Source organism: Ochrobactrum sp. CGA5 (genome assembly GCF_006345815.1).
In the GTDB taxonomy this organism is placed as follows: domain Bacteria; phylum Pseudomonadota; class Alphaproteobacteria; order Rhizobiales; family Rhizobiaceae; genus Brucella.
Genome location: NZ_VCIG01000005.1, coordinates 634145 through 683933 on the forward strand (window position 1 = coordinate 634145; position 49789 = coordinate 683933).

Sequence of the window (49789 nt, forward strand, 5' to 3'; positions counted from 1 at the left end):
TGGCGGTCAATGGGATGAAACCGATACAGGATGGTGGACGTTCACCGATAGCAAAACCCAACGCAAGATCGAACCGATCGCTTGGATTTCGGGAATGGATGACAGCGACGAAGATAACGGCGCCTGACCGCAGATCTCCGGTCAATAAAAATTGACTTTTATAATCATATTTTATCGAATGTTTGCGTTATAGAAGTTTCACGATGAAACACTAGCCCGCCAAGGACTTGGCGGTGCTATATTCGCTTTGGACGGCTCGGTTTCGAGTCCAAGTTACCCGGAGACCAGACATGACCGCTACGCGAACCGAAACAGATACGTTCGGACCGATTGATGTTCCTGCGGACCGCTACTGGGGCGCCCAAACGCAGCGCTCACTACAAAATTTCAGGATCGGCGCAGAGCGCATGCCGCTTCCGTTGATTCATGCATTGGGTGTCGTCAAACGCGCGGCTGCTGAAACCAATATTGCTCTCGGTAAACTCGATCCAGTTCTCGGTCAGGTCATTGCGGTAGCCGCCTCGGAAGTCATTGAGGGCAAACTAGATGACAATTTTCCATTGGTCGTCTGGCAGACTGGTTCGGGAACGCAATCCAATATGAATGCCAATGAGGTCATTTCAAACCGGGCTATCGAGCTTCTTGGCGGTGAAATGGGTACCAAGAAACCGGTCCATCCCAACGACCATGTGAATATGAGTCAGTCGTCCAATGACAGCTTCCCCACAGCAATCCATATCGCCACGGCGGTTGAAGCAGTCAATCGGCTCTATCCGGCGCTTGAGCGCTTAACTAAGGCGCTGCAAGCCAAGGAGGACGCCTTCAAGGATGTCATCAAGATCGGCCGCACACACACGCAGGATGCCACGCCGGTGACACTCGGACAGGAATTTTCCGGTTATCGATCCGCATTGGAGTATGCGCGCCATCGCATCGAGCAATCACTCACGGACGTCTTCCTGCTCGCGCAAGGAGGGACCGCCGTCGGCACGGGCCTGAACGCACCAATCGGTTTCGATACGGGCTTTGCCGAAGCTGTGAGCGAAATCACCGGCCTTCCATTCAAGACTGCTCCCAACAAATTTGAAGCCCTTGCTAGCCATGGCGCCATTCTCAACTTCCACGGTAGCCTGAACTCTTTAGCCGCAGATCTTTTCAAGATAGCCAACGATATTCGTTTTCTCGGTTCGGGTCCTCGCTCTGGCCTTGGTGAACTGTCACTGCCGGAAAACGAACCGGGGTCTTCTATCATGCCGGGTAAGGTCAATCCAACCCAAGCTGAAGCTTTGACAATGGTGGCTACACAAGTATTCGGCAACCAGGCAACGGTTACAGTCGCCGCAAGCCAGGGCCACTTTGAGCTCAATGTCTTCAAACCGGTGATTGCTTATAATGTTCTGCAATCAATCCGCATCCTTAGCGACGCGATGGTGTCATTTGCTGATCACTGTGTGGGTGGTATCGAACCGAACCTCAACCGCATCAGAGAGCTGTTGGACCGCTCGCTAATGCTTGTGACCGCATTGGCCCCAGCCATCGGTTATGACAACGCAGCCAAGATCGCCAAGTCTGCTCACAAGAACGGAACGACTTTACGTGAAGAGGCCCTGGCGAGTGGATTGGTTTCTGAAGACGACTATGAGCAACTGGTGCGCCCTGAGAGAATGATTGCGCCGGAATGAATTGTATTCATATTGTAAACGAACTGTCGAGGATTAGACGGCTTTCCTTGACAGTCAGCAACCGTTAAATGATGCCGCAGTTCAACAGGAGATAGCCTCGCATGTCCTCCATCACTCCGCAGTCGAATGGCGTTGTAACGCTCATCGCTCGCATCTTTCTTTCCATTCTTTTCATCCTTGCCGGCTATGGCAAGTTGACCGCCATCTCGGGCACCGCAGGTTATTTCGCTGGCCTCGGTCTACCGGTTCCAACCGTTACGGCTGTCATCGTCGGTCTGGTCGAATTTGTCGGCGGCCTCGCAATTCTTGTCGGCTTTCAGACGCGTATAGCAGCAGCCATCGTCGGTCTGTTCACCATAGGAGCGACGCTAGTCGCCCACATGGACTTCTCGCAAGGCATGAACGCCATGATGGCGCAGAAAAACCTAGCGATTGCCGGCGGCCTTTTCATCCTCGCTCTGCACGGCGCAGGTTCGCTTTCGATCGACGCAAAGCGCGGCTGATAAAGTACTGTCAATATAACGAAAAGAAGCCGCGCCTTATCCATGGCGCGGTTTTATTTTACCCAAAACCTTGTCGCCAGCGCGATCCACAAGCCGGATACCCCTCGAATTGAGGCCGGTCGTCCAGAATGTCGTACCATGCAGCTTCAGAGCCAGCGAAAATATGGGCGGAAGGCTTTAGGTTAGGATTGTCGGCCAGCGCACCATAATTGACGTGAACATATTCCCCATCGCGAACGATAGAATACAGCAAAGAACCACAAGGGGCGCAGCGCACGTCGTAATCGGTCTCGTTGCCAAGAAACATAAGCGAAGCTTGATTGCTCGTCTCTTCCAATGCGCTCATTCTTATTCCGCCGACAGCCTTGAATGCGCGTCCAGTAGCACGATGACACAATGAACAATGGCGACTCAGGGTGTACTCGATCTCATCGGCACCGTGAAGTTGATGGTTTCACAAGCACAACGATCAACCAACTCCGCACACGGCTCATCTGCGCTACTCCGGGTTACGATTGTGAAATCGCAACCCGCAACATAAAAAGACAAACTCGAAGTTATCTACCCGTCCAATCCTTTGCGAATGCGAGCAGCAACTTCTGTGACACGTGCATTTTCCCGGCTACGGCGCGCTGAAACAAGGCAAGCCTGCGAGCGCAGGATAATGCCGTCTTCCAAAACCTTGAGGCGATTGGCGCGCAAGGTAGAACCGGTCGAGGTAATATCCACGATCATATCGGCGGAACCCGCCGCCGGAGCGCCTTCCGTAGCGCCCAGGCTTTCAACAATACGGTAAACCTGAATGCCGTGTTTCTGCGAAAAAAATTGCTGAGTCAGTCGCCAGTATTTGGTAGCTATGCGCAGACGGCGACCATGACGCTGGCGGAAATCTGCAGCAACATCATCGAGATCAGCCATGCTGGTCACATCACGCCAGACTTCAGGCACTGCCACGATCACATCAGCATGACCAAATCCTAGTTCTGCTTCAATAGCCACCCGTTCTTCTGAATGCGCCAAGGTCTCCCGAACGAGATCTTCACCTGTAACTCCCAGATCGACGCTACCATAACCCAGCTCGCGAGCGATTTCGGAAGCTGAAAGAAACAGAATATCGAGATCAGGCTCCCCCTCGACACGCGCTCGATAATTGCGAGAGTCATCCGGCAGGATCACTTTGTAGCCTGCCTTATCTAGCACTGCGAGCGTCTGCTCTTTAAGCCGTCCCTTCGACGGTAATGCGAGGGTGACACTCATTTTTTCTCTCCCGCCAACATCTGAAGCCTATCCATCCAGATGGAGAAGCCGACACCGGGGATGTTTTCGGAAGCACCCAACATGGTCAGAAGACGATCATAACGACCGCCGCCTGCCAGAACAGCGTCCTTTCCCACACCAAGAGCACGTATCTCATAGACAAGTCCGGTATAATAATCGAGCGGGCGTCCGAAAGAGGCGTCGTAGATAATATCTTTTGTGGCAATGCCGGCATCTGAAATGGCTTCGCTGCGCGCTTCAAACTTCTGCAACACCGCAGCAAGATCAAGGGTGTGCTCCGATGCAAAAGCCCGCAAGGTAACGGCCGCTGAATCAAGCGATACACGCATTTCGAGAAACTGCTTCAAAAGATCAAGCGCGGATGCTGGGAAGCGCGTGGCCGCCAGATCTTCCTTCTCGATCAACCGCCGCGCAATCTCTGCGGGCGAGCGCCCCGCGCTGGGTGAAATGCCAGCTTCCAGCATTTCCGTTTCCAGCATGCGCGCAAGCCCGGTTTCATCGCCTTCAGCCACAAGAACGGCCAGCGTTTCCGGCAATGGATCGCGCCGCTGGGCGCCGGTCAGTTCGATTAATACCTGTTCCATCGAACTTGCATCGCCGAAAGAACGCAGAAGCTTCTTGCGCCAGCCTTGTGGCAGGCCCAGCGCTTTCAGCATGCCTGCAAAAACTGACTGGTCGCCCAAAACAATCTCGAGTTCAGCTTCTAAAGCTGCGGCACGAACGCAGGAAAGTGCGTCGGCAATCGAGCGCGCATCCGAAGCCGCCTCGTTGGAAGCGCCCAAGTCTTCAATGCCAGCTTGAAGGAATTCAGCCGCTCCGTCACGACGCTGACGGAAAACCTCACCCAGATAGGCATAGCGCTTCGGCGTGGCGGCATTAAGAGCGATGTGATTGCGGCAGACCGGGATGGTAAATTCCGGCCGCAAGCACAAGCTATCGCCATTCTCGTTCTCGGTGAGAAAGATACGGCGACGCAAATCCTCACCCGCCATATCCAGAAACGGGTCGGCCGGCTGTATCAGCGGAATTTCAACAAGTTCAGCTTCGCGCGCCTCAAGCGTCGCACGCAGAGAATTGAGAACACCAGACGAGCTCGATCCAACCATGGTTTCCGTCACTTCGCTCGTTCTGCACGATCTCGCGCCTGACCGGCAAGGATTTCACGGACGGCATCGATGAGGTCATCTTCCTTGGCCGTGATCTGCGCAGGTCGACTTTCACGCCAGGTCACGTTGTCTTCTATCTCCGCAGAAAGACGCTTGCCCTCAATGAGATCCTTGATCTGGACCTCGCCAGCCTCACGTTCCTGGGAACCCTGAATAATAACACAAGGAGCCTCACGACGATCCGCATATTTCATTTGCGCCTTCATGCCGGACCCACCAACATACATTTCAGCGCGAATGCCAGCCTGACGCAGATCGGAGACCATTTTCTGATAGCGGCCAAGGCTTTCCGTATCCTTGTCCATAACCAGAACCACCACTGGACCGACGACATCGGTTACATCCAGTTTGCCGAGATTCTTCAAAGCCGTCATCAGACGCGAGACGCCAATGGAGAAACCTGTTGCCGGAACCGGTTCCCCCCGGAAGCGTGAGACGAGACCATCGTAACGGCCTCCACCACCCACCGAACCGAACACGACCTTCTGACCGTCTTCGTTGGTCACGTCGAACAAAAGCTCTGCCTCGAAAACCGGGCCGGTATAATATTCAAGACCGCGCACAACAGACGGGTCGATTTTCACACGACCATCATAGCCGCCTGCCGAGAACAGCGCCTGCATGTCCGCGAGTTCGGTCACGCCTTCTTCGCCCTTGGCGTTCCCTGCAACAACAGTGCGGAGATTCGTTATCGTATCGGCGCCAGTCGCCGCACCTGCCGCAGTGAATGCGAGAACTTTTTCGATTGCGGCATCGGAAAGTTCGGCACCTTTGGTGAAATCGCCGCTCTCATCAAGTCGACCCTTACCAAGCAAAAGGCGGACGCCTTCAGGTCCAAACTTATCGAGTTTGTCGATGGCACGTAGTACATTGAGACGCTTGGCGGCATTGCCTTCGCCTTCAAGACCGATAGCATCCAGCACGCCATCCAGAACCTTGCGGTTATTGACGCGAATCGCATAATCGCCACGACGGACACCAAGACGCTCAAGAGTGTCAGCCATCATCATACACATTTCGGCATCGGCCGAGACATTCGGCGCACCGACCGTGTCGGCGTCGAACTGCATGAACTGACGGAAACGCCCCGGCCCCGGCTTTTCATTGCGGAACACCCAGCCATTGCGATAACTGCGATAAGGCTTTGGCAGCGACTCGTAGTTTTCGGCAACGAAACGGGCCAACGGAGCAGTCAGATCATAGCGCAACGACAGCCATTGTTCATCGTCATCCTGAAAGGAAAACACGCCTTCGTTCGGGCGATCCTGATCTGGAAGGAACTTGCCGAGAGCATCAGTATATTCTACGAGTGGAGTTTCTACCGGCTCGAAGCCATAAAGGTCATATACTTCCCGGATGGTCGCCATCATCTTTTCAGCGGCGCGCAAATCATCTGGCACCCGATCGACAAACCCACGCGGCAATCGCGCCTTCATCTTGTCCGCTTTATCGGCCATTTTTCCTGCCTGATCGCTGATTTATACAAACATACCGATTGTAACCGGCATCAATTCTGTTGCCGGTTTCCTAACCGATCAAGTTCGTTGCGGCAAGTGCGGGAAGCACGTTCAGCGTGTCGCAATGGCGACAGCCGCGCCCGCCATCATGCCGGCGCTGGTTCGGTTGGCAATTCGCATCATGCGGGGGCTGCGCAGAAACCGTCGTGCCTGCGCTGCAAGCACCACCCATGCCGTATCAACTGCCGCTAGAACTGCGAACATGACCAGCAGCAATTCGACCCAACCGACCAGAGAAACATGCGTGATATCAACGACCGTTGGCAAGATGGCAAGGTAGAAAACCATGATCTTCGGATTGCCGAGCGTGATCGCCAGCGCGCTAAAGAAAAGCTTTCCAGCCTCACCTTGACGGGGAATGACATTCTCATCTGCGACTTCACCTACCGGAGCGATCCACATCTTCCACGAAAGATAGATCAGATAGGCTACGCCCACATATTTGAGAATGAGAAAGGCTGTATGAAAAGTGTTGGCCAGCGCGGCCAATCCCCATACTGCCAGCGAGAGCCAGATGGCATCACCGAGCCATAGACCGAACATGAATGGAAAGACGCCCTTGTGGCCACGGCTGATGACACGCGCCACCAACGCGCCAACATTTGGCCCCGGCGTACCCGCCGCCACAACCAGAATACCGGCGAATGCCAACAACGACACCAAATCCATGATCGACTCCCACATTGAACGAGGTGTTTCTCGCAGAAATAATGCGGCTTAGCAATCGATGCGCTAGCTGGGCCGTTTGAAACTCTGTCGCAATTTCTCAATGTGAGGCCGACAGTGACAACCTTCAATGTGGTCATTCACCAACCCCATGGCTTGCATGAAAGCATAAACCGTCGTTGGCCCAACAAACGACCAGCCACGCTTTTTCAGGTCTTTGGAAATGCGAATAGAAGTCTCGGTCTTCGGATTGGCGACAAGAGTTGAATAGTCTACCAAGGCGGGACGATCTTTTACGCCAGGCTCGAAAGACCAAAAATAGGCCGCCAGCGACCCCTTCTCCGCAACCAACTCGATTGCGCGTCCGGCGTTGTTAATTGTGGATTCAATCTTGCCACGGTGACGCACGATGCCTTTCTCACCTAGCAGACGCTCCACATCTGCTTGACCATACCGGGCAATGCGATGGAAATCGAAGCCGTCGAAAGCTGCGCGAAAGTTCTCCCGCTTGCGTAAGATCGTGAGCCAAGACAGACCCGACTGGAACCCTTCAAGGCAGATTTTCTCGAAAAGCCGGAAATCATCCGAGACTGGAACACCCCATTCATTGTCATGATAAGCGAGATAGTCCGGTAATTCGCCCGGCCAGAAGCAGCGCGTCATTCCATCAGCGCCGACGATCAGACCGGTTTTTGCCTCTACGACATCGCTCATCGTTCCGCCTCTCAAACTTCATATATAATTAATTATGTCGCGCAACCTGACACTAACCACAATTTCAATCTGAAGGAACTTCACGCGACATATCCGACCAAAATTTACCTTTACGATTCCATTCCGGCACACAATCCCCCCACGAGGATGAGGGTCGCTCTCCTGACAATTGGTGTCAGGAGTTGTAACGGGCAACTGTGCCACAAGGATTTCTGGTACAAAGAGACGGATCTGGATTATGAAACCGCGTTATCTTCTTTTAATCGGGTCGCTTGCGGCGATTGCCGTTTCCATCGTCAGCACAGGCATGGCGTTTGCCAACGACCGCTATGCAACAATGCCGCCGGTGAGTGTTAGCCCAGATCTCTCTGCACCTTGGGTAGCTCAGTTGCACGGACAACCTGCCCGCATAAGGGCCGTACCGCAATCTTTACAGCTAGCGCCGCATGTTTCTGTCAAGCAGAAAAAAAAGGGCAAATCGAGCTACCGTCAGGTATCGTATCAGCGCCAGGCTGCGGATGCGGCAGCCACAGTACGAAAGCACCGGATTGATCGCGCTTATCTACCACAGATGGTGTCCTATACTGGCAATGAAAAGCCGGGAACAATTGTTATCGATACAAGCAAGCGCTTTCTATTTCTTGTTCAGTCCAGCGGCAAAGCGATGCGATATGGCGTTGGCGTCGGGAAGCAAGGTTTTAGTTGGAAAGGTTCACAACGCATCAGCCGCAAAGCCGAATGGCCAACCTGGACACCACCGAAGGAAATGATTGCACGGGAGCGCAAAAAGGGACGTATCCTGCCCGCACGCATGGAAGGCGGCATCAATAATCCGCTAGGAGCGCGCGCGCTTTATCTCGGTTCCACGCTTTATCGCATCCACGGAACCAATCAGCCATGGACCATCGGCAAGGCAATGTCGTCAGGCTGCATTCGCATGCGCAACGAAGATGTCACTGATCTTTATGAGCGGGTTCATGTTGGCGCAAAAGTGGTTGTCCGTTAGCGAACCATTCTCCATGTCATTTGCGCCCGCCCTCCCTCGAAGGCGGGCGCATTTTTTCATAAATCTGAAAAGAGCAAAACTTCTGCACAGAAAGAATGATTGCAGGCTTGGAAACATTATTGAGGGGGCTTTTCCTTTTGTTCCGAACACCCATATGCTGACCATGGCAAAGTCCAAAGATTGTATGGAAAAGGCTGCCTGATGGCGGTTGTGCCGGTGACGAAACCGGCATGTAGGTCAATAGCATTTAAGCGCAAAACGGGGCTTCCCTGCGCCGATTGCTTCTGAGGGAAAGGATAAATTATGACCGTACCGACAGTTAAACTGAACGACGGCAATCACATTCCGCAGCTCGGGTACGGTGTCTGGCAAGTGGGTAACGACGAAGCGATCACTGCTGTCAGCGAAGCGTTGAAAGCAGGATATCGTCATATTGATACCGCTGCCATTTATGGCAACGAAGAGGGCGTCGGCAAGGCGATCAGAAATTCCGGTATCGAGCGCGGCGACATTTTCCTCACCACGAAATTGTGGAACAGTGAACAGGGCTATGAACCGACGCTGAAGGCGTTCGATGCCAGCCTAAAAAAACTTGGTGCCGACTACGTGGATCTTTACCTCATCCACTGGCCGATCCCATCAAAAGACCTTTTCATGGAGACATGGCGCGCGTTTCTCAGACTGAAAGAAGAAGGCCGCGCCAAATCCATCGGCGTATCAAACTTCCGCACAGCCGATCTCGAACGCGTCATCAAGGAAAGCGGTGTTACGCCAGTTCTCAACCAGATTGAATTGCATCCACAGTTCCAGCAGGACGAGTTGCGTCTCTTCCACAGCAAGCATAACATCGCAACAGAAGCCTGGAGTCCGCTCGGTCAGGGTAGAATCCTGGAGGACTCCACGCTGAAAGCCATTGCAGCAAAGCACGGCAAATCGGTTGCACAGGTCATACTGCGTTGGCACATCGAAACGGGCAATATCGTCATCCCGAAATCTGTTACGCCTGCCCGCATCAAGGAAAACTTCGATATTTTCGATTTCCGTCTCAACGGAACCGATCACGATGCGATAACGAAACTGGACAAGGCCGATGGCCGGATAGGCCCGAACCCGAGTACATTTTCGGCTGGCTGAGCAGACATCGAAGGAAAACCGGGCAAACGCCCGGTTTTCTCACGCAGCTGTTTGTAACAACCCTTGCGGCTTCGGTCCGCCATAGGCCCAGTCAATCAGCTCTACCGTATGTACGATGGGGAGTTTGCTGCCGGTCGCGATCTGCGTCATGCAACCAATATTACCGGTAGCGATCAGATTAGCGCCCGTCGCCTCGATATTCTTGACTTTGCGGTCGCGGAGCTGGGCAGCAATTTCCGGCTGCATGATGTTGTAAGTCCCTGCCGATCCACAGCATAAATGGCCCTCAAGCGGCTCCTTAACCGTAAAACCTGCTTTGGACAGAAGGTCTTTCGGCTGACGTACGAGTTTCTGCCCATGCTGCATGGAACAAGCGGAATGATAGGCAACCGTCAGCGCCTGCGGTGCATCCGGTTCCGGCAGATCAATGCTGGCGAGATATTCGGTGATGTCTTTGGCCAATGCCGACACACGTTCTGCCTTATCCCTGTAGGATGGATCAAGACGCAGCATGTAGCCGTAATCCTTGATGGTCGTGCCGCAGCCCGACGCCGTGACAATAATGGCATCAAGACCATCCGCTTCGATCTCACGGGTCCAGACATCGACATTGTGTCGTGCCTGGTCTAGGGCCTGTTCTTCGCGGCCCATATGGTGGACCAGCGAGCCGCAGCAGCCCTCCCCCTTTGGCATCACCACTTCAATGCCAAAGCGGTTCAAAAGCCGCAAGGTCGCTGCATTAATCCCCGGATTGAGTACAGGTTGAGCACAACCATTGAGGATCGCCACGCGACCGCGTTTTTCACCTTGGGCGGCACTGATCATTTCGATCCGAGCGGCGGTTGGAAGGTTCCGTGGCGCAAGGTCGAGCATTGCCGCCATAGGGCGCAGCGCCGGGCTTTTGCGCAGCAACGGCGCGAAAAGCTTTCCCAGTTTCGCAAGCTTTAGCGCTGCGCGGAAGCGACCGGGATAAGGCAGCACCTGTGCGAGCACCCCACGCAGGAAGCGGTTCATCAATGGGCGCTTATAGGTTTTCTCGATATGCGCACGCGCGTGATCGACCAGATGCATGTAGTTGACGCCGGATGGGCAAGTCGTCATGCACGACAGGCACGATAGGCAGCGGTCGACATGGCGCACGATTTCCTCATCCGCCGGACGACCGTTTTCCAACATGTCCTTGATTAGATAAATGCGTCCTCGGGGGCTGTCGAGTTCGTTGCCAAGCGTCACATAGGTCGGGCACGTGGCGGTACAAAAGCCGCAATGTACGCATTTGCGCAAGATCTTTTCGGCTTCGTTGACGCCCGGATCGCGCAGTTGGTCGGGGCTGAAATGGGTCTGCATGGTTTCAAACTCCAGCCTGACGGGGATGCATACGCCCCGGGTTGAGGATATTTTCCGGATCGAATTGTTGCTTCAACCGCTGAGAAAGCGCCGCCAATGCTGCCGATTGCGGTTCAAACACTTCAACGCTTGCGCGAATACCTTCCGGCGCGCGCACCAGCGTCGCATGACCGCCACCATGGCTGGCGATTAGTTTACGCAATATCTGCGCTTCGGGGTCGGCTTCCATTCGCATCCAGATCAAGCCACCCTGCCAGTCGTAATAAGCATCGACACCTGCATGACGACGGAACTCGTCCACCAAGCGCCATCCCTGCATCGGAGCAATCGAAACACGCCAGACGGCGCGATTGTCTCCTGTATTGGCATAAGGCAGAACATCGCGCACTTCACGCCAGAGCTGCTGGGACGGTGTGCCGTCCAACAACTCTACGTCGCCCGACTGGCCAAGGAGTGCCTGTAATTGCCGACTACGGTGTTCAACTGAAGGTGCAAAGCCTTCGAGGCGCAGCACGGTTGCTGCATCCCAGCCCAACGCACCATCGAGAAAACGATTAGCAACTGTGGGCGGTAAATGCGCGGCGGAAGCGACTTCTTCCCGCGAACCCATTGCCATGGCCATGACACGCGCGGCCTGTTCGTCAGTCAGTCCGCGCACGACGAGTGTTGCCGCCGTTTCCGGCCTCGGTAGAACCTTGAACGTTATCTCGGTGGCAACGCCCAGCGTACCCCAGGAGTTGGCCATACCTTTAGACAAATCATAACCGGTGACGTTTTTGACTACGCGACCGCCAGATTTGAACAATTCACCACGTCCGGATACAACCCGCACGCCAAGTACGTGATCGCGCGCGGCACCCGCCTTGAGACGGCGCGGACCAGACAGATTGGCGGCTAGTGTCCCACCGATCGTGCCGCGACCGCTCTCACCGGAAATCAGCGGGCCGTAATCCATCGGTTCGAAATGAAAACATTGATTGTTGTCGGCCAAAAGCTGTTCGATCTCAGCCATCGGCGTTCCAGCCTTTGCAGAGAGCACCAACTCGTCCGGCTCGTACAAGGTAACGCCTGTCATCTCAGAAAGGTCCAGCACACGGCCTGCGTCGACCCGATGCCCCAGACCGCGCTTGGAGCCATGGCCGATGACTTCAAGCGGGATGGAACTAGCCAACGCTTCCTGCACGGCATCCAGAACACCGGCTTCATCTCGCGGCTTTAGAATATTTTCATCGCTCATGATCAAAACCACAACTCAGAAACGGGGAATATCCGGGAAAGCCAGTTCACCGCGATGCACATGCATGCGGCCCAGCTCGGCGCAGCGGCGCAATTGCGGAAACACCTTGCCGGGATTGAGGAGATGCTTGGCATCAAATGCACATTTGACACGCATCTGCTGGTCGAGGTCGATCTGGTTGAACATCTCCGGCATCAGATCGCGCTTTTCGATACCGACCCCATGTTCGCCGGTAAGCACCCCCCCAACCTTTACGCAAAGACGTAAGATGTCCGCGCCAAAATCTTCCGCAGCTTCCAGTTCACCAGGAATATTCGCGTCATAGAGAATAAGCGGATGCAGATTGCCGTCGCCTGCATGAAACACATTGGCCACCCGCAACCCATATTTTTCGGATAGTTCACGCATCCCCGACAGAACACGCGGTAGCTCTTTACGCGGGATGGTGCCATCCATGCATAGATAGTCTGGCGAAATACGTCCAACCGCTGGAAATGCCGCTTTCCGCCCCGCCCAGAAAGCCAGACGCTGTTCCTCCGACTGAGACAATATGCACGTTGTGGAGCCATTTTTAAGCGCCAACGCTTCGACCTGGCCAATCAAATAATCCACTTCAATTGGTGGCCCATCCAGTTCGACAATCAACAATGCTTCAACATCAAGCGGATAGCCCACACGGACAAATTCCTCAGCCGCTTTGATGGCTGGCCTGTCCATCATTTCCATTCCACCCGGAATGATACCCGCGCCGATAATATCGGCCACACACTGACCGGCCTGCTCGCTGGAGGGAAAGCCAACCATAACTGCGCGGGCCGTTTCCGGCTTTTGCAGGATACGAACGGTAATCTCTGTCACGACGCCAAGCAGTCCTTCCGATCCGGTCATCAGACCAAGAAGATCGTAGCCTTCGCTGTCGAGATGCTTGCCGCCAAGCCGGATAACTTCTCCAGTGATCAGCACCATTTCGATGCCGAGCACATTATTCACAGTTAGACCATATTTGAGGCAATGCACACCCCCGGCATTCTCTGCTACATTGCCACCAATGGAGCAGGCGATCTGCGACGACGGATCGGGCGCATAATAAAAGCCCTCATGCTCAACAGCCTTTGTAATGCCGAGATTCGTCACGCCCGGTTGCACCACCGCCACGCGATTAGGATAATCGATTTCGAGAATGCGATTGAAGCGCGACATTCCCAGCAGAACGGCATCCTGCAATGGCATCGAGCCGCCGGACAGTGATGTACCCGCGCCGCGAGGCACCACCCGAATATTGTTATCGTGACAATAGCGCAGAACCTGAGAAACCTGCTCTACCGTCTCTGGCAGCACAACAACCAGAGGCAATGACCGGTGTGCAGTCAGGCCATCACTCTCGAACACGCGCATTGCGTTGATGGCATCAACAACGCCTTCGCCCGGCACAATGCCCCGCAGATCGACGACGATCTGCTCGCGTCGCTGCAGGACGGATGCGTCCGGCTTCGGCATGATGAGTCCGCTCATATTTTCCTCCACCACTGATGTGGTCAAAGTGCATTCCGCACCACTTTCGTCAAGTGGTAAATCATTTTTACCACTTGAGTCAGTAGCTAAACAGTTTCCACGCTGCGGCATAATTGCTTGCCTAGTTTCCTAGCGCTCGGCTAGATGCTTTAGACTCGGAGCTTTAGCAAAAGCATAGCAGGGAGTGGGGTAGCACAACATGATGAGCAGTCTGGCGGATATGGAAATCTTTGCCCGCGTTGTGGCAACGGGCAGCATGTCGGCAGCCGCTCGCGATCTGAGTCTCTCGCCAGCAGTCGTCTCGAAGCGCCTGGGCCGACTGGAAGAGCGCCTCGGAACCCGACTACTTCAACGTACAACCCGCCAGATCGCGTTGACGGAGGCTGGTCAGGGTTATCATGAGCGGGTTCTTGCCATTCTCTCCAACATTGAGGAAGCGGAGGCTTTCGTCGCCCGCCGTTCAGCGGATGCGCGCGGTACACTGAAAATATCAGCTCCGACGACTTTCGGCCGCATGCACATTGCACCCTACCTCGTACCATTCATGCGCGCCAATGCCGACCTGACCGTCAATATGCAGCTTACCGACGAGATGGTCGACATTGTGGGGGATGGGTACGATCTTGCCATTCGGATCGCGGAACTTTCCGATTCAACCCTCGTCGCACGCCGGCTCGCACCCGTGCGTCGTATTTTCGTGGCCTCACCCGGCTATGTCTCGGAACGAGGCACGCCGCAGAGTATCGAGGATTTGCAGGATCATATCTGTCTGGCCCCGCACAACAACGACCCTTGGCGACTGGAAGGTCCCAAAGGCCCTATCGTCATTCGCCCAGTTGGGCCGCTACAAACCAATTCCAGCGAAATGATACGCGAGGCAGTTCTGGCAGGCCTCGGCATAGCGCAACGCTCAACCTGGGACATAGGCCCAGAACTAGCAGCAGGCAAGTTAGTACAGGTTCTGCCCGACTATGCGGCCTCTCGCAATGTTGCAATTCATGCCGTCTATCCATCAAAACAGTTTCTCCCGGCAAAGGTCAGACTGTTCATAGACTATCTGGCCGATCTTTATGGCCCAGTTCCCTACTGGGAGAGCGGTACGTCTCCGCACGAAATAGCAAAAAAATAGACCGGCTTACGTTCGTCGGTTAATAAGTCACGCACACTATATTAGTGAGTCAGCATATAAAGCTGTCTAAGTTTTTGAATCTCAAAGACTTAGCTATCCCGCAATCCGTTATTCGAGCGAATCGGATGAGCTCCTCCCGTTATCCTGATTATCTGGAAAAAATGATGAACACACCTGTACGCTTTATTCTAGCACTCGTCGTCGCCGTTATCGTTGGCTGCGGCTTCATGGTCTATGACAAGTCCCGCGGCGCCGAGTGGGTCGTTTCTCCGCAACAAATCGAGCAAGCCAAAGCTGACGGCAAAACTGGCGTCGAAAGCCGCCCCGGCACGATAACTGTACTTCCGATCCGCAGCGAGACGGCCGACGCACTTCCGTTCAAATGGGCCATGTATGGCCTTGTCGCAGGTCTTTTCGTCCTCGTCGCGACACGCAAGCGCAAAAACGCCTGATCATTTTTTGATCATATATTCTGAAAGCCCGGTTGCATCATCGACCGGGCTTTCATTTTCAATATATTCCGTTGCCCGACGTCGGGCTAACAGCTACTTTGCCGCCGTTATGAAAAGGACTTCAGGCGGCATGGCCGAAACGATTTTTTCCCGCATTCAGGCAAGTCGCACGGCAGACGATGTCGTGTACCAGATCGAAACGCTGATTCTTGAAGGTGTTCTGCGTGGCGGCGATCGTCTTCCTGGCGAGCGTGAGCTGGCGCGCCAGTTCGATATATCCCGCCCGATATTGCGCGATGCTCTCAAAAGACTCGAGACTGCCGAGCTCCTGATTTCCCGGCATGGCGGCGGTACCTTCGTCGCTGATGTGATCGGACAGGTATTTAGCGCCCCAGTAGTCAGGCTTTTCGCCGATCACCGAAAGGCGACAGCAGATTACCTCGAATATCGCCGAGAAATTGAAAGCATAGCTGCCGAATATGCAGCACTTCGAGCCACGCCCGCTGACAAGGCGCTTCTGACCGAAATTATGGAGGCTATGGAAAGAGCTCATGGTGTCAGTGACTTCGACACAGAAGCGCGCCTCGACGTGGAATTGCACAATGCTATTGGTGAAGCGGCACACAACATTGTTCTGCTGCACACCCTACGGTCTTGCTATCAACTGCTTAAGGATGGCGTTTTTTACAACCGAAGCCTTATCTACAGCTATCCCGGGGTCGCTGACATGTTCCTGTCTCAACATCGCGCCATTTACGATGCCGTCATGGCTGGCAATCCGCAGGCGGCCCGCGAAGCGGTTCAGAAACACATCCGTTTCGTGGAGCAAGCCACACATGATCGCGAGTTGCACGAAGAGCGCGAACGTGTTGCGCGTCTGCGCTACCGGCAGCGGGCGGGCGTTAATTCAGGCAAAGACATGAAGGAGATTAGCGACGAATGAGTGTGGTTTTCAAGGATGCGAAAGGACCGGACGGTATCCGCCTTTATGCCATTGGGGACGTGCATGGCCGCCTTGATCTGTTGCGTGACATGCATGGACTGATCCGTACCGACCTTGACCAGCGCCCCGCTCACGACTGGCGTATCATTCACCTTGGCGATTATATAGATCGCGGACCAAGCTCAAAGGAAGTGTTGGACTTCCTGATTGATGCTGCACGTCGGGATGAACGTGTAATTTCCCTGCTCGGCAATCACGATGACGGTTTTCTCACCTATCTCGCGACGGGAGATGTAGCAGGGATATTCGCACTGCATGGCGGCGTCGACACCGCTCGGTCCTACGGAGCAGAGATTGATTTTTCTGACGCTGATTCAGCGCGCGAGGGTCATAAGACCCTAGTGCAAACCGTACCGCAAGAGCATATCGATTTTATTCGGGCCATGCCGCGCTCGGTCGCGTTCGGCGAATTTTTCTTCTGTCATGCAGGAATAAACCCCACAGTGCCGCTAGATGCCCAAGATCCAGAAGAACTGATCTGGATTCGCACAGTTTTTCTCAAATGGACAGCTCCCTTCGAAAAGGTCGTCATCCATGGACATACGCCGCAAAACGCGGTCGACATTCAGTGCAACAGGGTCAACCTCGATACATATGCTTGGAAAAGTGGACGACTTTCAAGCATCGTAATAGATGGTTCGGAGAAGCGTTTTATCGAAGTGAGGTAATATGCTTAGTGTGCGCTGGAAATTCCGTAGCCATCGGTCGACATCGCATTGTTGCCCGCATCAACGGTGAATATCCCGACCGCCATGAACACAATTGCGGAAACCATCAGAACGGTAAGAAGAGCGGCATGCTTGGCGGTCATATTCGGAAACTCTTTCGACTGGGGCCGGACAAAACTCGTTAGACGAGCCGCCACTTGGGAGCATGACAATCAGCCCTGCTCATTCAGTTGCTGCCCGGAGAGACGGCGTTCAGTTACACCCGAAAAAAGTTACCCGCAACTGAACGGTTCCTGCCAGCTCACCGCTTTTTCTATGAAAAATAGAATTGGCTGTGCTCTGTGGCAAAGCCGCAACGCAAGAGCTCGGCTTTAGGTCAAGACGCGGTTATCAAGACTCTAGATTTGAGCTACCCAAGCCCTTGCTAATGCAGCACCTGCCGCATCCGCTTGCATTCCAAACTTCCTTGCAAGCACTGGATACTGTACTGCCCAGTCCGGGGCGAAACCTGCAATCAGATTGTTTAGCTGATCATTCCACTCAGTCACGAGTTGCGTGTTCGCCTCAAAATGAAACTGCGTACCATAAACTGCTCGCCCAATACGATAGGCCTGATGAGGCGTCATATCACTCGTCGCCATATGCAATGCGTCCTTCGGAAGCGAAAACGTATCGCGGTGCCAATGAAAGATTGGGAACGCATCTCCTGCGGCGGACAGTACCGGGTCGCTTCTGCCTTCTTCAGTAAGCCGAACCTCGTGCCAGCCGAACTCCATGGGCCTATCGAGAATATTCTGGCCACCATAGGCACGCGCTATGAGTTGACTGCCCAGACAAATACCGAGAACAGCCTTATCGCCGTCGCCGAACCGGCATATGAGATCTAACAAATGCGGGAAATAGGGGCATTCAGCATCGGCGAGCGCATTCTGCTCACCCCCGAGCACGATCAAGGCTTGGTATCCATCATCGTCGGCAGGCAATGCATCGCCACAGTATGGATGACGCAGATCGATCGAGAAACCAGAATCTGCCAGAATGGGTTCGATTTGTCCCAATCCGGACCCTTCGTAGTTCTGAACGACCAGCACTGCCATGAAAAATCCCCAACACCTTTTTATCTTTGCTAGCATGGAAAAGGCGCGAACGACAGCAGGCCCTTAAATCAGTGCACCACCGATACGCTGACCGTTCGCCCGGCAACGAGGTGGACATTATCCGGCACATCATCAAGTTTCACGCGCACCGGCACACGTTGTGCCAGTCGCACCCAATTGAAGGTCGGTGAAACATTTGCCAGCAAGCTGGAAGTATCGCTACGCTCTCGATCTTCAATTCCTCCGGCAATACCCTCGACTTTTCCTTTGAGTTGTAATTTGCTGCCCATTATATCGACCACCACCGGATCACCGATCTGGATACGCTCGAGCTTGTTCTCTTCAAAGTAGCCGGATACGTAGAACGAGTCCGTATCTACGAGGGCCGTCACTGCCGATCCGGCAGAAACATAGTCACCCGGCTGCAGCGAGAAGTTAGTAATCACTCCGTTGACGGGCGCTTTTACCGAAGATCGGTCGAGATTGAGTATCGCAAGGTCACGATCCAATTGCGCCTGACGATAGGAAGCCTCCGCTTGCTGGGCCGTCGTTTCGATCTGCTCGAGTTTCCGGCGCGTTACGGTCGTGTCGTTGAGCTGTCGGTAGCGGACCAGATCACGGTTTGCCATGTCGAGTGCCGCCTTACTGCTATCAACCTTTGCTTCCGCTGTCTGCAGGGCGAGCTTGTACCGTGCTTGATCGATACGGAAGATAACGTCGCCCTGACGAACGCTCTCATTATCATGGACGAGCACTTCCCCAACCAGACCCGAAACGTCCGGCGCAACACGCACCACATCGGCGCGAATTTTGCCGTCACGCGTCCACGGCGCATTCATGTAATAGTCCCACAAATGCCAACCAAGGAACCCCGCCATAGTGACCATAACAGCGGTTACAAAGATACGGCCTGAATGTGCAACGAGCTTTTTCATAGTGGTATTCCGTTGAGAATGACGGCAGTAACGCCGAGAATGCAAAAATACATCGCAGCATCGAACAGAGGCCGATGCCATACGAAACGATAGAAGCGTGCGCGCGCCAAAAGGCGCTGCATGAGCGAATTTATGAAATAGGCACCAAGTGCCAGCACGCCGAGGGTCGGAATGTAAATTCCGTAGATGTCGAATTCAGGTTGCATCACAAATCACATCGTTCTTCTAAGCTGCCTGTGGGACTTCCATCAGCGGACGCGGCGGCAGGGCGAAAGGTGGACTCTTCGGGAAAAGATTGAAGCGAAGAGCAACCAGCGCCATTCGCGTACGCTTAGTTATTGCAGGCGATCCGCTCTCGATAATGATCGTGATTGCAGTATCGATGGAAGCAAGCAGATTTCGGTCGATATCGCTTGTCTCCTGCGGTTTGTTAGCCAGGGTACGATAATGCGCCCCGACCCCGTCCAGCACTTCATCGACAGCCGACCTACAGTTTTCAGGCAGTTTGGAGCGATACTGCTGGAGATCGATCGTATTCATACCGTTTCGCAGATCGCGCAGCAGGTCGACTTTAGCCAAGTCTGCCGCCGGGACCAATGCCAAGCGGGGCGTCATCATGCCTATACGGTCGATCATCCGAAGCAATAGCCGGTTCATGCGCTGACGGCGGTGGCGCCCCGGACTCCGTTCGGCAGCAAGTGCAATATCGTTCCAGCCTGCCTTGATCAGACGGCGTACACTCCATTCCGCACCCACTGATCGAACAATGGAGGTTACCACGGCGGCAATCACTATGCCTAAAATCGTGGCCAGATTGGCATTGGCAAAACTGACGAAGTCATGTGTCAGATGCCCCTGCAACATGAGCATGTTCGGTAAGTTCACGCAGAGCACCATGCCCAGCAGAAATTGTGAAGGAACGGCGAGCAACAGGCCAGCCGGGATAAGGAACAGCCCTAGCACCAGAATGAGCGGAAAGAATCCGTCCACCAGTGGTAACAACGCAAACTCAAATATGAAGGCCGCGACGATGACAATCAAAAGCAACCAGTTGAACTTGCGCATTACCGGCACTGGATCATCCATGGTGGCAAAAATGCAGCAGAAGATGCCGGCCATCATGGCTGCGACACTGCCCTGAGACCAGCCGCTCGCAATCCAAAATGCGGTTGCAATGCATGTAGCCAGAAAGGCTGAAAATCCAGACAGAAGCGCCATGCCGTAGTCACGGTGCATCGGACGCGCTTTCAGGTGCGCGTCGTAGCGACGCCACCGCAGTGCATGCTGTGAACCGGACACAATGTCCTGACGCAACGTGATGCAATCGCTCCATATCTGGACAAGATCACGAACACGAGCAGCCACGTTGAAAGGCAGCAATTCGCCCCAAGTTGTTGCGCCCTTCCCCTCCTGCTCAATTTCTTCCATAAACTGCAACAGAACAGCGCGGCGTTCGTCTGTCAGACTTTCACCACTTTCGATCCAATCACAGGTCTCATCCAATAGCTTCTGCACTGCCGGGGGCCAGGGCGTTTCACGCTCATCTGGCTGAAGCTCCAACACATCATGCAGGCTCGATATTATCGGAAGAACAGCCACCATGCGCTGCCGCAACACGTGAAGCAGCCTACCAACATTTCTGATCGATGACGTGTCATAGGCAACATGCGTGGTCAAATTACGCAGCTCAAGAGCGTCGGTTGCAAGACGCTGACGATCCCGGAGGAATTCGGGAGTAGCCCCCTCCCCCCGCATACTTGCCATTGCCAGCTTCGAACCGTCTCGCAGCCAATTATCGATACGATTGACGAGCACCGGTCCACTGTGGCGCGGGAAAACAAGCCGGTTGACGACAGCGGCGCAAATAATGCCGATTGCGATCTCTTCTACACGACCCACTGCGTAGTCGAATGTCGTTTCAGGCACAGAAACAACGGCAAAACTTGCTATTGCCACCGTATAACCAGCCAGCATGAACAAGTAGCTGCGCGGCGTACCGTCGAGCAGACTGATTGCAAGGCAGAGGCCCATCCAGAGACCGATCGCCAATGTCAGAATCTCAGGCGAGTTGACAAAATGCGGAACAAACAGGACGGTCACTGTCCCGCCAATAATGGTACCGATCAGACGGTAAAAGCCCTTTGATGTGGTCGCCCCTGAAAGCGGATGTGCAACGATGTAGACCGCTGCAATGGACCAGTAGGGATTAGGCAGATTAGCCATCAAGCCGATCCACAGGGCAAGCATAGCCGCAGCGAAAGTCTTCAGTGAAAAGACTACGTCCCAGAATTTCGGGGTTGTTTCGGCTGGTTTCATCATGACTTGTAGGGTACCGGTCTAACGCATTGCGTCTTTCCAGTCAGAAGGCCGATCAGAAAGACTAGGTTTGAAATTTCTCATTCAGCTTGCGCAACAATTCCATGGCTACATCGACCGCATCAGAATCGAAATCGCCAAGGAAAAGAGCACGAAGGCGGGCGGCAGACTTTTCCACCTGGGTGGCAAGAGCGCGACCGTCCTCTGTCAGTTGGATAAGTTTAACGCGACGATCAGCATCGTCGACAACGCGCTGGATCAGGCCGTCCCTTTCCAGCTCATCGACAACCCGGACAATTGTTGCCCCCTCGATACCGACCCGTTCGGCCAGCATACCTTGAGGGATGCGATCTCCATGCCGCAACAGGGTCATCAGCGGTATAGCTTTCGCGTCGGAAAGACCATGTTCCGCCATCGCTGCATCGAAAGCTTTCCGCCATCCTCTGGCAACGCTTGCAAGAAGCGGTGCAAATTCAACCCACGTTTGCTTCATCACATCAATTCCATTCAAATAGATAGCTTCATATCTATATGAATACAATCTAATTAAATGCAACAGACATGATCTCCCATCAATTGTTTGTGTAGTAGCGCTAATAAATCATCTTTTAATGTATCACCAAAGCGCTTGACCATCGCCCCTGCCCTCTGCCATCGATGCTGGCATGCGCGCAAATTACAAAATGCAGAGACTATACGTTGAAAGCGGCCTCGCAGAAGGCGACCAGATAGAGGTCACCCCGCAGTCCGCACATTATCTTACGCATGTCCTGCGGTTGAAGGACGCCGATGAAATTCTCGCGTTTAATGGACGCGACGGCGAATGGAAGTCTCGGCTGAAGCCCGAGGGGAAAAAACGACTTTTCCTGGTGCCCTTTGAACAGACACGTCAGCAACCTTTACCGAGCGACTTGATCTACTGCTTCGCTCCACTGAAGCAGGGGCGGCTGGACTATATGGTGCAAAAGGCCGTAGAAATGGGCGCAGGTATTCTACAGCCGGTCATCACTCAGCACACTCAGGTACCCAAACTCGGCACTGATCGCATTAGGACCAACGCGATAGAAGCTGCCGAACAGTGCGGCGTGCTCGCGATACCCGAATGTTGCGACGCAATTCGCTTTGACCGCTTTATCGCCCAATGGGACCAAACCCGACATCTGATCTTCTGCGATGAAGGATACGAATCGGACAATCCGTTGACCATCTTGCAGAAAATAGCGCCCGGCCCTGTCGCGCTGTTGATCGGCCCGGAGGGAGGGTTTTCGGAAGAAGAACGTCAAACGCTTCGGAAACTGCCCTTCGTGACAGCTATTCCGCTCGGCCCTCGAATCCTACGTGCCGACACGGCTGCCGTCGCTGCAATGGCTCTGGTACAGTCTGTACTCGGAGACTGGCGGAATGACGGATGACATTATCGAAATCTGATGTTCAATGGAATTGACTTGCGCGGTTTGACAAATTTGTCCAATCACGCTGAAAAGCGAAAAATCGACTAGGGATAGACTGCATGGCGCGCGATACGACTGATGAAACGGCACTGACGGGCGTTGAACAATTGGCGGGCTATCTGGCTGTTGGATGCAAGCCAAAGGATGCCTGGCGCATCGGCACTGAGCACGAAAAATTTCCTTTCTATACTGTCGATAACAGTCCTGTTCCTTATGAAGGCCGACGCGGCATCAAAGCTATCCTTGAAGGGATGCAGGCAACGCTTGGCTGGGAGCCTATTATCGATGAAGGCAATATCATCGGTCTGGTGGAGCCGACTGGACAAGGTGCCATTTCGCTGGAGCCCGGCGGTCAGTTTGAACTCTCCGGGGCACCGCTTTCAACTATTCATCAAACATGCCGTGAAGTGAACGCACATCTGTCCCAGGTCCGCGAAATAGCAGAACCTCTGGGCATTCGCTTTCTAGGTGTCGGCGGCAGCCCGAAATGGACCTTGGCCGAAACACCTGTTATGCCGAAGTCACGCTATAAGATCATGACAAACTACATGCCTAAAGTCGGGCATGAAGGTCTGGACATGATGTACCGTACTTCGACCATCCAGGTTAATCTGGACTTCAGTTCGGAACGCGATATGCGCCGCAAGATGCAGGTTTCGATGAAGCTGCAATCCGTGGCTACTGCACTTTTCGCCAGCTCTCCATTCACCGAAGGCAGGCCGAACCAACTCTTATCGTGGCGTTCGAATATTTGGCGCGATACTGACAACCAGCGTTCGGGTGTTCTGCCTTTCGTCTTCTCAGAGAATTTCGGCTTTGCTGACTATGCCGAATGGGCGCTTGATATACCCATGTATTTCATCCTGCGCGACGGCCATTATCACGACTGTACGCATGTCACATTCCGCCAGTTCATGAACGGAGCACTCAAGGGCGAGGTAAGCGATCCGGTTCCCAACATGGGCGATTGGACCAATCACCTTTCGACGCTGTTCCCCGAAGTGCGTTTGAAGCGGTTCCTCGAAATGCGAGGCGCGGACGGAGGCCCGTGGCGCCGCATATGTGCACTTCCAGCCTATTGGGTGGGCCTACTCTATGACGAAGAGGCTTTGACTGCTGCCGAGCTTCTCACCAAGGATTGGACCTATGAAGAGGTACTTGCACTTCGCAACGAAGTTCCTGTGAAGGCTTTGAGCACCATGTTCCGCGGCAAGCCGCTGGAACAGGTCGCTCGCGAGACTTTGAAAATCTCCCGCCTAGGCCTTTTGAACCGCAACAAGTTGAACAGCGAAGGCCACGACGAAACGCATTTTCTCGCACCGCTTGAGGAAATCGTCGCGGCGGGTGTTACGGACGCAGAGCGCATGCTGAAGGCCTATAACAGCGTGTGGGCAGGGTCGGTCGATCCGATCTTTCTCGAATATGCTTACTGAGCATTGAGCCGCGACACATCCAATTAAAAAGGGCGCGTTTCGCGCCCTTTTTGCTTAGCTCGTCGTCTGCTGACCTTTGCTTGGATCCGGTATCACGACAATCGTGCTCCCGTCGCGCACATTGTTGTAAAGATCGATCACATCCTGATTGAGCATGCGGATACATCCCGACGAAACGGCTTTGCCGATGCTCCAAGCTTCCGGCGATCCGTGAATGCGATAGAGCGTATCGCGCCCATCCTTGTGAATGTACATCGCTCGTGCACCAAGCGGGTTCTTCAAACCGGGAGGCATCCCACCATTGGCGATGCTGTAAGGCTCCAGCGCGGGTTGACGTGCGACCATCTCATCTGGCGGCGTCCAGCGAGGCCATTGGCGCTTATAGGCGATTTTCGCGCGCCCGGCCCAAGCAAATCCATCACGCCCAACACCAATGCCGTAGCGCATGGCCCGCCCGTTGCCGAGAACATGATAAAGATACTTGTTCGGCGTATCGACGATAACAGTGCCCTTGACTTCGTTGGTAGGATAATCAACTTCCTGTCGCCAGAACTTTGGGTCGACCTTACTCGTATCCACCGCCGGGATCGGGAACTGTTCGTCCGGTACGGCTTGATACATCAGAGGCACAGGTCGCGACGGCGCAAGCTCGGCCATTTTTTTAACTGGTTGGGGTGGCTGCTGCGCCGTAGAAACACAGCCCGACAAAGCAACCGCGCTGACACCTATAAGAAAGCCACGACGGCTGAAAGCAGCCTTCGTAAAGCCATTTGTGAGGTCGTCCTGGTTTTTTTTACGCAACATCCTGAATCTCTAACAATGACAGATGCGCGAGAAAGAGACGTGCAAGCTTAAGCCAGCCTTAAGGCCAGACAGCCTCGGCAGAACGCCGAAGAACTCAGCGGCTGACTGTTGCTAAAATAACGATCCCTGATTGCCGGAGCCGGGGGCGTGAGCCTTCTTTGTTTGTACAGACTTCGTGCGCTCGCCCGCGTTCTCCTCACGTGCAACAACAGCAACGTCACCATCGCGAAACCGAATGGCTAAAGGATCGCCAGCCGATATGGAATCGGCCTGCTTCACCGGCTGCCCTGCTGCATCAAAGACAATCGCAAAGCCGCGATCGAGAACGCTTTCATAGGAAAGCGTGCGCATGAGGCGATCCAATTCCTGCCCGCGGCCTTTGGCTTTCTCTATTAGAAGCCGCACGGCTTGGTCACGACGACGATCCAGCTGTTCCATTGCAACGGTCGCAAGCCGTGTTCGCCGCAATATCGGCGCTCCCGAAAGACGATTTGCCCTATGAATGAACGCCGTTCTTCGTTCGCGCAGGAATGCCTCAAGGGCGCGAGGCAATCGTTGCCCAAGAACGGAAACACCACGCTCCAGTTCCGCAAAACGGCGCTGAAGGAGGCGCGGCGATAACTGTCGCACATGGCCATCAAAGTGGACCCGCTTTTTCTGCGTATTGACGACCAGCGCCCGTGTGAGGCGCAAGGCCGCCTCATCGAAACGCCGGCGCGGCAAAGCCAGTAACTGGTCAGCCGACGGAAGAGCACGTCCGGCTGAACGGTACTCCTGCCGTTTCAGATCGATAAAGCGAGACATGGCCGATGACAGCCGTGCGGATTGCCCCGCCAGCGCTGCCAGCAGGTCTGCCTTTACAGGCACCGCCATTTCGGCCGCCCCTGTTGGAGTGGGAGCACGAATATCGGCCGCAAGATCGATCAGAGTCCAGTCGGTTTCGTGGCCGACCGCTGAAATTACTGGTATATGCGATGCAGCAACAGCACGAACGAGGATCTCATCATTGAAGCCCCACAGGTCTTCCAGACTGCCACCGCCACGGGCCACGATCACCACATCCGGCCTCGGAATAGGACCGCCTTCGGGCAAAGCATTGAAGCCGTCAACTGCGGCAGCCACCTCCGGCCCGCTTGTCTCGCCCTGTACACGCACGGGCCAGACAATGACATGCATCGGGTAGCGGTCTGCGATCCGGTGAATGATATCACGAATAACCGCGCCGGTCGGAGAGGTCACCACCCCAATTACACGAGGCATAAAAGGGAGAAGTTGCTTTACGGCAGGATCGAACAGGCCTTCCGCAGCCAGCCGCCGCTTACGCTCCTCCAGAAGCGCCATGAGTGCGCCCGCACCGGCAGGTTCCATCTGCTCGATGACGATCTGATATTTCGATGAGCCCGGATAGGTTGTGAGTTTGCCGGTAGCAATCACTTCCATTCCTTCTTCAGGACGAAAGCGAAGGCGGCTCATCGAGCCCCGCCAGATTACGGCTTCAAGGCGTGCGCGGTCATCCTTCAGTGCGAAATAGGCGTGCCCCGACGAATGCGGACCTCTATAGCCGGAAATTTCGCCGCGCACGCGCACGTGCCCGAACGTATCCTCGACCGTACGCTTCAATGCGCCGGAAATCTCGGAAACGCTGTACTCGGCAACATTGGACGATGCGCCGGTAAAACTCGAATCGGAACCCATGCTCATCCCATCATAGGCAATCAGGTAGCACGGCGGGTCAAGAAGCCATGCGGCGATTTACTGTCTCATCACCAGCCTGGCAGCAATTCGTTGGCTCGCACCCTCCTTGTACGAACAGCAGGGAATGGCGACATCTCCGCCGAAACCATCGCGCCGGGCTGCGGTGACGATATATTATCTAGACTTTCGATAATATGCTGCGCAAGTGCATCGACGACAGCATTCTGTTTTGTATGGCCGCGCATGATACCGATGCCAAACTCCGGCAGCCTTCCAAACCCTTCTGCTTCGCCAAGGACCCGCATACCGGGGCGCAGCGCACATTCCGGAAGAACAGAGACCGCAAGACCCGAGAGAACTGCCGCAGCAAGAACAGTCGCTGACCAGCTAGTGATGATGATACGATAATCGCGTGTTGCAGCTTCCAGCACATCAATGGCTGCATGACGCCAGATACAGGTTGGGCGTCCAACAGCAAGCGGCAGGACAGCCTCTTCGTGCACCGCATGATTGGAAGACGTCACCCAAAGCAACGGCTCCGTTCGAACAACTTCCGAGCGACGTTTGTCATCGCATTGAGTGACGAGGGCGATATCCAGTGTTCCGCGGCGGATCATCTCGTCCAGATTGACTGTCGGTTCACATACGACCGATAATTCAACGCGCGGGTTTGATCGTGCAAACCGCGCCATGATTTCCGGCAAAAATCGGTCTGCATAATCGTCAGGCGTGCCTATACGCACATGACCTTCCAGTTGTGTGTCATCGAACGCAGCGATGGTCTCACCGTTAAGCTGCATCATGCGACGCGCATAAAGCAAGAGCCGCTCTCCCTCTTCGGTAAGACGGTTGGTCCGTCCATCACGTTCAAATAGAGGCTTGCCGATGCGTTCTTCCAGTCGGCGCATCTGCATGGAGACAGCGGATTGAGTTTTGAAAACGGCATCCGCAGCACGCGTAAAACTGCCCATATCCGCAATGGCTATGAAGGTCTGCAACTGATCGAGATCGAGGGGCGTGCTCATCGGCGTCATCCATCACTATTATTGAAGAATAACATTAAAAACATTCGTTGGAACAATCAATTCGATTGTTGGATAACACCGCCATCGTAAAGGAAAAGGAGCCGCGAAAGCGAATGACCCTAACGATAAGGATCACTTAGGCCCGCCGAATCAAAGGAGAGCGGACATGACAGCGACAAGCAAGATAACGACAACGCATTTACCGAAAATGAGCGGAGAGACATCCAGACTCGTACAGATGGTAAAGACCGTACTTACGTCGTTCAAGCGTCGCTGGACGTTGTCCAACGGTCGACGGCAAGTACTGAACCTGAGCAGCTTTGACGACCATATGCTGCACGATATTGGACTTCGCCGTGAAGATATTTACGCGGCGACCCATTATCGAGGCGCGGCGGACCCCACACAGGTTCTGAGTGAACTGGCAGATGCCCGGTTACGGATCACAACTACACGGCTGATCTGCTAAACGAACATCTCATGTGGGTTCGGCAAGGCATAATCTTTTTGCACTTGCAGACAATTCATCTGGCAGGCGCCACCTTCACATACCGGGCCCCCTCCCGGTTAGCCTGCCCCTTGCCCGGCCGCTCTTCCGCTGGCCGGGCTTTTTTAGTTCGATTTCCTAAAACTGTTCCGGTGCACATCAATTTGATGCGACTACCGCTGCTTGAAATCAGCCATAGCTGGATAACTTAAATCGCTATATTTTTTTCGAAGAAAAGTGTTGCGTTCGATGTTTGAGTTCGCTAGATGGAGGCCGTCGCGAATGAGCCAACGCTTTTATCGTGATTGCAGGCTTCCAGTCTGATGGCACTTGCAAATCCCTGCTGGGGGATAGTTTAAGGGTAGAACAGCGGACTCTGACTCCGTTAGTCTTGGTTCGAATCCAGGTCCCCCAGCCATTCATTTTGCCTGTGCGAGACGGAAGCGAGTTTCCAAGTAATATTGTTTATTTTTCAATGGCTTGCAAGGCTCGTAGTTTCACTGAGACCGCAGCTGCTGCTGGGTTAAACAGGCTTTTGCCAGGAAGTCTCAGTTTGCCAGTTTGGCCCTGATAGTTTGCCGGAAGCGACGGCAGCCGGATTGATGTTGACCGCCGGACGTGTCCGATTCTTTCTTTGGAACAAAGCAACCCGGCTCGCCGTTTCGGCTGCCGGGTTTGTCATGGCACAGCGTATTGCTCCGTACTTTTTGTTCGATAGGTTGCAATAAGGCTGGCTCTATTAGAGACTTGCTATGATGCGGCGCTGCTCCCGCCAATCGAGAGGGATCGGGTTGCGCTGCAGCCACTCCGATGTCAGCCCGACCGGTTGCTCGCCCTGGACGATCGCTTTCACAATATCGGGTGCAAGGAATGCAAGGCCGATGATCTGAAGGATGCGGCGTTTGGATAGTTTCTGGGTAATAGCGAGCTCATCGAAACTCTGCCCCTGCCGGATTGCTTCATAGCAATGATGTGCCCGCGCAAGATTGGCGAGAAGCGCTGCATCAACGTTTCGCGAGGCCTGTCCGATGATGAGCTTTGTCTCCACGCCACGCCGACGCAGTTGGAAGGGGGTTGCGAGGCGCAGCACCTTCTCGCTGATGCGATTATCGGGAAGACCAAGCATTTCGGCAAGCCGTCCGGCATCAAGCACAATATCAATCACACCCTGACCGAGTGCAGCCTTTTCGATGCAGGCGAGGAATTCGGGCATTGTCGCATCGGATACTGCAGCAATGATCTGATCCAGACGACGGACAAGCGCCTGCGTTTCATCGGCAGTGGCTTCTTGAATCAGATTGGCTGCATGCTGCATCAGATGCTCGCTGACACGGATGGCAAGTTGACATTCCAGCGGGTGCGCTGGCAGACGCCAGCCTCAGATCACCGCATCCCTCTTTCCTGTTTGTCCGACCATCAGTCTGTTCGAGACATAATAGCGATAGCGAACGCCCCGCTTGTTGGCATGGCTGGGCGTCAGACGATCGCCGGTTTCGTCCGTAAGCTTGCCGGCAAGCGGTGATATTCTGGCGCTGTTGGCTGCACCCCGCCCCTTTACGGCAGCCGCGACAAGCCGCTTTTGCACATCATCCCAGATCGTTGGGTCAATAAGGGCGGGATGTTGTCCGTCATAGATCCGGTCATGATGACGAATGCGACCGGCATAAACCGGATTGGACAGAATGTAATGGACCTGGCTGCGCGAGAAGACGGCTTGCTGTGCCGGCGCAGTCACCGACCGTTTGCCTCCACCCCGCGACCAGAGCCCCATTCGCGCCGCCTGTTCCGTCACTGTAACAAGGGATCCGTGGCGCAGATAAAGCTCATAAAGAGCACGTACAATCCGTGCATCGTCCTCAACAATGCTGAGTGTGCGTCCATCCGGTGCATAACCAAGCGGAACCGGCCCGCCCATCCACAGCCCCTTCTTCTTCGAGGCCGTGATCTTGTCGCGAATGCGCTCCGCCGTCACCTCGCGCTCGAACTGGGCAAAGGACAAAAGCACATTCAGCGTCAACCGCCCCATGCTGGTCGCGGTGTTGAACGACTGCGTCACCGACACAAAGGAGGCCTTGACCGCATCCAGCCGGTCGACCAGCTTGGCGAAGTCGGCAAGCGACCGCGTCAGACGGTCGATCTTGTAGACCACAATCTGGTCAACGCGTCCTTCATCCACATCGCACAGCAGTCTTTGCAGGCCCGGACGTTCGAGTGTTCCGCCCGACACACCGCCGTCATCGTAATGATCGGGCACAAGCACCCAGCCCTCATGCTTCTGGCTGGCGATGTACGAGACACAGGCCTCACGCTGCGCATGCAGCGAATTGAAGGCCTGATCCAGCCCCTCCTCCGAGGATTTACGGGTATAGACGGCACAGCGGATTTTCTTCATCGTGTTTTAAGTCCGAAGAAACGCGGACCGGACCATGCTGTGCCGGTGATCTTGCGCGCAATGGAACTGAGCGAACGATAGTCTTTGCCATCAAGGCGGAAACCAACCTCTGTCACCTCGACCTGGTAGGTTCTGCCATTCCATTCACGCACCAGATGCGTTCCAGGCTTCAGCGCCGGGGTCGCTGCCGCACAAACGACCGCTTGCTGGACTTCCCCTTCAAAAGTGGAGGGCTTCTGTTAGATAAGACTGACAGGAGACATAGAGTTGAAGCAGCGAGAATTTACAGAAGAGTTCAAACGCGAAGCTGTTCGGATTTTAACGACGAGTGGTCGAAGCATTTCATCGGTTGCCGAGGACCTTGGCATTGGCAAATCAACAATTGACCGCTGGCGTCGTAATTTTGCTGAGAAAGATTTGCTCTCCGGTCCGCATGAAGACATGAGCCAGGAGCTTGCTCGGCTTCGCAAGGAAAACGAACTTCTGCGCCAGGAACGAGATTTATTAAAAAAAGCGACGGCCTTCTTCGCTCGGGAGACAAGTCGATGAAGTTTGCATTCATCGACATGGAGAAGGCCCACATGTCTCTGTCACGGCTTTGCGCTTTCGCAGGCGTCAGTATCAGCGGTTATTATGCATGGAAGCATCGTTTGCGCAGTCGTCGCCAACTCGACGATATGATCATTCTGGCTCACATTCGTAATCAGTTTGAGTTGTCACGTGAAACTTATGGCAGCCCTCGAATACATGTTGAACTGAATGAAGAAGGTATTCGAGCAGGACGTCACCGCACGGCGCGACTGATGCGCGAAAACGGTCTTGAAGCCCGACCGAAAACGCGCTTCAAACGCACAACCGACAGCAATCATGGTGACCGTCGCTCCCAATCTTCTGGATCAGGACTTTACCTGTAATGGACCGGATCAGAAATGGGGTGTCGATATCAGTTACATATGGACCGCCGAAGGCTGGTTATATCTGGCAATCGTTGTCGATCTGTATTCTCGTCGCATTATCGGCTGAGAAGCGCGGGATCGGATGAAAAAGGATCTGGCGATAAGTGCTTTAAAGAAAGCTATTGCAATCCGGCAACCAAAGCCGGGGCTGATCCAGCACTCGGACAGGGGAAGCCAATATGCCAGTTATGAGTATCGCAAAATCCTCAAAGCTCACAAAATGCTTCCATCCATGAGTGGAAAAGGAAATTGCTATGACAATGCAATGGTGGAAACCGTCTTCAAAGCGATCAAGTCGGAACTGATCTGGCGCACTGTATTCCAGAACAGAAATGACGCAACCAAAGCCATTGGCGAATATATTGACGGGTTCTATAATCCCGTGCGCAGACATTCTGCCCTCGGGTATAAATCGCCGATCCAGTTCGAGATCATGAACCGGAATTTTGAGACAGAACCTCTCCACTAAATAAGGGCAAGTCCGGTCGCTTGATGAATACGCCAAGTGGAACAGCGTCTTCCGTCGATATCGACGCAGGGTCGAGACCGCCTGTTCGAGGCAATGCTTGAAACTCTGGCCGAACTGGTGACGCGGGATCGAAGTGCCGACCTGATCGACAGCACCGTCGTCCGGGCACACCATTGTGCAGTCGGCATAAAAAGGGAACTCAAGAGACCGAGGCGCTTCGCCGATCGCGCGGCGGTTTCACCACCAAGCTCAAGCCCGGCGCTATGCGGAAGGCCGACCGCTCGGCTTCCTTCTGACGCCCGAACAAGCGCATGATACCCAAGGCTTCGCACCGTTGTTCTGGATGATCTCCAACCAGATCAAGGCGTTCCTCGCCGACAAGGGGGACGACGCTGACACCATTCGCGAAAAGATCGCCAGCGCCGATATCGAGGCCGTCATCCCGACAAAGAGCGCGCCCGCGGCGGAAAGATCAGGGTGCACTGTCTTCGCATCCCAACTCTCAATGTTTGCTGGAGCCGACAAAAGCTCCTATATCACTGTAGACAGTCCGAGCCTGATCCGGCACGAGGTTTTCAATCATCAAAAATGCATGGACAACCTCGGGCAAATGAACATGCTTGACCGCAACGTCCGCGGCCTTGAGTCTTGCAGCAAAAGCGAATTCTTCATCCCGTAATGGATCTAAGCCGCCGCTGAACATCAAGGTAGGAGGAAACGTAGCTGTTACCGGACGATAGAGGGGGGACAGCGCCTGACGATCTTCATTGCGCTGAAAATACTGATCAAAATACCAAGATATTTTTGAATGATCGAGTAGTTTCCCTTTCCCATTCTCTTCGACTGACGGCCACGATAGAGTATAATCCAAGCTTGGATAGATCAGTACGAGCTTGGAAATAAAGCCCGGCTTCTCGGTTTGTAGATCACCCGCAATGGTTGCGCTGAAGGCCCCTCCTCCGCTATCGCCCACGAGTGTCAGCTGCTTGTTCCATGGAATATGTTGCTGGTCGAGAATATCATAAACTTTAAGCAGCACTTCCCGCGTGTCGTTCAGTCCAGCAGGATAGGGAGACTCGGGTGCGCGCCTATAATCAACGGCAACGACCGTGTTTCCAGTCGCTTGGGCCAACCGACGGGCTATCGGATCGTAAACTTCCACCGACCCACTCAGATGGCCACCACCATGGACGAAAAAGAGGACGTCGCGCGCCGATTGAGATCCAGGACTGTAGATACGAACCGGTATCCGCCGATCGCTCAACTGCACATCCGTGTTGATAATCTTCTCCATAGTCACCGGATTAGTGACATACTGTTTCGTCAAGTTTGCCAGCCCATTGCGGCTCGACAATGCATCATAGACCGGCGCGCTGTCCGGGTGTGGCAAGGATGAGAGGAAGCCGGCTAATGCTGGAGGTGGCGAAACAGACAGTGCACCGTGTGCATCACGCCATTCGTCCTGATATTTTTGCTCCAGTAGCCGCAGCTTGTCACTGCTCTGCTGCGACTGCGCCATCCCGGGCGCTGATGATAGCGGCCCGAGAAAGACGGCCAGCATCGCGGTAGCCAATCCTGGCAACTTACGCATAATGAAACCTTCCATCACCGCATTCCCCAACCATGACTTACTGTGATCGACTGTCCCGTAAGAGCCAGCGATGGAAAAGATGCTAGGTACGATACCATATCGGCAATATCCGAAGCGGAAGTGAATTCTCCGTCCACGGTCTCAGCGAGCATAATGTTTTTGACGACATCTTCTTCGCTTATGCCGAGTTCGCGAGCCTGTTCGGGAATCTGTTTTCTGACGAGAGGAGTTTCCACAAAGCCAGGACAAACGACATTCGCTCTCACATTATGGGCCGCCGCTTCCTTCGCAACCACTTTCGCAAGTCCTATAAGTCCATGTTTGGCTGCCACATAAGGCGCCTTGAGTTTTGAAGCCTCATGTGAGTGGACGGAGCCTATGTAGATAATGGAGCCACCTTTTTCCTTATTATACATATGACGCAATGCGGAACGCGTCGTAAGGAATGCGCCATTGAGGTGAATGGCCATCATTCGCTGCCAATTGTCAAAACTATATTGGTCGACAGGATCGACAATCTGTATACCTGCATTGGAAACAAGCGTATTATACGTGCCGAAGTGCTCCACCAACCGTTTGGTACCGGTTTCGACGTCGGCCTCGCTTGTCACATCCATCTCAATGGCAATGGCTTTGCCCCCTGCCTCGACAATTTCGGCCACCACCGTCTGTGCTGTAGCCATATGAATGTCCGCCACACCGACATTTGCGCCCTGTCGCGCCAGTGTAAGCGCAATCTCACGACCCAAGCCGCTGCCGGCGCCCGTCACAAGGGCAGTTCTTGATTCTAGCGTGGACATTTCTCTACTTCCATGTCTTTGGATACAAGATAATCATGAACAACCTTTCCCATCCCGAGTGTAAGATCAGCAATGATATGGCGGGCTGATATCACCTCAAGGACAGGTAGATCGCTAACGCGTGCAAGGGCATGGCCAAACAACTGCAGCCCCGCAGGACCAGTCCACGCCTCACGAACTGCTACATCCTCGCACCGATATTCAACAAGCTCGATGATCCGTGGCGTAGCGTCGACATGGGGAATAATCTTAAGAAGAAAGTTCGGAGCCTCGAGAATGCTTCTTGCAGCTTCCGTATCCATTTCCTCATACTTGAACCCCATACTTCCGGTCGCCACCGCGACTGCTCCATAGTGAAGCGTCCCTACGAGAGCATCGCCGTCAATCTTGAGTTCTGGACAACCGTATTTTTTTGGGAACCCCCAGATTTCACGACCAGCAGCGATTGCAGCATGTCCATCAAGATACATTGAGTGAACGAAATTCCCCTTCCGCCCACCAAGTGTAACCGGAATGACCTGGCCCGCTTCAGTGTAATCACCGAAGCCTGTAGAATCGGGCATCTTGATAAATTCGAAATGAACAAGAGGATCAGCGCTATCGACTTCAAGTGGCTCTGGGACCACACGGCGGAGGCTGTCAGCATCCGTTCTATACGTCACAACCAAATATTCGCGCTGCTTGAACCTGAAAGGGCCACGGTGAAAGGATGGGCTCGTCAGTGGCATTGCATAGCCATCACGAACGACTTCTTCGAAATTCATTTAAATCACCTGCACGTAACTCAACCATAAGAATAGATGGGCGCACTCATCAAAGAAAGTATATACGCACTTCCTTTAAATAACATCTAACACATTACTAATAAATCATTCCCTTTAACGACATAAAATCAAAAGCAGGAAAGTATACAAACTTAAATACTTATAGAAACGCAAAAATGCAACAATCAAATTTGTCTTTAAAGGCACCACCCCTCACCTGAAAATGGACTAAACCAGCACTCCGATGACGAAGCCAAGCTAGGGCACTCATGAAACATTACCAATCACAAAACGCTGATAGGGCACGAAATCACGTGCATTTTCTTGGATAGATCATGAATTGGAGCCCTGCAGCCCGGACTTCGTTACATGCTACCGTTAAATTGGTCCACTCCAACTTGGTATTTACCGCTTATTGAGGTGCACCCCGAATTTGGACCACGGAGAGCTGGAATTTTCCGGGTTTAAGGCTCAAAGCGCGGGGATGCCGTTGAACCATTCATAAGCGCAATCGGCACCTTATTGCCAATTGCGCTATATGGCCGGAATTCGTTATAGTCTCTATGCCAATCCTCCATCTTAATGCGGGCGTCGTCAAGACTCATGAACCAATGGGCGTTTAGACACTAGGCTCTGAACTTGCCATTGAAGTTCTCGATATAGCTGTTATCTGTCGGCTTGCCGGGTCGGGAGAAGTCGAGAACTACCCCCTTATGGTAAGCCTACAGACCCAAGTCACAAGAGATAAATTCGCTGCCATTATCCACACGAATAACTGCAGGATAACCGATCTGATGACATATCCGTTCCAGAGTCTGTACTACATCCTCACCACGATAACCGAAGCGGGCATCAACTGCTGGCGAGAAGCGTGAGAATGTATCAACCACCGTCAGAATGCGGATCTTCCGTCCAGTCGCCAATTGATCATGGACAAAATCCATTGCCCAGACATGGTTGGAATGGGTCGCATCTGTGCGATCAGCGCGAAGCTTCGCCTTCACACGTCGTTTGGGAACCTTGTTCCGCAGCTGAAGTCCCATCTCCTTGTAAAGACGATAGATTCGCTTCGGATTAACGGGCCAGCCGTGACGCTTGAGAAGCACATGCACGCGCCGATACCCATAACGAACCCGTGTCTGACAGATGTCCTTGATCCTGAGCTTCAGTTCAGCCTGCTCGCCGCGCTTTGACTTGTAGACATAAAGTGACCGGTCAATCTTGAGCACCGAACAGGCGCGTCGTACCGAGACTTTCCAATCCGACTTAATAGTGTCGACAAGTGCTCGCCTGCGTGCAGGCTTCAGAGCTTTTTTGCCAAAACATCCTGAAGCATGGCCTTGTCCAGAGACAGATCGGCAACGATCCGCTTCAGCTTGGGATTCTTCTCCTCGAGTTGCCGTAACCGCTTCATCTCGGATGGCATCAGACCCGCATATTTCTTGCGCCAGTTATAAAACGTGGCGTCTGAAATACCTGCTTTGCGACAAACCTCACCAATTGGCGTGCCATCCTCTGCCTGCTTCAAAACGAATGCGATCTGCGCTTCCGAAAACTTCGATGCTTTCACGGAAATCTCCTTCTCCCCAATAAGGGATCATAAGCGGAAAAATTCCAGTTCTGAATGGCCTAATTTAACGGGAGCACGTCAGGGCGGATGCGGCCCCCATGCTCCTCGTTCTTTGAGGCTTTGGCGCAAGCTGTCGCTGTCGTAAACGCGATCTGTCAATAGTATCTGCCCAGACCCGAGCGTCTCAAACATATCGGCTGCCGAACGTCCATCATGTGCTTGTCCGGCAGTCAGTTTCAGTCGAATTGGGCGACCATCAGCATCGACAAGCGCATGGATTTTGGTCGTCATCCCACCGCGCGAGCGACCCATGCAACCGGATCGTTCGTCTTCTTTGACCGTTGGCCGCATGTTGATGGACGCGGATTGACGAGGAGTCGATCATCTGGATATCGCGTTGAGAATGCGCGCCCAGTGCCCCGCATGACACCATCTGTTGAAGCAATTTACACAGGTCGTATAAGGACCATATCGAGCTGGAATGTCTGCCCATGGCGCACCTGTTATCAGCCGCCAGAATATACTGTTCAGAACACGTCGATCGTCAACCCGAGCCTTACCACGCACTTTGGTCGGAAGAAGCGGTTCAATCACCGACCATTCGAAATCTGTTCAATCAAAACGCGCCATCACTGCCCCCATGTCGATGGAGACAGTGGATCACAAACCATTCAATCCCAAAACTATTTTATGGGTATGTGACCTAGAGCAGATGTCGAAACGTATGAAACGATTTTCAAGATGCGTGTTACAATAGACTGTTAAAGCGCCGATCTGTTTCAATCAGATCGGCGCTTTAGTATTACCATTTCATCCTGAAGCCGGCAGATCCTTTAAGGACATAGCTGTCAGCGAAGTGGTTGAGAGAGGTATTAATGGAACCTTCGCCGTAGATAGAATATTTCTGGCCTGCCCACATATAGGTGCCACCGGCCCCAATCCCGCCCCAGGTCCTGTCATTGTCGGTACTGAAATCTACACCTGAGACATTGATGCGGGTACCGCCGAGGAACTCTTGATAGAGATTAGCAATACCGTAGACCGAAGTATTGACCATACGCCCATCGTCTCCCATCCATGAGCGGTTGTAGTTTGCGGCCAAGCCGATCCGTCCGATAAGACTGCTTCCATCTTCAAGACCAACTTTCGCATCGAATGCATCATGATAGCTGTTGAAGTCGATGGAAGACCAGGACAGTTGCGCCTGCGGAGTTAAGGTCCAGTTCTCGTCGACCGCTATACGCTGTCCACCTTCGACGCTCATTGCGAAGCCGAATGCGTTTCGACCTGTTGCAAGGCCTGTATTGGCGGTACGGGAATTCAAATCACTGGAGAACCATGTGGCCTGAGTTTGGGCATCGACATAGAAACCGTTATCACCATACCAGGTCAACGTTCCGCCGAGTGCGTAACCATTTGTGTTAATGTAGCCATCACCTTGAACGGAGGAAACATCGCCCCGTGCGGTTCCATACTGCCCGGTGAAGCTGCCGATCAGCATGCCATTGTCGTCTTCGTAGAATTTCCCGTCGACACCTGCCTGAAGGAGATAAGTATTGACGTCCTGTTGGGTTCTTCCTGTTGTGGTCGAAGGCTGGAAGCTGTTATGCGCGCCCTCGATACGGCCCCATATTGCCTGCGGGGTCATCTGGGTAGGATTGGCTACAACCCGATCACCTCTTTTGTTGTTATCGACTTCGCTCCAGTAGCGGTCGCCGACACGTTGCTGCAAGGTTGGCAAACGGTTGAGCGCCTGCAACGTCTGGACATAGGCTTCATATACGGGAACGCCCGGATTGTAGAGCGGAGTAGGATCAGGATTAGGGCCTGACCCATCCTTCAGGGCGCTGCGCAGATACCAATCGCCATCGTTTGGCGTAGTGACGCCATTCTTCTGCAAGGTGTATGCATAAGCGCCGCCAATCACAGCCTGCTGGCCGTCTTTCGTGACGAAATCGCCTTGCAGGTTGAAGGTGCCGTTTGACTGGCCGCTGACATTGACGACCTGGATGCCATTGGTTGTCTGAGCTCCAAGTCCGCCGCGGTTGACAACTTGAAGAGTGGTCGTACCGGATGTGTCACCCTTGACATTGAGGCGATCGGTTTTGGACGTATCATCCCCCAGCACTGTATTGATAACCACGGTGCCGTTGGAACCGGTGAAGTTGCCGGCGACATTCAAAGTTGTACCTGCCGTCATGTCACTGAGATTGACAGTACCAGCATTATCAAGGGAAGCCACGGTGGTGTCGTAGCCGCCTATATCGAGGGTACCATTGCGAGCGACAGTATAAGCAGATGCGGAGCTGAGCGCACCTTGGCTTCCCTGCGTCAGAGTTCCCTGATTGACAGTCGTTGCGCCAGTATACTGATTACTGCCGGTAAGGGTCAGGTCAGCTGCGCCGGATTTGACGAAGCTTCCCGTGCCGGACATTGTCCCGCCATAAGTTGAATCCGCGACTTCGTTAACCGTGAAGGTTCCCGCTCCAATATTGATTGCACCTGTGCCGGAAAGCACTCCAACAGTGTTGTTTGTCGCCCCAAAGTCGACATTGCCATTGGCCCCCACGGTGAGAGATCCAGTGCCAAATGCATTGTCGCTACCCGCCTTCAACGTACCATTATTAACGGTCGTACCACCGCTAAACGTGTTGTTGCCGCTCAAAGTCAAGGTATTTGCGCCGTTCTGGACGACTTGACCACCACCGGAAATATTGCCCGAAAATGCGGTGTCGCTGCCGGCAGCTTGGTTGAACGCAAGCGTCCCCTCTCCGTTGGCATCGCGGACAACTGTGACATCCCCCTTAATGCTGCCCGACGTCGTGCCATCACCAAGCTGGAGAGTGCCGTCACTAACCGTCGTGCCGCCAGTATAAGCGTTCTGTCCGGTAAGAATAAGCGTGCCAGAATCGGTCTTATTGAGACCTTGTGAGCCTGTCAGTGTAGACCCAATGGTTGCGGTCATTGTCGCGCCATCGGCTGTTCCGTCACCGACGCGAATGATTGGAACGCCCGTTGTGCTGGAGAGATTGACACTCCCGCCATTGAGAACATAACCATCAGTAGCGAACTGCATGCCGGCTGCGTTTATCTGTCCGGCACTGTCATCGACAGTCACATTGCCTTTTTCACCACCAAACACTGCAAACTCACCCTGATCGAAAGCAGCAAGGACGCGCGCCTGATCGTCGGTCCAATTCTGGTTGTCCGCTTTCCAGACCCCACTGCCACCGGTGATTTTGTTGTTGTCCAGATCATCCTGCGTGTATCCGCCGTCCCAAAATTTGACTACGGCGCCATAGGTGTTCACAACATTGACCTGATTATCATAGCTGGTCTGGATGGACATGCGGTCTTTGGCCTGGTCTCCACCTGGAACCGTGCCGAACTGCAAACCATTGTCTGTCAAAAGGCCATTGTAGTTGGCCAATCTGTAAACACCCGGACCGAACCCACCTGCATCAGTAATGTTAAGCGTACCAGCCAGAGTCAGGTTGCCGTTCACCTGGAAAGCAGGTGTTTTCGTGGCGCTGCCCCATTGGACACTGGTCGTGCTATTGGAAGCAAGGGTCAAGTCACCTCCGATTGTCAGCGTCTGACCGCCTTGACCGTAGAGCGTACCGCTTCCCACGCTGACATTACCGTCGATAGTGCCTGCACCGCCGATTGCCGCAGTGCCGCTGGCAAGATTCACGTTGCCACCCAGCTCGCCATTGACCTGTAGATAGCCGTTATTGATCGATGCGGTTCCCGTAGCGGCGCTAGCATCACCTGCAATGATCAGCTTGCCACTGCCAGTCTTGGACCAAGCCGTGCTTCCGCTCATGCTGCCAGCCAGTGTCAAATCAGCATCGTTCTGGAACGCTGCATGATCATTATCCAAAACAACTGCGCGGTTCATGGTGAACTTTGCGGTATTTTGCAACGTGCCGTTGCCGATCGTCAAGGAACCGCTGTCGTCGCCCATATTGGCATCAGCCGACACTGCCAGCGTGCCACTGTCAATGGTGGTACCGCCGGTATAAGTGTTCGTGCCCGACAGGGTCAGCTTGTCACTGCCGGACTGTACGACGTTGCCAGCGCCACTGATGGTCTTTGCGAAGACCGGATCGCCCGACATGTCGAAAACAAGCGTACCTTTATGGTCGGCATCAGCGCCAGTATTGACATCGCCACCAATTTTACCGGTGGCTTCGCCGTTGCCAAGCTGAAGCGTGCCACCTGTGATCGTCGTTCCGCCGCTGTAAGTGTTGTTTTTTGTAAGAACGAGGGTTCCTGCGCCGCTCTTGGTCAGACCGCCGGCACCAGAGATGGCACTGTCAATAACCATGGCATTGGTCGTGTCATCCGTCTGGATTGTGCCATTGCCTGCACCGAGCGCAATCGCGCGACTGGTGGTGAAGCCCTGACTGTATTCGAGCGTCCCACCATTGATCGTCACCTGTCCAACAACATTACCCAGATTGCCTTCTGCGCCGACAGAAAGCGTACCTGCCGAGATAAGAGTGCCGCCGCTATAGGTGTTAGTTGCAGTCAGAGTCGTTTTGCCGGTCCCGGTTTGCGCAAACTGGCCTGCGCCGGAGATCACACCGTCGAAGCTGAATGTGCTGGTTTTGTCGATAGCAAATGTTGCCTTGTCTGCCCCTGCAGCATCAACGGACACTCCGTCAGCCGTGGTGATCGTCCCTCCGTCACCAAGTGCAAGTGTTCCCTGTAGAACATCTGTCCCGCCGGTGTAAGTATTCGTTCCTTTCAGAACCAAAGTACCATAATCTGTCTTCTGCAAACCTTGTGTACCGGCGAGCGGTGCGCTTATCGTAGCGGTGTAAGGGGTTACCTTACCATCTTCATCAGTTGCCGTTCCCACCCGGATGATCGGCTTGTCCGTAGACGAGCCCGCTTGATCCTGGAAAAGCGTCAAGGGATTGGTACCGGACAGGACATATCCATCAGCATTGAACTGCATACCCAACGCAATAACGCCCGTGCCCATCGTTACTGTCGCCGACGGCCCGTCAAAAATAGCGAACTCAGAATTCTTCCAGCTGCCTGTAACGCCCGTCTCCGGATCCTTCCAGCTCGTTTGATTAGTCAGATTCCATTCACCGTTGCCGCCGTTCCAAGTATTCAACTTGGCGCCAGCTGCGTTCATGATGTTGATCTGCTTGTTTGCATCGTCATAAATCACATAGGCATCCGATGACGATCCGCCCGGAACGGTACCTATTGTCAGTGCCGGACCGGTCTTGGTGAGTGTGTCGTGGTAGTCGAAGAGATGATAGACGCCCGGACCAAAACCGCCGAAATCCGCTATATTGACCGTGCTCCCTTTCAAGCTGAGAGCACCCTTGACATCAAAGAGTCCATTTTCGTTAGGCTTACCGTAGGAAACATTTATTGTGCTACCGGACTGCATCGTCAGGCCGCTACTAAAGGTCAATGTCTTGCCGTCCTGGCCGATCAGCGCTCCCGAAATCGTGGTTGCACCGCCGATTGTGCCGTCACCGGAAAGTTCACCTTCCGCTGCAACATTGACTGTAGACTGATCGCTCCCCAGCGTACCATTGACATAGAGAGTTCCCGTATTGACATTCGTGGTTCCAGCAAAGCCGCTGCTGTCACCAGTCATGGTCACTGACCCCTTGGATATGTCGGGGTCATCGCTAGGCCCGAGAATGTTGAGCACGCCATTACCGCTGAGAACATCGTCGAAACTGATGTTGGTGCCTTTAACTGCGTCGAAGGTGAACGTACCGTTATTGGTCACGGCACCTTTGATGCTGCCATTTGTCGTGCCATCGCCAACCTGTAGCGTTCCGCCGCTATCGATAGTTGCTCCCCCTGCGAGGTCCACTGATCCGGTCAGCGTTGTCTTGCCTACACCAGCCTGCTCCAATTTACCGCTGCCTTCGAGACTGCCTGCATATACAAGCGTGTCTCGGTGAAAGACCACTGTGCCATCATTCTTGATATCGCCGGCAATGCTGCCGTGCTTACCATCTGCACCGCCAATCTGCAGTGTGCCCTGACTAACGACTGTCTCCCCGCTATATGTATTGCCGTCGCCGGAAAGGGTGAGCTTTCCTTCACCAATTTTGGTCAACTTGCCAGCACCGGTAATGTCACCGCTCAATTCCGGGCTATTGAGCAAGGTGTCGATGATCCCGCCAGTGCCTTGAAGCGTAACGTTGCGGTCCGAAGTGAAACTTCCCGTAGTCTGAAGTTCGCCGCCGTTGAAGGTAAGTGAGCCCGAGGAATCCCCCAAATTGCCGTCACTGCCGACGGAAAGCACACCGCCATTGAAAGTGGTGCCGCCCTTATAGGTGTTTGCGCCCTCAAGCACGAGGACACCCTCACCGGACTTTGTCAGTCCGCCATCACCACTGATCACACCAGTGATATGGGAAGTTCTATCATCGGCCTGGAACGTCGCGCTGCCACTCAGCGTGAAGGCGCGATCCATCGTGACATCGCTTGTGAGCTCCAGTGTCGTACCGTCAGCCATGGTGACGGAGCCAGTCGCCGCACCGAGATTTGAGTCCTTTTCGATTTGCAAACTACCGGCAGCGATCGTCGTACCGTCGCTATACGTGTTCGTCCCGGACAGGATCAGCTTGCCGCTACCGGTCTTGGTGAGGCCGCCATCACCCGAAATAACACCTGCAATCGTATCCGTATTCGCTCCGGTATCGACAGTACCTCCCGTATCCAAAGCAATAGCATGGCTGAAAGCAAAAGAGTCGGTCAGTTGCAGGATTGAGTTATTGGCAATAGTCAGATCACCACTGCCGAGATTTTCGTCCTTACTGATTGCAAGCGTACCTGCGGTGATCGAAGTGCCGCCACTATAGGTATTCGTACCCGATAGGGTGATTGTGCTGTTCGTGCCGGACTGAACAACCGATCCGGTTCCAGAAATGACTCCACTGAAGTCATGGTTGGTATTGCTGGCAAATTCCAGCGTGCCTTTATTGGCCACATTGCCCGTGATCCAGCCGGCTCCACCCAGACGGAGAGTGCCTCCTTCGATAGACGTTCCGCCTTTGTAGGCATTTGCGCTGTTGGTCAGGACAAGCGTTCCAGTCCCCAGCTTTGTCAGCCCACCGTCTCCAGAAAGACTACCACTTAGCGTAGCGGTGTAGCTCTGAGTATCGATGGTCCCACCCGCCTCGTTGATTGTCATCGTTCGCGCGGTTGCGAGAGTGGCCCCCAGTTGCAGCGTTCCGCCGTCGAAGGTAAGAGCACCGGTGCTCTTGCCCAGATTGTCATCGGCATTGACCTGAATAACGCCACCTTCGAGGAAGGTACCGCCGTCATAGGTGTTGGTTCCGGAGAGAACGAGCGTACCAGCACCCGTCTTGTGCAACTCGCCACCGCTGATGACACCACTCAGTGTGCTGGTATCTTTCACTGTGTCGATGATGGAACCGGTCGTTCCAAGCGTGATGTTTCTGTCGCTCGTAACCGCATCGCTGAACTGAAGTTCGGCACCTGCTCCTATCACAACAGCCACGCCACTTTTGCCGAGATTTCCATCCTTGGAAATCTGGAGAATGCCCGACTTAATGTCCGTTCCACCCTCATAAGTGTTGGTTCCACCCAGGACCAGAGTACCCGTTCCGCTCTTGTTCAGAGCGCCAGTTCCACTCAGCACTCCGTCGAGCGTATTGACGCCGTCATCGACAACATCAATCGTGCTGTTGTTATCGGTGAGATGGATATTTCGCGCTGTCGTAAAGTCTCCGTCCAAAAGCAAGGTAGCATTACCAATGATGATGCTGCCTGGATTTACAGTTGCGCCGAAATTCGCATCCGCCTTAACCGCCAGTACACCGCCATCAATTTCGGTGTCGCCAGTATAGGTATTGGTTCCCGTAAGGAGAAGCGTACCACCGCCTGTCTTGGTCAGTTTGCTTCCATCGATCACGCCTGAAATCGTATTGCTTCCGTCTGCGCCCACATCAATTGTGGCACCAGTGCCGCCAAGCGTCAGATCATGCGTCATGGTGAAATCATCACCAAACTTCAACGTTGCAGCATTGACGTAGAGGTGACTATCAGGATTGCCCAGATTGCTGTTGTCACTGATTTGCAAGGTACCTGCATTTACATGCAAATTACCGGTGAATGTGTTGTCTCCACCCAGAATGAGCGTTCCGGTACCCGTTTTGTTGAATTGCCCAGTGCCGCCAATGACGCCAGTAATCGTATCGGTGTATGTGCCCGTATTAATGGTGCCGCCGTTCGCTCCAATCGTGTAGCCGCGTGTCGATGACAAATCGGCAGAAAACTGAAGCGTTCCGCCATTGATAGTCACACTGCCTGCAGCATCACCCAATTTACTGTCAGCAGACACGATCAGGCTACCGCCCAGGATATCCGTACCGCCGCTATAGGTGTTAGTGCCACTGAGGGTCGTAGACCCGCTGCCGCGCTGCACAAGCTTTCCGCGCCCGCTGATCGAATTGCTCAATGTGAAGGCGTCGGTGTGATCGACTGCCAGAGTGACAGCATACTTCTCACCCGTCTTTCCGAGCACAATGTTGCCGTCAACACTGCCGGTCGCCCCCCCATTTCCAAGTTGAAGCGTTCCGGCCTGAACAGTTGTCGTGCCTGTATAAGTATTCGTTCCCGCAAGTATCAATGTACCCAGATCGGTCTTTTCCATGCCCTTCGTGCCTGAAAGAACCGAGCTGATGGTAGCGGTGGTGTTGGGTGTCGTAGCGCTGCCCACGCGTATGATGGGCGCGGCCTCCGAGCTGCTAACAAGGGTCAGTCCATCCCCCGTGACTGTATAGCCGGTGGTTTCAAACTGCATACCGAGCGTGCTGATTGCGCCATCTGTTGCATCAACGGTAACCGTGCCACCTGTATCACCGGCAAAAATCGCGAAGCGAGCGCTGTTCCATCCGCCATGGAGGCCACCGTTGTTACCTGTCCAGTTCGTGGTCGTTGCGCTCCAGGTGCCGCTACCGCCGGTCAGATCAGTGCTCTCGCTGACAACAGAACCATCCCAGTATGTAAGGCTCATCCCCTGAGCGTTCGTAATGTAGACATCGTTGCCGCTCGTGTTGAAGCTGATGTCGATGGCTTGAACACCGTCAGGCAAGGTGCCCGCAGTCAAGCCGCTGGCACCAGAAATCGTGCCGCTGGAATTGAACAATTTATACTGACCGGGACCGAACCCCCCAAGCGAAGCTATGTTCACGGTATTGCTGTTCAAAGTGAGATCACCATGAACAGAGAACAGCGAGCCCACATCAGCATCCGGTGCACCGTAGGACACGTTCACCACGGCACCGGTAGCCAGCGTCAGGTTGCCTCCGAACGTGAGCGTATCGCCTTGCGTTCCTTCAAGCGCACCGCCGTTGCTGATCGTCGTATTGCCGCCAATGTAACCATCGCCACCAAGCCATGCACCGCTTGCCACAGTGACATTTCCAGAACCGGGCACATCGTCAACGGCGGCAAAACCGAGCGTACCGTCAACAACAAGTCCGCCGGCGCTCACCGTCGTCGTACCTGCAAAAGTCGAACTGTCTCCACTCAGAACAAGATTGCCGGCCCCCTTCTTTTCCAGTGAACCGCTGCCGCTGAGGACCTTTGTGAAATCAATGTCGTTGCTGCGATTGAAAACCAATGCGCCGCTGTTGGCTATATCGCTGTCAATTGAACCGGTTGCGCCGCCAGCGCCAATCTCAAGCGTACCGGCGGTAATCGTCGTTGTGCCTGTGTAATCACTATCGCCAGTAAGTGTCAGCTTCCCCGCACCGCGCTTTTCGAATGTACCGGAACCGCTGATGGATTTGCTGTAAGTAAGATCATCGGAACGGTTCATGACAAGCGCTGAATCGTTCTCAATATCACCGCTCAAGCTGCCGACTGTCCCGCCAGCACCCACTTGCAGCGTACCGCTTGTGATCGTCGTAAGGCCCGTATACGTGTTGTCGCCGGTCAGGATGAGGGTGCCGGAGCCGGTTTGTTGCAGCGCGCCAGTTCCGCTGACCGTACCCGCATAGGTATAGGAATCCGAGCGTTTGAACTCCAGAGTACCGCTATTTGTGACCGTACCGGAGATGGCGCCGCTTGTGCCGTCATTGCCAACCTGAAGCACGCCCCCCTCGATGACAGTATTGCCGGTGTAGGTATTCGCGCCGGTCAGGATCGTCCGGCCTGTGCCGCTCTGCTTCAGGACGCCAGTGCCGCTAATCACCCCACCATAAGTGAGCGTGTTGCTGCGGTTGAATGTCAGAGTACCACTGTTCGCGACGTTCCCGGTAATCGAACCGGCCTCTCCTCCATTGCCGATCTGCAGCACACCGCCCGAAATCGTCGTACCGCCGGAATAGGTGTTGGCTCCTGTCAAAACCAGTGTTCCAGTGCCCGTCTTCGTGAGCGCGCCGGCCTCGTTTGCGACCTTATCGCTGATAACACCGCTGATCGTATCGGTATTTGTCCCGGTATCAATCGTCCCGTTCCGATTGGTGATGCCGTAGCTGCGTGCGGACGTGATTGTCCCTGCAAGACTAAGCGTACCCCCGTCCAGGGTGACCGTCCCGGTCGCATCGCCCAGTTTGGCATCGGACGCAACCTGCAGCGTGCCGGCGCTGATCGTTGTGCCGCCCTTGTAGGTATTGGTGCCGCTCAATATCAGGGTGCCGCTTCCCGCCTTGACGACCGAGCCATCGCCCCCGATATTGCCTGAATAGGTCTTGGCGTCACTGCGATTGAAGCTCAGAGTGCCGTCATCGGTAATAGAGGTACTGGCAAGCCAGCCCGTCGTCCCACCATTGCCGATCTGCAAAGTGCCGCTCGCAATCGTCGTAGCGCCCGTATAGGTGTTGTTGCCGGTCCATATGACCGTTCCCGTCGACCCCTTGTTCACAGTTCCGCTGCCGCTGATCACGCCACCATAGGTTAAGGTACCGGCACGATAAAATGAAACGCGGCCACTGTTGGCAATATTGCTCGCTATAGAACCCGAGGAACCTCCATTACCGATCTGCAGTGTACCGGCGGCAACCGTCATCGTCCCGGTCGCGGTGTCGTCACCGGTCAGAACCAAATTACCCGCGCCAGTCTTGGTGAGAGCGCCGGCTGTGCCAGTCACGGCATCCGTGATCGCCCCCGAGAACACGCTGCTCCCACTTGAAATATAGAGCGTTCCGCCACTCGCGCCAAGCGTCACGGCCCGCGCGCTGGTAAAACTGCCTGACAGGTGTAATGTCCCGCCATTGAAATTCAAAGCGCCGCTTGTCGCGCCAAGATTGGAATCCGAACTGACACTCAGCGTCCCGCCATTGATATTCGTCCCGCCCGTATAGAGATTGGTGCCGGAAAGAACCAGCGTTCCCGCCCCGCTCTTCGTCAGCGCACCGCCCGGAGTCGTGCTCGTGCCGAGGTTCTGCGAAACCGTGAATGTATTGCTGGCACTGTCGATATTGAAACCACCGCCACCAGCGTTCCATGTCATAGACCGGCTGGTACTCGTATAAGTGGTCCCCATGACCTTTAACGTGCCGCCGTTAAAATTAATCCCGCCAGTAGATGCGCCAAGAGCGCTATCCGAACTCGTCGCGACCGTACCGCTGATAAGCCCTATATTACCGGTGAACGTATTGGCGCCGCTCAGTGTCAGCGTACCCGTGCCCGCATAGCGGAAGCCGTTCGTGCCGGAAATGACACCGGAGAAAGTGGTCGAAGCAGAACCATTAACCGTGAGGCGGGTCCCCCCCATCGTAACCGAACCGTCGCCCGAAAGAGAACCTATCGAGAAATTGTCCTTATCTGTAATATTCTGGATATCAAAAGTGCCCGTGGTAATGACAGTGGCACCGGTAGCGGTCGTCCCACCCTTCAAGTAGATAGTTGAATTGGATTGCCCAACATTTATCGTTGTATTATTGGCATTCGTAGTCCCTTCCAAGCTGATAGCGCCGCCATTTTTAGCAAGAAACGTCGAGGAATTTTCGCCCAGTCGTATATCTTTTGCCGTGAAGTCGACATTCACAAACGTCAGCTTACTATTAGTCCCGTCAGCCTCCAAAGCAGCCGAATTCTGACCGGTCACCCATATGGTACCAGCCACGGCATTAGTACCGGTGAACGTCGAAGTGTTCCCACTCAAGGCAGCCAGCCCGTAACTGGAATCACCAGAGAGCTTGATGCTGGTAGCGGTGTTCATAGTCAAGGTAGCAGCCCCCCGAAGCCTGATACCGCTACTTGATGCATCACTCCCCGAAATCTTAACATCCGTCAATGACACGCTGCCGGAACTTGTTGCGTCGACACCAACACTATTCCCCTTACTCATGGTTATAATGGTGCCCGTTGCATTAATTTGGCTATTTGTACCAGACGCGGTCAAGCCAGCGGAACTGCCTTCTCGCGCTGTTATGTTCGCCGCACCGACTGTGGCCCGACCACCTCCCGTAACATAGACCACATTCCTAGCGCTGCTCATTGCATTGATCGATACGCCGTCACCGATGGTTACATTTCTGCTGCCATTAATAAGAATTGCGTCAGCACCTGATGCATTTATAACTGTAGTATTCCCCGTCAGATTAAGCGTGGAAGTTGCATCGCGCATCTGGATGCCCGAAGCCGCAGACGTCGTGATGGTTGCGTTCGTCAAGTTCAACGTGCCACCACCCGCAATCGTTACACCAAACGCATCCGTACCTGTGACGGATATGGTCGTGCCGGTCGCGTTGACGACGGTACCGCTACCATTCACATATATGCCGCTTTTTGTTGTTGCGTTTGTTAAAGTGATGCGATTGTTCGTCAGCGTATAGGTTCCGCTCGTTGTAGCTTCGTAACCATCGCTATTTCCGACGGTTGTCCGACATCAGGGCCTTTGAGACAAAACTGGTTTAATTAAGAAGAGAGGATTTTCGGCTCATCATAGCTTTATCAAAGGACGCAAAGATGAGACAGAAACCCGTTCCCCAAACGTCTTCTGCGGAGAGGACGATCAAAGATATC

Annotated in this window: 36 protein-coding genes, 1 tRNA gene and 4 pseudogenes (1 of these 41 only partly in view); 14 read left to right on the forward strand and 27 right to left on the reverse strand. The window is 54.0% G+C overall.

The features are described 5' to 3' along the window. The 3 genes from FJQ48_RS07630 to FJQ48_RS07640 all read left to right on the forward strand — a co-directional run. On the forward strand, nucleotides 1-127 hold the 3' portion of the coding sequence (locus tag FJQ48_RS07630; protein ID WP_139974562.1) for a hypothetical protein. The gene continues 131 nt to the left of window position 1, outside the view; the window shows 127 of its 258 coding nt (coding positions 132-258); its start codon lies beyond the left edge, outside the window; the stop codon is at nucleotides 125-127. 163 nt (nucleotides 128-290) lie between these two features. Continuing rightward, nucleotides 291-1682: a class II fumarate hydratase gene (fumC, locus tag FJQ48_RS07635; RefSeq protein ID WP_139974563.1), complete on the forward strand. Its 1392-nt coding sequence runs from the start codon at nucleotides 291-293 to the stop codon at nucleotides 1680-1682. Nucleotides 1683-1783: 101 nt separating this feature from the next. Continuing rightward, nucleotides 1784-2185: a DoxX family protein gene (locus FJQ48_RS07640; protein WP_139974564.1), complete on the forward strand. Its 402-nt coding sequence runs from the start codon at nucleotides 1784-1786 to the stop codon at nucleotides 2183-2185. Nucleotides 2186-2243: 58 nt separating this feature from the next. On the opposite strand, the gene FJQ48_RS07645 is transcribed toward FJQ48_RS07640, so the two are convergent. The 6 genes from FJQ48_RS07645 to FJQ48_RS07670 form a co-directional block, all read right to left on the reverse strand. After that, nucleotides 2244-2531 (reverse strand): GFA family protein, encoded by a 288-nt coding sequence (locus FJQ48_RS07645; RefSeq protein ID WP_247870319.1) that lies wholly within the window; start codon nucleotides 2529-2531, stop codon nucleotides 2244-2246. A 215-nt stretch (nucleotides 2532-2746) separates the two neighbouring features. Next, nucleotides 2747-3442, reverse strand: a complete 696-nt coding sequence (hisG, locus tag FJQ48_RS07650) for an ATP phosphoribosyltransferase (protein ID WP_139974566.1) — start codon at nucleotides 3440-3442, stop codon at nucleotides 2747-2749. After that, entirely contained in the window at nucleotides 3439-4569 is a 1131-nt protein-coding gene (locus FJQ48_RS07655) for an ATP phosphoribosyltransferase regulatory subunit (RefSeq protein WP_139974567.1), read from the reverse strand. Before FJQ48_RS07655 ends, hisG begins: the two co-directional genes overlap by 4 nt. A gap of 8 nt (nucleotides 4570-4577) precedes the next feature. After that, the gene (gene hisS, locus FJQ48_RS07660) at nucleotides 4578-6086 is read right to left on the reverse strand and encodes a histidine--tRNA ligase (RefSeq protein ID WP_139974568.1); all 1509 of its coding nucleotides are present in this window, start codon (nucleotides 6084-6086) and stop codon (nucleotides 4578-4580) included. Nucleotides 6087-6197: 111 nt separating this feature from the next. After that, nucleotides 6198-6815, reverse strand: a complete 618-nt coding sequence (locus FJQ48_RS07665; protein ID WP_139974569.1) for a LysE family translocator — start codon at nucleotides 6813-6815, stop codon at nucleotides 6198-6200. A 63-nt stretch (nucleotides 6816-6878) separates the two neighbouring features. Beyond that, nucleotides 6879-7526: a DNA-3-methyladenine glycosylase I gene (locus FJQ48_RS07670; protein WP_139974570.1), complete on the reverse strand. Its 648-nt coding sequence runs from the start codon at nucleotides 7524-7526 to the stop codon at nucleotides 6879-6881. A gap of 238 nt (nucleotides 7527-7764) precedes the next feature. Between FJQ48_RS07670 and FJQ48_RS07675 the strand changes: the two genes are divergently transcribed. Further along, nucleotides 7765-8532: a L,D-transpeptidase gene (locus FJQ48_RS07675; protein WP_139974571.1), complete on the forward strand. Its 768-nt coding sequence runs from the start codon at nucleotides 7765-7767 to the stop codon at nucleotides 8530-8532. 303 nt (nucleotides 8533-8835) lie between these two features. Next, entirely contained in the window at nucleotides 8836-9666 is an 831-nt protein-coding gene (locus FJQ48_RS07680) for an aldo/keto reductase (protein WP_139974572.1), read from the forward strand. 39 nt (nucleotides 9667-9705) lie between these two features. On the opposite strand, the gene glcF is transcribed toward FJQ48_RS07680, so the two are convergent. The 3 genes from glcF to FJQ48_RS07695 are packed head-to-tail and all read right to left on the reverse strand — an operon-like array spanning nucleotide 9706 to nucleotide 13762. After that, nucleotides 9706-11013 (reverse strand): glycolate oxidase subunit GlcF, encoded by a 1308-nt coding sequence (gene glcF, locus FJQ48_RS07685; protein WP_139974573.1) that lies wholly within the window; start codon nucleotides 11011-11013, stop codon nucleotides 9706-9708. 4 nt (nucleotides 11014-11017) lie between these two features. Next, nucleotides 11018-12250: a glycolate oxidase subunit GlcE gene (gene glcE / locus FJQ48_RS07690; protein WP_139974574.1), complete on the reverse strand. Its 1233-nt coding sequence runs from the start codon at nucleotides 12248-12250 to the stop codon at nucleotides 11018-11020. Between the two features lie 15 nt (nucleotides 12251-12265). Then, nucleotides 12266-13762 carry an FAD-linked oxidase C-terminal domain-containing protein gene (locus FJQ48_RS07695; protein WP_139974575.1) on the reverse strand — a complete coding sequence of 499 codons (1497 nt, stop codon included), beginning with the start codon at nucleotides 13760-13762 and terminating at the stop codon, nucleotides 12266-12268. A gap of 199 nt (nucleotides 13763-13961) precedes the next feature. Between FJQ48_RS07695 and FJQ48_RS07700 the strand changes: the two genes are divergently transcribed. The 4 genes from FJQ48_RS07700 (at nucleotide 13962) to FJQ48_RS07715 (ending at nucleotide 17014) form a co-directional block, all read left to right on the forward strand. Then, nucleotides 13962-14891 (forward strand): LysR family transcriptional regulator, encoded by a 930-nt coding sequence (locus tag FJQ48_RS07700; protein WP_139974576.1) that lies wholly within the window; start codon nucleotides 13962-13964, stop codon nucleotides 14889-14891. 164 nt (nucleotides 14892-15055) lie between these two features. After that, nucleotides 15056-15343 (forward strand): hypothetical protein, encoded by a 288-nt coding sequence (locus FJQ48_RS07705; RefSeq protein ID WP_139974644.1) that lies wholly within the window; start codon nucleotides 15056-15058, stop codon nucleotides 15341-15343. Between the two features lie 130 nt (nucleotides 15344-15473). Further along, nucleotides 15474-16286, forward strand: coding sequence for an FCD domain-containing protein (locus tag FJQ48_RS07710; protein WP_139974577.1), 813 nt, complete (start codon nucleotides 15474-15476; stop codon nucleotides 16284-16286). Then, nucleotides 16283-17014: a metallophosphoesterase gene (locus FJQ48_RS07715; RefSeq protein ID WP_139974578.1), complete on the forward strand. Its 732-nt coding sequence runs from the start codon at nucleotides 16283-16285 to the stop codon at nucleotides 17012-17014. Before FJQ48_RS07710 ends, FJQ48_RS07715 begins: the two co-directional genes overlap by 4 nt. Before the next feature lie 5 nt (nucleotides 17015-17019). Here the strand turns inward: FJQ48_RS07715 and FJQ48_RS22320 are convergent, their stop codons facing one another. The 6 genes from FJQ48_RS22320 to FJQ48_RS07740 form a co-directional block, all read right to left on the reverse strand. Beyond that, nucleotides 17020-17157 (reverse strand): hypothetical protein, encoded by a 138-nt coding sequence (locus FJQ48_RS22320; RefSeq protein WP_010660970.1) that lies wholly within the window; start codon nucleotides 17155-17157, stop codon nucleotides 17020-17022. Between the two features lie 255 nt (nucleotides 17158-17412). Further along, the gene (locus FJQ48_RS07720; RefSeq protein WP_139974579.1) at nucleotides 17413-18111 is read right to left on the reverse strand and encodes a type 1 glutamine amidotransferase; all 699 of its coding nucleotides are present in this window, start codon (nucleotides 18109-18111) and stop codon (nucleotides 17413-17415) included. Between the two features lie 68 nt (nucleotides 18112-18179). Next, nucleotides 18180-19046: an HlyD family secretion protein gene (locus FJQ48_RS07725; RefSeq protein ID WP_139974580.1), complete on the reverse strand. Its 867-nt coding sequence runs from the start codon at nucleotides 19044-19046 to the stop codon at nucleotides 18180-18182. Beyond that, on the reverse strand, nucleotides 19043-19252 hold the full coding sequence (locus FJQ48_RS07730; RefSeq protein ID WP_139974581.1) for a DUF1656 domain-containing protein: 210 nt from the start codon (nucleotides 19250-19252) through the stop codon (nucleotides 19043-19045). The genes FJQ48_RS07725 and FJQ48_RS07730 overlap by 4 nt, the downstream gene beginning before the upstream one ends. Before the next feature lie 19 nt (nucleotides 19253-19271). Then, complete coding sequence (locus FJQ48_RS07735; protein ID WP_139974582.1) at nucleotides 19272-21365, reverse strand: FUSC family protein; 2094 nt, start codon at nucleotides 21363-21365, stop codon at nucleotides 19272-19274. Between the two features lie 61 nt (nucleotides 21366-21426). Next, the gene (locus tag FJQ48_RS07740) at nucleotides 21427-21855 is read right to left on the reverse strand and encodes a MarR family transcriptional regulator (RefSeq protein ID WP_139974583.1); all 429 of its coding nucleotides are present in this window, start codon (nucleotides 21853-21855) and stop codon (nucleotides 21427-21429) included. A gap of 172 nt (nucleotides 21856-22027) precedes the next feature. On the opposite strand from FJQ48_RS07740, the gene FJQ48_RS07745 reads away from it, so the two are divergent. Both FJQ48_RS07745 and FJQ48_RS07750 read left to right on the forward strand, forming a co-directional pair. After that, nucleotides 22028-22774 carry a 16S rRNA (uracil(1498)-N(3))-methyltransferase gene (locus FJQ48_RS07745; RefSeq protein WP_139974584.1) on the forward strand — a complete coding sequence of 249 codons (747 nt, stop codon included), beginning with the start codon at nucleotides 22028-22030 and terminating at the stop codon, nucleotides 22772-22774. Between the two features lie 98 nt (nucleotides 22775-22872). Then, nucleotides 22873-24246 (forward strand): glutamate--cysteine ligase, encoded by a 1374-nt coding sequence (locus FJQ48_RS07750; RefSeq protein ID WP_139974585.1) that lies wholly within the window; start codon nucleotides 22873-22875, stop codon nucleotides 24244-24246. A 54-nt stretch (nucleotides 24247-24300) separates the two neighbouring features. Here the strand turns inward: FJQ48_RS07750 and FJQ48_RS07755 are convergent, their stop codons facing one another. The 3 genes from FJQ48_RS07755 to FJQ48_RS07765 all read right to left on the reverse strand — a co-directional run bounded on the left by FJQ48_RS07755 (nucleotide 24301) and on the right by FJQ48_RS07765 (nucleotide 27770). Continuing rightward, nucleotides 24301-25050, reverse strand: a complete 750-nt coding sequence (locus tag FJQ48_RS07755; protein ID WP_139974586.1) for a L,D-transpeptidase — start codon at nucleotides 25048-25050, stop codon at nucleotides 24301-24303. Between the two features lie 111 nt (nucleotides 25051-25161). After that, nucleotides 25162-26745, reverse strand: coding sequence for an exodeoxyribonuclease VII large subunit (gene xseA, locus FJQ48_RS07760; protein WP_139974587.1), 1584 nt, complete (start codon nucleotides 26743-26745; stop codon nucleotides 25162-25164). A 68-nt stretch (nucleotides 26746-26813) separates the two neighbouring features. Then, nucleotides 26814-27770: a LysR substrate-binding domain-containing protein gene (locus FJQ48_RS07765; RefSeq protein ID WP_139974588.1), complete on the reverse strand. Its 957-nt coding sequence runs from the start codon at nucleotides 27768-27770 to the stop codon at nucleotides 26814-26816. Nucleotides 27771-27936: 166 nt separating this feature from the next. Here FJQ48_RS07765 and FJQ48_RS07770 point away from each other — a divergent pair, with 166 nt between their 5' ends. Further along, nucleotides 27937-28239 (forward strand): DUF1127 domain-containing protein, encoded by a 303-nt coding sequence (locus FJQ48_RS07770; protein ID WP_139974589.1) that lies wholly within the window; start codon nucleotides 27937-27939, stop codon nucleotides 28237-28239. Between the two features lie 362 nt (nucleotides 28240-28601). After that, nucleotides 28602-28675: transfer RNA gene (locus tag FJQ48_RS07780), tRNA-Gln, on the forward strand. A gap of 321 nt (nucleotides 28676-28996) precedes the next feature. Here FJQ48_RS07780 and FJQ48_RS22680 read toward each other — a convergent pair. The 3 genes and pseudogenes from FJQ48_RS22680 to FJQ48_RS07790 form a co-directional block, all read right to left on the reverse strand. Continuing rightward, a complete protein-coding gene (locus tag FJQ48_RS22680; RefSeq protein ID WP_247870321.1) occupies nucleotides 28997-29572 on the reverse strand; it encodes a hypothetical protein in 576 nt (191 codons plus the stop codon). A gap of 63 nt (nucleotides 29573-29635) precedes the next feature. After that, a complete protein-coding gene (locus FJQ48_RS22685; RefSeq protein ID WP_247870322.1) occupies nucleotides 29636-30649 on the reverse strand; it encodes a recombinase family protein in 1014 nt (337 codons plus the stop codon). Next, a pseudogene (locus FJQ48_RS07790) lies at nucleotides 30646-30828 on the reverse strand (DUF2924 domain-containing protein); the annotation flags it as partial. The gene FJQ48_RS22685 and the pseudogene FJQ48_RS07790, both read right to left, overlap by 4 nt. Nucleotides 30829-30910: 82 nt before the next feature. On the opposite strand from FJQ48_RS07790, the pseudogene FJQ48_RS07795 reads away from it, so the two are divergent. Continuing rightward, a pseudogene (locus FJQ48_RS07795) lies at nucleotides 30911-32074 on the forward strand (IS3 family transposase). A gap of 502 nt (nucleotides 32075-32576) precedes the next feature. On the opposite strand, the gene FJQ48_RS07800 reads toward FJQ48_RS07795, so the two are convergent. The 6 genes and pseudogenes from FJQ48_RS07800 to FJQ48_RS07830 all read right to left on the reverse strand — a co-directional run bounded on the left by FJQ48_RS07800 (nucleotide 32577) and on the right by FJQ48_RS07830 (nucleotide 49538). Further along, nucleotides 32577-33680: an alpha/beta hydrolase gene (locus FJQ48_RS07800; protein WP_139974592.1), complete on the reverse strand. Its 1104-nt coding sequence runs from the start codon at nucleotides 33678-33680 to the stop codon at nucleotides 32577-32579. Beyond that, nucleotides 33680-34465 (reverse strand): 3-hydroxybutyrate dehydrogenase, encoded by a 786-nt coding sequence (locus FJQ48_RS07805; protein ID WP_139974593.1) that lies wholly within the window; start codon nucleotides 34463-34465, stop codon nucleotides 33680-33682. The genes FJQ48_RS07800 and FJQ48_RS07805 overlap by 1 nt, the downstream gene beginning before the upstream one ends. Further along, entirely contained in the window at nucleotides 34453-35229 is a 777-nt protein-coding gene (locus tag FJQ48_RS07810) for an acetoacetate decarboxylase (protein ID WP_139974594.1), read from the reverse strand. Before FJQ48_RS07810 ends, FJQ48_RS07805 begins: the two co-directional genes overlap by 13 nt. A gap of 464 nt (nucleotides 35230-35693) precedes the next feature. After that, nucleotides 35694-36799 (reverse strand): annotated as a pseudogene (locus FJQ48_RS07820) (IS3 family transposase). A 96-nt stretch (nucleotides 36800-36895) separates the two neighbouring features. Continuing rightward, nucleotides 36896-37429: pseudogene (locus FJQ48_RS07825) on the reverse strand (IS5 family transposase); the annotation flags it as partial. A gap of 172 nt (nucleotides 37430-37601) precedes the next feature. Further along, nucleotides 37602-49538 carry an autotransporter-associated beta strand repeat-containing protein gene (locus FJQ48_RS07830; protein WP_139974596.1) on the reverse strand — a complete coding sequence of 3979 codons (11937 nt, stop codon included), beginning with the start codon at nucleotides 49536-49538 and terminating at the stop codon, nucleotides 37602-37604. Between the last annotated feature and the right edge of the window lie 251 nt (nucleotides 49539-49789).

What these genes read in the sequence shown, in the direction of transcription:
- fumC (WP_139974563.1), top strand. Translation starts at nt 291, where the DNA reads ATGACCGCTACGCGAACCGAAACAGATACGTTCGGACCGATTGATGTT.
- FJQ48_RS07640 (WP_139974564.1), top strand. Translation starts at nt 1,784, where the DNA reads ATGTCCTCCATCACTCCGCAGTCGAATGGCGTTGTAACGCTCATCGCT.
- FJQ48_RS07645 (WP_247870319.1), bottom strand. Translation starts at nt 2,531, where the DNA reads ATGAGCGCATTGGAAGAGACGAGCAATCAAGCTTCGCTTATGTTTCTT.
- hisG (WP_139974566.1), bottom strand. Translation starts at nt 3,442, where the DNA reads ATGAGTGTCACCCTCGCATTACCGTCGAAGGGACGGCTTAAAGAGCAG.
- FJQ48_RS07655 (WP_139974567.1), bottom strand. Translation starts at nt 4,569, where the DNA reads ATGGTTGGATCGAGCTCGTCTGGTGTTCTCAATTCTCTGCGTGCGACG.
- hisS (WP_139974568.1), bottom strand. Translation starts at nt 6,086, where the DNA reads ATGGCCGATAAAGCGGACAAGATGAAGGCGCGATTGCCGCGTGGGTTT.
- FJQ48_RS07665 (WP_139974569.1), bottom strand. Translation starts at nt 6,815, where the DNA reads ATGGATTTGGTGTCGTTGTTGGCATTCGCCGGTATTCTGGTTGTGGCG.
- FJQ48_RS07670 (WP_139974570.1), bottom strand. Translation starts at nt 7,526, where the DNA reads ATGAGCGATGTCGTAGAGGCAAAAACCGGTCTGATCGTCGGCGCTGAT.
- FJQ48_RS07675 (WP_139974571.1), top strand. Translation starts at nt 7,765, where the DNA reads ATGAAACCGCGTTATCTTCTTTTAATCGGGTCGCTTGCGGCGATTGCC.
- FJQ48_RS07680 (WP_139974572.1), top strand. Translation starts at nt 8,836, where the DNA reads ATGACCGTACCGACAGTTAAACTGAACGACGGCAATCACATTCCGCAG.
- glcF (WP_139974573.1), bottom strand. Translation starts at nt 11,013, where the DNA reads ATGCAGACCCATTTCAGCCCCGACCAACTGCGCGATCCGGGCGTCAAC.
- glcE (WP_139974574.1), bottom strand. Translation starts at nt 12,250, where the DNA reads ATGAGCGATGAAAATATTCTAAAGCCGCGAGATGAAGCCGGTGTTCTG.
- FJQ48_RS07695 (WP_139974575.1), bottom strand. Translation starts at nt 13,762, where the DNA reads ATGAGCGGACTCATCATGCCGAAGCCGGACGCATCCGTCCTGCAGCGA.
- FJQ48_RS07700 (WP_139974576.1), top strand. Translation starts at nt 13,962, where the DNA reads ATGATGAGCAGTCTGGCGGATATGGAAATCTTTGCCCGCGTTGTGGCA.
- FJQ48_RS07705 (WP_139974644.1), top strand. Translation starts at nt 15,056, where the DNA reads ATGAACACACCTGTACGCTTTATTCTAGCACTCGTCGTCGCCGTTATC.
- FJQ48_RS07710 (WP_139974577.1), top strand. Translation starts at nt 15,474, where the DNA reads ATGGCCGAAACGATTTTTTCCCGCATTCAGGCAAGTCGCACGGCAGAC.
- FJQ48_RS07715 (WP_139974578.1), top strand. Translation starts at nt 16,283, where the DNA reads ATGAGTGTGGTTTTCAAGGATGCGAAAGGACCGGACGGTATCCGCCTT.
- FJQ48_RS22320 (WP_010660970.1), bottom strand. Translation starts at nt 17,157, where the DNA reads ATGACCGCCAAGCATGCCGCTCTTCTTACCGTTCTGATGGTTTCCGCA.
- FJQ48_RS07720 (WP_139974579.1), bottom strand. Translation starts at nt 18,111, where the DNA reads ATGGCAGTGCTGGTCGTTCAGAACTACGAAGGGTCCGGATTGGGACAA.
- FJQ48_RS07725 (WP_139974580.1), bottom strand. Translation starts at nt 19,046, where the DNA reads ATGAAAAAGCTCGTTGCACATTCAGGCCGTATCTTTGTAACCGCTGTT.
- FJQ48_RS07730 (WP_139974581.1), bottom strand. Translation starts at nt 19,252, where the DNA reads ATGCAACCTGAATTCGACATCTACGGAATTTACATTCCGACCCTCGGC.
- FJQ48_RS07735 (WP_139974582.1), bottom strand. Translation starts at nt 21,365, where the DNA reads ATGATGAAACCAGCCGAAACAACCCCGAAATTCTGGGACGTAGTCTTT.
- FJQ48_RS07740 (WP_139974583.1), bottom strand. Translation starts at nt 21,855, where the DNA reads ATGAAGCAAACGTGGGTTGAATTTGCACCGCTTCTTGCAAGCGTTGCC.
- FJQ48_RS07745 (WP_139974584.1), top strand. Translation starts at nt 22,028, where the DNA reads ATGCGCGCAAATTACAAAATGCAGAGACTATACGTTGAAAGCGGCCTC.
- FJQ48_RS07750 (WP_139974585.1), top strand. Translation starts at nt 22,873, where the DNA reads ATGGCGCGCGATACGACTGATGAAACGGCACTGACGGGCGTTGAACAA.
- FJQ48_RS07755 (WP_139974586.1), bottom strand. Translation starts at nt 25,050, where the DNA reads ATGTTGCGTAAAAAAAACCAGGACGACCTCACAAATGGCTTTACGAAG.
- xseA (WP_139974587.1), bottom strand. Translation starts at nt 26,745, where the DNA reads ATGGGTTCCGATTCGAGTTTTACCGGCGCATCGTCCAATGTTGCCGAG.
- FJQ48_RS07765 (WP_139974588.1), bottom strand. Translation starts at nt 27,770, where the DNA reads ATGAGCACGCCCCTCGATCTCGATCAGTTGCAGACCTTCATAGCCATT.
- FJQ48_RS07770 (WP_139974589.1), top strand. Translation starts at nt 27,937, where the DNA reads ATGACAGCGACAAGCAAGATAACGACAACGCATTTACCGAAAATGAGC.
- FJQ48_RS22680 (WP_247870321.1), bottom strand. Translation starts at nt 29,572, where the DNA reads ATGCAGCATGCAGCCAATCTGATTCAAGAAGCCACTGCCGATGAAACG.
- FJQ48_RS22685 (WP_247870322.1), bottom strand. Translation starts at nt 30,649, where the DNA reads ATGAAGAAAATCCGCTGTGCCGTCTATACCCGTAAATCCTCGGAGGAG.
- FJQ48_RS07800 (WP_139974592.1), bottom strand. Translation starts at nt 33,680, where the DNA reads ATGGAAGGTTTCATTATGCGTAAGTTGCCAGGATTGGCTACCGCGATG.
- FJQ48_RS07805 (WP_139974593.1), bottom strand. Translation starts at nt 34,465, where the DNA reads ATGTCCACGCTAGAATCAAGAACTGCCCTTGTGACGGGCGCCGGCAGC.
- FJQ48_RS07810 (WP_139974594.1), bottom strand. Translation starts at nt 35,229, where the DNA reads ATGAATTTCGAAGAAGTCGTTCGTGATGGCTATGCAATGCCACTGACG.